52 protein-coding genes and 1 pseudogene (1 of these 53 running past the window's edge) are annotated in these 57404 nt (G+C 60.4%); 19 read left to right on the forward strand and 34 right to left on the reverse strand.

The annotated features are described in order from the left end of the window. Positions 1 to 75: 75 nt before the first annotated feature. From ACM6G4_RS10575 to ACM6G4_RS10590, 4 genes and pseudogenes are all read right to left on the reverse strand, one after another. Positions 76 to 957 (reverse strand): methyl-accepting chemotaxis protein, encoded by an 882-nt coding sequence (locus tag ACM6G4_RS10575; protein ID WP_409078949.1) that lies wholly within the window; start codon positions 955 to 957, stop codon positions 76 to 78. Further along, positions 937 to 2040, reverse strand: a pseudogene (locus tag ACM6G4_RS10580) (HAMP domain-containing protein); the annotation flags it as partial. The gene ACM6G4_RS10575 and the pseudogene ACM6G4_RS10580, both read right to left, overlap by 21 nt. Positions 2041 to 2148: 108 nt before the next feature. Then, the gene (locus ACM6G4_RS10585) at positions 2149 to 3534 is read right to left on the reverse strand and encodes a PLP-dependent aminotransferase family protein (protein WP_414913634.1); all 1386 of its coding nucleotides are present in this window, start codon (positions 3532 to 3534) and stop codon (positions 2149 to 2151) included. 198 nt (positions 3535 to 3732) lie between these two features. After that, complete coding sequence (locus ACM6G4_RS10590; protein WP_056727976.1) at positions 3733 to 4494, reverse strand: SDR family oxidoreductase; 762 nt, start codon at positions 4492 to 4494, stop codon at positions 3733 to 3735. Between the two features lie 235 nt (positions 4495 to 4729). On the opposite strand from ACM6G4_RS10590, the gene ACM6G4_RS10595 reads away from it, so the two are divergent. Further along, positions 4730 to 5734, forward strand: a complete 1005-nt coding sequence (locus ACM6G4_RS10595; RefSeq protein ID WP_056727978.1) for an NADP-dependent oxidoreductase — start codon at positions 4730 to 4732, stop codon at positions 5732 to 5734. Positions 5735 to 5873: 139 nt separating this feature from the next. On the opposite strand, the gene pyrF is transcribed toward ACM6G4_RS10595, so the two are convergent. The 11 genes from pyrF to ACM6G4_RS10650 form a co-directional block, all read right to left on the reverse strand. Continuing rightward, positions 5874 to 6572, reverse strand: a complete 699-nt coding sequence (gene pyrF / locus ACM6G4_RS10600) for an orotidine-5'-phosphate decarboxylase (protein ID WP_008016546.1) — start codon at positions 6570 to 6572, stop codon at positions 5874 to 5876. A gap of 150 nt (positions 6573 to 6722) precedes the next feature. Beyond that, positions 6723 to 7778, reverse strand: a complete 1056-nt coding sequence (locus ACM6G4_RS10605) for an AI-2E family transporter (protein ID WP_414913635.1) — start codon at positions 7776 to 7778, stop codon at positions 6723 to 6725. Positions 7779 to 7847: 69 nt separating this feature from the next. Beyond that, positions 7848 to 8654, reverse strand: a complete 807-nt coding sequence (locus tag ACM6G4_RS10610) for a DUF4892 domain-containing protein (RefSeq protein WP_409078939.1) — start codon at positions 8652 to 8654, stop codon at positions 7848 to 7850. Positions 8655 to 8662: 8 nt separating this feature from the next. After that, positions 8663 to 9322, reverse strand: a complete 660-nt coding sequence (locus ACM6G4_RS10615) for a glutathione S-transferase family protein (protein WP_056727983.1) — start codon at positions 9320 to 9322, stop codon at positions 8663 to 8665. A 50-nt stretch (positions 9323 to 9372) separates the two neighbouring features. After that, positions 9373 to 10227, reverse strand: coding sequence for an alpha/beta hydrolase (locus tag ACM6G4_RS10620; RefSeq protein WP_056727985.1), 855 nt, complete (start codon positions 10225 to 10227; stop codon positions 9373 to 9375). After that, a complete protein-coding gene (locus ACM6G4_RS10625) occupies positions 10224 to 11030 on the reverse strand; it encodes an alpha/beta fold hydrolase (protein ID WP_056727987.1) in 807 nt (268 codons plus the stop codon). Before ACM6G4_RS10625 ends, ACM6G4_RS10620 begins: the two co-directional genes overlap by 4 nt. Before the next feature lie 126 nt (positions 11031 to 11156). After that, positions 11157 to 11600: a hotdog fold thioesterase gene (locus ACM6G4_RS10630; RefSeq protein WP_414913636.1), complete on the reverse strand. Its 444-nt coding sequence runs from the start codon at positions 11598 to 11600 to the stop codon at positions 11157 to 11159. 32 nt (positions 11601 to 11632) lie between these two features. Next, complete coding sequence (locus ACM6G4_RS10635; RefSeq protein WP_414913637.1) at positions 11633 to 13300, reverse strand: AMP-binding protein; 1668 nt, start codon at positions 13298 to 13300, stop codon at positions 11633 to 11635. A gap of 167 nt (positions 13301 to 13467) precedes the next feature. After that, positions 13468 to 13923: a phosphohistidine phosphatase SixA gene (gene sixA / locus ACM6G4_RS10640; protein WP_056727993.1), complete on the reverse strand. Its 456-nt coding sequence runs from the start codon at positions 13921 to 13923 to the stop codon at positions 13468 to 13470. Further along, complete coding sequence (locus ACM6G4_RS10645) at positions 13920 to 14267, reverse strand: DUF4389 domain-containing protein (protein WP_056727994.1); 348 nt, start codon at positions 14265 to 14267, stop codon at positions 13920 to 13922. Before ACM6G4_RS10645 ends, sixA begins: the two co-directional genes overlap by 4 nt. Before the next feature lie 31 nt (positions 14268 to 14298). Then, positions 14299 to 15324, reverse strand: coding sequence for an NAD(P)H-dependent glycerol-3-phosphate dehydrogenase (locus ACM6G4_RS10650; RefSeq protein ID WP_046042990.1), 1026 nt, complete (start codon positions 15322 to 15324; stop codon positions 14299 to 14301). A 195-nt stretch (positions 15325 to 15519) separates the two neighbouring features. Here ACM6G4_RS10650 and ACM6G4_RS10655 point away from each other — a divergent pair, with 195 nt between their 5' ends. The 6 genes from ACM6G4_RS10655 (at position 15520) to ACM6G4_RS10680 (ending at position 22925) form a co-directional block, all read left to right on the forward strand. Then, entirely contained in the window at positions 15520 to 17643 is a 2124-nt protein-coding gene (locus ACM6G4_RS10655) for a TonB-dependent receptor plug domain-containing protein (protein WP_056727996.1), read from the forward strand. Between the two features lies 1 nt (position 17644). Beyond that, the gene (locus ACM6G4_RS10660) at positions 17645 to 18577 is read left to right on the forward strand and encodes an ABC transporter substrate-binding protein (protein ID WP_223541051.1); all 933 of its coding nucleotides are present in this window, start codon (positions 17645 to 17647) and stop codon (positions 18575 to 18577) included. Then, positions 18574 to 20475: an ATP-binding protein gene (locus tag ACM6G4_RS10665; protein ID WP_056728000.1), complete on the forward strand. Its 1902-nt coding sequence runs from the start codon at positions 18574 to 18576 to the stop codon at positions 20473 to 20475. The genes ACM6G4_RS10660 and ACM6G4_RS10665 overlap by 4 nt, the downstream gene beginning before the upstream one ends. A gap of 247 nt (positions 20476 to 20722) precedes the next feature. Further along, entirely contained in the window at positions 20723 to 21238 is a 516-nt protein-coding gene (gene fabA / locus ACM6G4_RS10670) for a 3-hydroxyacyl-[acyl-carrier-protein] dehydratase FabA (RefSeq protein ID WP_003227150.1), read from the forward strand. An 11-nt stretch (positions 21239 to 21249) separates the two neighbouring features. Further along, a complete protein-coding gene (fabB, locus tag ACM6G4_RS10675; protein WP_046042997.1) occupies positions 21250 to 22470 on the forward strand; it encodes a beta-ketoacyl-ACP synthase I in 1221 nt (406 codons plus the stop codon). Between the two features lie 266 nt (positions 22471 to 22736). Beyond that, entirely contained in the window at positions 22737 to 22925 is a 189-nt protein-coding gene (locus tag ACM6G4_RS10680) for a hypothetical protein (protein ID WP_056728002.1), read from the forward strand. A 67-nt stretch (positions 22926 to 22992) separates the two neighbouring features. Here the strand turns inward: ACM6G4_RS10680 and ACM6G4_RS10685 are convergent, their stop codons facing one another. The 8 genes from ACM6G4_RS10685 to ACM6G4_RS10720 all read right to left on the reverse strand — a co-directional run bounded on the left by ACM6G4_RS10685 (position 22993) and on the right by ACM6G4_RS10720 (position 32578). Beyond that, positions 22993 to 23940, reverse strand: a complete 948-nt coding sequence (locus ACM6G4_RS10685; protein WP_414913638.1) for a hypothetical protein — start codon at positions 23938 to 23940, stop codon at positions 22993 to 22995. 182 nt (positions 23941 to 24122) lie between these two features. After that, positions 24123 to 24665, reverse strand: coding sequence for a DUF2058 domain-containing protein (locus ACM6G4_RS10690; RefSeq protein ID WP_056728006.1), 543 nt, complete (start codon positions 24663 to 24665; stop codon positions 24123 to 24125). 28 nt (positions 24666 to 24693) lie between these two features. Beyond that, the gene (mazG, locus tag ACM6G4_RS10695) at positions 24694 to 25527 is read right to left on the reverse strand and encodes a nucleoside triphosphate pyrophosphohydrolase (RefSeq protein WP_414913639.1); all 834 of its coding nucleotides are present in this window, start codon (positions 25525 to 25527) and stop codon (positions 24694 to 24696) included. A 116-nt stretch (positions 25528 to 25643) separates the two neighbouring features. Next, a complete protein-coding gene (relA, locus tag ACM6G4_RS10700) occupies positions 25644 to 27887 on the reverse strand; it encodes a GTP diphosphokinase (protein WP_056728008.1) in 2244 nt (747 codons plus the stop codon). Positions 27888 to 28009: 122 nt separating this feature from the next. Then, entirely contained in the window at positions 28010 to 29362 is a 1353-nt protein-coding gene (gene rlmD / locus ACM6G4_RS10705) for a 23S rRNA (uracil(1939)-C(5))-methyltransferase RlmD (RefSeq protein WP_414913640.1), read from the reverse strand. Next, a complete protein-coding gene (gene cysM, locus ACM6G4_RS10710) occupies positions 29362 to 30264 on the reverse strand; it encodes a cysteine synthase CysM (RefSeq protein ID WP_056728010.1) in 903 nt (300 codons plus the stop codon). Before cysM ends, rlmD begins: the two co-directional genes overlap by 1 nt. A 183-nt stretch (positions 30265 to 30447) precedes the next feature. Next, positions 30448 to 31869 carry a sensor histidine kinase gene (locus ACM6G4_RS10715; protein ID WP_223541050.1) on the reverse strand — a complete coding sequence of 474 codons (1422 nt, stop codon included), beginning with the start codon at positions 31867 to 31869 and terminating at the stop codon, positions 30448 to 30450. Further along, entirely contained in the window at positions 31859 to 32578 is a 720-nt protein-coding gene (locus tag ACM6G4_RS10720; protein ID WP_223541049.1) for a response regulator transcription factor, read from the reverse strand. The genes ACM6G4_RS10715 and ACM6G4_RS10720 overlap by 11 nt, the downstream gene beginning before the upstream one ends. Positions 32579 to 32793: 215 nt before the next feature. Here ACM6G4_RS10720 and ACM6G4_RS10725 point away from each other — a divergent pair, with 215 nt between their 5' ends. From ACM6G4_RS10725 to ACM6G4_RS10740, 4 genes are all read left to right on the forward strand, one after another. Further along, positions 32794 to 35547 (forward strand): response regulator, encoded by a 2754-nt coding sequence (locus tag ACM6G4_RS10725; RefSeq protein WP_223541048.1) that lies wholly within the window; start codon positions 32794 to 32796, stop codon positions 35545 to 35547. 95 nt (positions 35548 to 35642) lie between these two features. Next, positions 35643 to 36635 (forward strand): 2-hydroxyacid dehydrogenase, encoded by a 993-nt coding sequence (locus ACM6G4_RS10730; protein ID WP_056728015.1) that lies wholly within the window; start codon positions 35643 to 35645, stop codon positions 36633 to 36635. Between the two features lie 77 nt (positions 36636 to 36712). Beyond that, on the forward strand, positions 36713 to 37147 hold the full coding sequence (locus ACM6G4_RS10735; RefSeq protein ID WP_056728017.1) for a hypothetical protein: 435 nt from the start codon (positions 36713 to 36715) through the stop codon (positions 37145 to 37147). Continuing rightward, complete coding sequence (locus ACM6G4_RS10740) at positions 37147 to 37551, forward strand: META domain-containing protein (RefSeq protein ID WP_056728018.1); 405 nt, start codon at positions 37147 to 37149, stop codon at positions 37549 to 37551. The genes ACM6G4_RS10735 and ACM6G4_RS10740 overlap by 1 nt, the downstream gene beginning before the upstream one ends. Before the next feature lie 87 nt (positions 37552 to 37638). Here the strand turns inward: ACM6G4_RS10740 and ACM6G4_RS10745 are convergent, their stop codons facing one another. Further along, entirely contained in the window at positions 37639 to 38106 is a 468-nt protein-coding gene (locus ACM6G4_RS10745; protein WP_056728020.1) for a TlpA disulfide reductase family protein, read from the reverse strand. Positions 38107 to 38220: 114 nt separating this feature from the next. On the opposite strand from ACM6G4_RS10745, the gene arsC reads away from it, so the two are divergent. Genes arsC through ACM6G4_RS10760 form a run of 3 tightly spaced genes read left to right on the forward strand, consistent with a single transcriptional unit; the run spans position 38221 to position 39594 of the window. Then, positions 38221 to 38574, forward strand: a complete 354-nt coding sequence (arsC, locus tag ACM6G4_RS10750; protein WP_056728022.1) for an arsenate reductase (glutaredoxin) — start codon at positions 38221 to 38223, stop codon at positions 38572 to 38574. Next, positions 38571 to 39167 carry an NAD(P)H:quinone oxidoreductase gene (gene wrbA, locus ACM6G4_RS10755; protein ID WP_046043016.1) on the forward strand — a complete coding sequence of 199 codons (597 nt, stop codon included), beginning with the start codon at positions 38571 to 38573 and terminating at the stop codon, positions 39165 to 39167. Before arsC ends, wrbA begins: the two co-directional genes overlap by 4 nt. A 1-nt stretch (position 39168) precedes the next feature. Next, complete coding sequence (locus ACM6G4_RS10760) at positions 39169 to 39594, forward strand: DUF2069 domain-containing protein (protein ID WP_056728024.1); 426 nt, start codon at positions 39169 to 39171, stop codon at positions 39592 to 39594. Between the two features lie 100 nt (positions 39595 to 39694). Here the strand turns inward: ACM6G4_RS10760 and ACM6G4_RS10765 are convergent, their stop codons facing one another. Continuing rightward, positions 39695 to 40369 carry a DNA-3-methyladenine glycosylase I gene (locus tag ACM6G4_RS10765; RefSeq protein WP_056728025.1) on the reverse strand — a complete coding sequence of 225 codons (675 nt, stop codon included), beginning with the start codon at positions 40367 to 40369 and terminating at the stop codon, positions 39695 to 39697. 122 nt (positions 40370 to 40491) lie between these two features. Then, positions 40492 to 41316 carry a tRNA 2-thiocytidine(32) synthetase TtcA gene (ttcA, locus tag ACM6G4_RS10770; RefSeq protein ID WP_008051493.1) on the reverse strand — a complete coding sequence of 275 codons (825 nt, stop codon included), beginning with the start codon at positions 41314 to 41316 and terminating at the stop codon, positions 40492 to 40494. 282 nt (positions 41317 to 41598) lie between these two features. Between ttcA and ACM6G4_RS10775 the strand changes: the two genes are divergently transcribed. After that, the gene (locus ACM6G4_RS10775) at positions 41599 to 42201 is read left to right on the forward strand and encodes a Yip1 family protein (protein ID WP_056728028.1); all 603 of its coding nucleotides are present in this window, start codon (positions 41599 to 41601) and stop codon (positions 42199 to 42201) included. Positions 42202 to 42358: 157 nt separating this feature from the next. After that, the gene (locus tag ACM6G4_RS10780; RefSeq protein ID WP_046043022.1) at positions 42359 to 42853 is read left to right on the forward strand and encodes a SprT family zinc-dependent metalloprotease; all 495 of its coding nucleotides are present in this window, start codon (positions 42359 to 42361) and stop codon (positions 42851 to 42853) included. 120 nt (positions 42854 to 42973) lie between these two features. Here ACM6G4_RS10780 and ACM6G4_RS10785 read toward each other — a convergent pair whose 3' ends face one another. After that, positions 42974 to 44155, reverse strand: coding sequence for a CaiB/BaiF CoA transferase family protein (locus ACM6G4_RS10785; protein WP_414913641.1), 1182 nt, complete (start codon positions 44153 to 44155; stop codon positions 42974 to 42976). A 144-nt stretch (positions 44156 to 44299) separates the two neighbouring features. Continuing rightward, a complete protein-coding gene (locus ACM6G4_RS10790) occupies positions 44300 to 45634 on the reverse strand; it encodes a dicarboxylate/amino acid:cation symporter (protein WP_056728032.1) in 1335 nt (444 codons plus the stop codon). Positions 45635 to 45972: 338 nt separating this feature from the next. Here ACM6G4_RS10790 and ACM6G4_RS10795 point away from each other — a divergent pair, with 338 nt between their 5' ends. Then, positions 45973 to 46971 carry an AraC family transcriptional regulator gene (locus ACM6G4_RS10795; RefSeq protein WP_414913642.1) on the forward strand — a complete coding sequence of 333 codons (999 nt, stop codon included), beginning with the start codon at positions 45973 to 45975 and terminating at the stop codon, positions 46969 to 46971. Positions 46972 to 47053: 82 nt separating this feature from the next. On the opposite strand, the gene ACM6G4_RS10800 is transcribed toward ACM6G4_RS10795, so the two are convergent. From ACM6G4_RS10800 to ACM6G4_RS10815, 4 genes are all read right to left on the reverse strand, one after another. Further along, positions 47054 to 47809: a polysaccharide deacetylase family protein gene (locus ACM6G4_RS10800; protein WP_414913643.1), complete on the reverse strand. Its 756-nt coding sequence runs from the start codon at positions 47807 to 47809 to the stop codon at positions 47054 to 47056. 198 nt (positions 47810 to 48007) lie between these two features. After that, positions 48008 to 49354, reverse strand: coding sequence for an ATP-binding protein (locus ACM6G4_RS10805; RefSeq protein ID WP_414913644.1), 1347 nt, complete (start codon positions 49352 to 49354; stop codon positions 48008 to 48010). After that, the gene (locus ACM6G4_RS10810) at positions 49351 to 50028 is read right to left on the reverse strand and encodes a response regulator transcription factor (RefSeq protein ID WP_056728039.1); all 678 of its coding nucleotides are present in this window, start codon (positions 50026 to 50028) and stop codon (positions 49351 to 49353) included. Before ACM6G4_RS10810 ends, ACM6G4_RS10805 begins: the two co-directional genes overlap by 4 nt. Before the next feature lie 120 nt (positions 50029 to 50148). Continuing rightward, the gene (locus ACM6G4_RS10815; protein ID WP_056728041.1) at positions 50149 to 50751 is read right to left on the reverse strand and encodes a hypothetical protein; all 603 of its coding nucleotides are present in this window, start codon (positions 50749 to 50751) and stop codon (positions 50149 to 50151) included. Between the two features lie 233 nt (positions 50752 to 50984). Here ACM6G4_RS10815 and ACM6G4_RS10820 point away from each other — a divergent pair, with 233 nt between their 5' ends. Next, positions 50985 to 51710, forward strand: coding sequence for a 4'-phosphopantetheinyl transferase family protein (locus tag ACM6G4_RS10820; RefSeq protein ID WP_414913645.1), 726 nt, complete (start codon positions 50985 to 50987; stop codon positions 51708 to 51710). Positions 51711 to 51854: 144 nt separating this feature from the next. On the opposite strand, the gene ACM6G4_RS10825 is transcribed toward ACM6G4_RS10820, so the two are convergent. Beyond that, complete coding sequence (locus ACM6G4_RS10825; RefSeq protein ID WP_056728045.1) at positions 51855 to 53465, reverse strand: ATP-binding protein; 1611 nt, start codon at positions 53463 to 53465, stop codon at positions 51855 to 51857. Then, positions 53462 to 54184 (reverse strand): winged helix-turn-helix domain-containing protein, encoded by a 723-nt coding sequence (locus tag ACM6G4_RS10830; RefSeq protein ID WP_414913646.1) that lies wholly within the window; start codon positions 54182 to 54184, stop codon positions 53462 to 53464. The genes ACM6G4_RS10825 and ACM6G4_RS10830 overlap by 4 nt, the downstream gene beginning before the upstream one ends. A gap of 734 nt (positions 54185 to 54918) precedes the next feature. On the opposite strand from ACM6G4_RS10830, the gene ACM6G4_RS10835 reads away from it, so the two are divergent. Beyond that, positions 54919 to 57404: the 5' portion of a ribonucleoside-diphosphate reductase subunit alpha gene (locus tag ACM6G4_RS10835; protein WP_056728050.1), read on the forward strand. Its footprint extends 409 nt past the window's final position; 2486 of the gene's 2895 nt are visible here — the first part of the coding sequence; the start codon lies at positions 54919 to 54921; its stop codon lies off the right edge, out of view.

The raw sequence follows: 57404 nt of genomic DNA on the forward strand, positions 1-57404 counted from the left end.
AAGCGCGGGCTGAAACGACGATAATCGTCGACCGCGAAATCATCCGCGGCTTTTTTGGCCTGGCCGATGATCGTTTCAAAGCCTGAAATGCCCCACCATCCCCTTCAGTTCAACCCCCAGTTGCGCCAACTGGATACTGGACGCGGCATTGCCCTGCATCGCCAGCGATGACTGATCGGCACTGGCGCGAATGCTGGTGACACTGCGATTGATCTCCTCGGCCACCGAGCTCTGCTCCTCGGCCGCCGCGGCGATCTGCTGGTTCATCTGCTGGATCAGCGACACCGCCGCCGCAATGCTTCCCAGCGCACTCTCGGTCTGCAAGGCATCGCTGACCGCCAGCTTCACCAACTCGCCACTGCTCTGGATCTGCTGCACCGACGACTGCGCCGCCAAACGCAAAGCGCTGACCAGGCGTTCGATTTCCTCGGTCGATTGCTGGGTTCGCTTGGCTAACGCACGCACTTCATCGGCCACCACCGCAAACCCCCTGCCCTGCTCGCCAGCCCGGGCCGCCTCGATCGCCGCGTTCAATGCCAGCAGATTGGTCTGCTCCGCCACACTTTTGATCACACTCAAAACCGTGCCGATGTTCTGGATTTCCGCACTCAGGCTTTCGATGCTCGAACTGGCCGAGGTGGCCGAGTTCGCCAGTTGTTCAATCCGCGCCATGCTCTGGCGCACCACCTGCTGGCCACTTTCAACCTTGCCGTCAGCCGTTTGCGCTGCCAGGGCCGCCTCCTCTGCATTACGCGCGACATCATGCACCGTGGCCGTCATCTGATTCATTGCAGTGGCGACCTGTTCGGTTTCCTCCTTCTGCGTGCTGACTTCGAGGTTGGTCTGTTCAGTCACCGCCGACAGCGATTGGGCGGAAGTCGCCAACTGCTCGATACCCGACTGCAAGCCGCTGACTATATGGCTGAGCCCCGCGCCCATTTGTTGCATTGCCTGCATCAACTGGCCGATTTCGTCACGACGGGTCACGTCAATGGTCGCACTCAAATCCCCTGAGGCAATCTGCTGCGCCACCTCAATCACACGGCGCAGCGGTGCCACGATCAACCGGGTGATAAACCACGCGGCAACCAACCCGACCAGCAAAGCCAGGGCGGAGGAGCCGATGATCAGCAACGAGTTCTTTTTCAGTTCAGCCTGCATCGCCATGTCTTGTGCAACATAAGCCTGATCCACCCGTTCGACCACTTGGGCTGCGCGCTGGTGCAATTGTTGATAGACGGTTTTTTCCTGCTCCAGCAGCCCGGTGTACTCGGCAAGTTTGTCGCTGAAACTGACGATATGGCCCATTACCTCATTGAGGACGGTCTGATAGCCCTCATCCTTGACCGTGGTCTTGAGCTGCTCGGCCTGGGCCAGTGCCTGGCTGGCCTGTTCGATCTTGCCCTGCCCGGCGCTATCGTCACCTTTGCGGCTTTGATCCAGGCGCACGCGCGCTTCATTCATGGCTTGCAGCATCAAGCGTGAAACCTGGCTGACCTGACTGGCCTGATCGATGAATTGCGCACCGTCCTTGCCTTCGGACTCTTTCAGCGTATAGGCGCCGTCATCGACGAGCCCGGATTGCAATACATCAAGGTTATTGGCCACGCTGGACACCGACCAACTGGCCATTTCCAGGGCCAGGTCCTTGGCCTGGGTAAGCGAGACAAACTCGTCGAAAGCCTTGCGATAGTCCCCCAGGGACTGTTCGACATCATTCATCACCGGCACGTTGGCCGCAGAAGCGGCCTTGAGCTGGCCGGCCAGGGCGATCAGGCCATCGACGCCCTCGTGCAGGGCATCGACGGTTTTCGGACTGCCGTGCAAGGCGTACTCCTGCTCCAGCAGCCGCACCTTGAGCAAACCGCTGTTGAGCGATGACATCTGCTTGAGCCCGTCGAAGCGCTGGCTGATGGTTTGCAGGGACCAAACGCCAATGCCCGCCACCAATGCAGTCAACAACAGTACCAGTACAAACCCGACACCCAGTTTTTTCGCCATACCGAGGTTGGCAAAACGTCCTTGCACGGCCGAATTCATTGCACTTAGTCCCCTGCCAAAGTCTGTAGACGCAGATTCGCAACGGGCCGGTGGCAACACAAGGCTCTGGCGCCGGAATAATGGCAAAAAGCTACGCCAACGTCGTTTTCAGAACGCTTGAGGTCGATCCCGTGCAGAGGCCTGAAAGAACGCCCGGGCTCGCGGATCGCAGGCATAGGCCACGTTGATACGCTGCCAGTCACTGGCCTCACCCGAGGGGTTGAAGGCGGTCTTCGATGACAGCAGCACACCCAGGCGCCGCGCCTGGGTCCGCAGCTGATCGTAGTCGGACATTCGTGATCGCGCCCAGATGAACAAGCCTCCCGCCGGCTTGCCGAAAACTTCCCATTCGGCATCCTCGAGCAATTGCAGCACCGCCAGCCGGTCGCAGCTCAAGCGTTGGCGCTGACGCTGCACCAGTTTGCGGTAGGCACCATTAGCCAACAGGCACGCCAGCACCGACTCGCAAAAACGCGAGGCGCCCATGCCACTGATCATCTTGACCTCGGCCAGGCGCGTAATGACTTCGGCACCAGCCACCACGAAACCGACCCGCAAGGAACTGCTGAGGGTCTTGGAAAAGCTGCCTACGTAGATCACCTTGTCGTCCAGCGCAGCCAGACGCATACCGGAACCGCTGTGCAAATCCGCATAGACGTCGTCTTCGATCACCTGTACGTCGAAGGTCCTGGCCAGCTGCAGCACGCGGCGCGCCACCAACGGTGCAAGGCTGCTGCCGGTCGGGTTGTGATAGAAGCTATTGATCAGCAGCCCTTGAGGCCGGTGTTTGACCAGCACCGATTCGAGCACGTCCACGTCCGGCCCGCGCGGTGTTCGCGGTACTTCGACCATGTGGATGCCGTGCAGCCTGAGCAGATCGAACAGCACCGGATAGCCGGGACTCTCCACAACCACACAATCACCGGCCTTGAACAGTGTCCGCACGATCAGGTCAAGTCCCTGACTGGCGCCCGCCGTGGTCATGATCCGGTTGTCCTGCGCCCGGATATCCAGCTGCCTGAGGTGCTTGAGGATCTGTTGTCGCAAGGCCGGCAAACCCAGCGGCGTGCTGTAGTTGAACAGGCTGGCCGTGTCGGAACGACTGACTTGCCGAATCGCGTAAATCAGATCGTCTGTCTCGCGCCAGCTTTCAGGCAGCCCACCACAGCCCAGCCTCAACTCAGTCGAACAGGACCTGATCTCGGGCTCAGCTCCCTCGAACCACACCGGCTCGTGCTTTGCGCCCGCGGCCAATACCGGGTCGGCAACCGTATAGCCCGCCCCATGACCTGACACCAGCATCCCCTGCGTCACCAGGCGTTCACAAGCCTGGGCAACACTGACCTGACTGAGCAAGTTGATCCGCGCGATCTGTCGCACCGAAGGCAGGCGCGTACCGGGCGATACCCCGCTGGAATGAAGCCAGCAGGTCAGCGCGTCAACAATTTGCTGTACGACGGGCACCAGCGCCTGTCGGTCGATTCTCAATTCCATGAGCAAGCAAACTCCTGTTGATTTTGCGAGAAGCAGTTAATCACAGGAGTGTTCGAAGACATGTGCGACAACGCCGCCAAAACCATTGGATCTAATCATTTGAAACACATTGCCTGGTCCTTTAGCGTAACCAAAAAAACTGTGGGAGCTAGCTTGCTCCCACAGGTTGCAACTCTTCTTTGGTAGAGATGCGTTGCTTTAGAACGCAGTAACGCCACCATCCACCGCAAGCGAATGGCCAGTCGTGAACGCCGCGCCATCGCTGCACAGGTACAGCACCGCGCTGGCGATCTCTTCGACCTTGCCGATGCGACCGACCGGATGCATGGCGTTGGCGAACTCGCCTTTTTTCGGGTCGGCTTCATAAGCGCGACGGAACATATCCGTGTCGATCACCGCCGGGCACACCGCGTTGACCCGGATCTTCTTCTTGGCGTATTCAATGGCCGCCGACTTGGTCAGGCCGATCACTGCGTGTTTAGAGGCTGCGTAGATACTCATTTTCGGCGCCGCGCCAAGGCCTGCCACCGATGCTGTGTTGACGATCGCGCCGCCCCCTTGCGCCAGCAACAGCGGCAACTGGTATTTCATGCACAGCCAGACACCTTTGACGTTGACGCCCATGATCGCGTCGAACTCGTCGAGCGTACCTTCGGCCAACTTGCCTTTCTCAATTTCGATGCCGGCATTGTTGAAGGCATAGTCGAGGCGACCGTAAGAGTTGATCACCTCCTCCATCAGATTTTTTACATCGCTTTCCAGGGTAACGTTGCAGCGCACGAAGGTCGCGTCACCACCGGCTGTACGAATCAGCGCCACCGTGCCCTCTCCGCCCGCCGCGTCCATATCGGCCACCACGACCTTCAGGCCCTCTGCGGCAAATGCCTGGGCGGTCGCGCGGCCAATACCGGCCGCCCCGCCTGTCACCACGACCACCTGGCCGGAAAACGTCATGCTCATTGTTATGTCCTCAAAAGAAGAATGCGGGGAATCGCGTAGGACCAGTCTAGCCATGGAGGTCTTGAACACGGCAGCACTATCAAGGCTCCGGTTGGGTGCCCATGAGTTGCAGTGATGGAACTACCGTACCAACTATCACTGCACTGGATCAGGCTGCATTCGCCGCATCAGCCGAACTTGCGGCATCGGCGCTGACCGGCTATCAACAAAGCTTCATTCATCCTGAGTGCCTGCCATGACCTCCCAGATCAATCGCCAATTCCTGCTCGCCAAACGTCCGGTTGGCGCGGCGACCCGTGAGACATTCACCTATCAGGAAGTACCGGTCGGCGAGCCGGCGGCGGGTCAGATCCTGGTCGAGAACCAATACCTGTCCCTGGATCCGGCCATGCGTGGCTGGATGAACGAAGGCAAGTCCTACATCCCGCCGGTCGGGCTCGGCGAAGTCATGCGCGCCTTGGGTGTGGGCAAAGTCATTGCCTCGAACAACCCGGGATTCGCGGTCGGGGATTACGTCAACGGCGCCCTGGGCGTGCAGGATTTCTTCCTCGGCGAGCCGCGAGGTTTCTACAAGGTCGATCCGAAACTGGCACCGCTGCCACGTTACTTGTCCGCGCTGGGCATGACCGGGATGACGGCGTACTTCGCCCTGCTCGACGTCGGCGCTCCGAAGGCCGGTGACACCGTGGTGCTGTCGGGCGCAGCCGGCGCCGTGGGCAGCATCGCCGGGCAGATCGCCAAGATCAAAGGGTGCCGGGTGGTTGGCATCGCCGGCGGCGCCGACAAGTGCAAGTTCCTGATCGATGAGCTGGGTTTCGATGGCGCTATCGACTACAAGAGCGAAGACGTCCTCGCCGGCCTCAAGCGCGAGTGCCCGAAAGGCGTCGACGTGTATTTCGATAACGTCGGTGGCGACATTCTCGACGCAGTGTTGAGCCGCCTGAACATGAAGGCGCGGGTGGTGATTTGCGGTGCCATCAGCCAGTACAACAACAAAGAGGCGGTCAAGGGACCGGCCAACTACCTGTCACTGCTGGTCAACCGCGCGCGCATGGAAGGCTTTGTGGTGATGGACTACGCCGCCCAATACGCCAGCGCCGCCCAGGAAATGGCCGGCTGGATGGCCAAGGGACAGCTCAAGAGCAAGGAAGACATCGTCGAAGGACTGGAGACGTTCCCGGAGACGCTGATGAAATTGTTCAGCGGCGAAAATTTCGGGAAGCTGGTGTTGAAGGTGTAACCCGATTTTTGAAGTCACCCTAAAAACAATGTGGGAGCGGGCTTGCTCGCGAATGCGGTGTGCCAGACAACATCTTCGTCGACTGACACGCCCTCTTCGCGAGCAAGCCCGCTCCCACAATGGGTTCTGCGGTGTCTGATCAGGCCAATTCAGCCACAACTGAAGCCAGCGCCTTGGCTGGATCCGCCGCCTGGCTGATCGGACGGCCGATCACCAGATAGTCGGAACCGGCATCCAGCGCCTGACGCGGGGTCAGAATGCGGCGCTGATCGTCCTGGGCACTGCCCGCCGGACGAATCCCCGGGGTCACCAGTTGCAGTGACGGATGCGCCGCTTTCAGTGCCTGGGCTTCCAGGGCCGAGCACACCAGGCCGTCCATCCCGGCTTTTTCCGCCAGGGCGGCCAGGCGCAGCACCTGCTCCTGGGGCTCGATGTCCAGACCGATGCCCGCCAGGTCTTCACGCTCCATGCTGGTCAACACGGTCACGCCGATCAGCAGTGGTTTCGGACCGGTGCGCTGATCCAGCACTTCACGGCACGCAGCCATCATGCGCAGGCCGCCGGAGCAATGCACGTTGACCATCCACACGCCCATTTCCGCAGCCGCCTTGACGGCCATCGCGGTGGTGTTCGGGATGTCGTGGAACTTGAGGTCCAGAAACACTTCGAAACCCTTGTCACGCAGGGTACCGACGATTTCCGAGGCGCAGCTGGTGAACAGTTCCTTGCCGACTTTGACCCGGCACAGCTTCGGGTCCAACTGATCGGCCAGCTTCAGTGCGGCGTCACGGGTAGGGAAATCCAGGGCGACGATGATGGGAGTCTGGCAGGCGGACATGAGTGGGCTCTCAGGCAAGTCGAAATCGGCGCGCATTGTAGCGGAACCAGCGCCGCTGCGGGACCCGATGATCGGTAAATCGTCGCGACGGCTCAGGCAAGGCCAGTCCTTGAGGCCATTGTGTCGAGTTCCCCAAGCAGAATACAAATCTCAGGGCCGACGATCGTCAACCCGCGCCTGAGGCTTGCTCCAGTCGATCAACAGGCTGTAGGCCACCGCCAGCAATGTCGGGCCAATGAACAGGCCGATAAAACCAAAGGCAATCAACCCGCCAAATACCCCAAGCAGCACAATGACCAGCGGCAGGTTACCGCCACGGCTGATCAGGTATGGCTTGAGCACGTTGTCGACACCGCTGATGACGAATGTGCCCCAGATCCCGAGGAATATGGCCATCCCGTACTCGCCTTTCCAGACCAGCCACGCGGTCGCCGGAATCCACACCAGCGGCGGGCCCATCGGGATCAGGCTGAGCATGAACGTCACGATGCCGAGTACCAACGCTCCCGGTACGCCGGCAATCAGGAACCCGATCAGCGCCAGGATCGCCTGGGCCGCGGCGGTACCGATCACGCCGTTCACCACCCGCTGAACCGTGCCCGCCACCAATTCGATGTAATAGCCGGCCCGCTGACCGATCAGCCGCTCCAGCAACGTGTGTACAAACGCCGCCAGGCGCGGCCCGTCACGATAGAAAAAGAACACGAAGACGACGCTCAGGGTCAGTTCGAGAATACCGCCGCCGATCTGCGCGCTGCGCGCCAGCAACCAGTTACCCATCTGCCCCAGATAAGGCTTGAGCGACACCATCATCGCCGCGCCCTGCTCATCGATGCTGTTCCAGATCCCCACCAGCCGTCCGCCCACCAGGGGAATCGAACCCAGCCACAGCGGCGCTTCGGGTAGCCCCTCGACCTGCGCATCCTTGATGAAAGCCGTGGCATCGCGCACATGATCGGCAAGATTGAAACCCAGCCACACCAAGGGTGCAGCTACCAGCACCATCCAGCCCAGGGTCAGCAATGCCGCCGCCAGCGACTCGCGGTCATTGAGCCAACGGGTCAGCAAGCGCATCAGCGGCCAACTGGCAAACGCCAGTACCGCGCCCCAGAACATCGCCGACCAGAACGGCGCCATCACCCAGAAGCTCGCGCCGAACAACACCACGAGCAGGATCTGCACCAATAGGCGATCGTTATTGATCATCAAAAGTCTCGAAAAAGTCAGTCAGCAAAAGAGTAGGCGAACGCGATGTACGCGCTCGCCCGGTACAGCCTAGCGCAATAGCTCGATGTGCAGGCCAGAGCCTCCGGCACTGCCAGCTTCCATCCGCGCGGCACGCACGCCCTGGCCAATCAGTGCCTGACGCCAGGCTTCGGCATTCGCTCCGGAAATGCTGACCCGCAAGGTGGTGTCCAGATTCAGCCCGCGAGAAATCAGGCGGAGCCAGGTCTCGTCAGGTGCGCTGTTCAACGTGGAAAAATCGAGCTCGCCGGTGCTCTTGAGTTCACGCAGCAAGGTCGCGGAGGTCGGCAACAACTCGCCCAGCGGTGCCGAAGCGTCGAACTGCTCGACATGCAGGTAGGCTTTGCGATTACCCCGGGTGATGCTGTACAGCGCGATAAGCGTGTTGTCCCGTGGAGCGGCAAGTCGCAGCAGCAGATAGGCTTGTTGATCGTCGGCGCCGTACAGCTTGGCGTTGCCGAAGACTTCATTGGCCCATAGGCTGCTTTCACCGCAATCGCGCGCCTGGCACCAAAACAGCAAGCCGGCGTCCTGCTGTTGCAAGGCCTCGCGGGCAGCGGTGAACGCCTCGATGGATGAATGCTCCGGTGGCAACTCGTAGGTCACGGAAGTGACGTTGCCGCGGGCACTGACCTGGCCGTCGAAACGTAACTGGCCACTGATTTTCCGGATCGAGCCCAGCGGGTAGATCCGCTCCAGTTCGGCGGCAGGACGATAGTCGACAATCTGGGCGTCGACCATGCGCGGTACTATCGGCAGGTCCTGACTGCCCGGAACATCGGCGGCGAACAACAAGGGACTGAAACTGCACAGCACCAATAAACTGAATGAACGCATGGATAGACTCATCGGATCAGCATGGCCTGGGCACCCTTGATGACACTGGCTTCATCGGCGCGTTTGGGTACTTGCAAACCACGCTGCACCGCCGCCCGGGCCTCCAGGGTTGCCATCCAGCGTTGCAACGCCGTCAAGCCCTCCACCGAGACGCCCGACCACTCGTAGCCGCGCACCCAGGGAAAGGTGGCGATGTCGGCAATGCTGTACTGATCGGCGAGGAACTCCACGCTTTGCAACCGGGTGTCGAGCACTTCGTAGAGGCGACGGGTTTCATGCTGATAGCGGTCGATGGCGCCCTGAAGCTTTTCCGGAAAGTAGCGGAAGAACACGTTGGCCTGGCCCTGCATCGGGCCGATCCCGCCCATCTGGAACATCAGCCACTGCAATACCAGCGAACGTCCCTTCGGGTCCGATGGCATCAGTTTGCCGGTTTGTTCAGCGAGGTAAATCAGGATGGCGCCGGATTCGAACACGGCGAAATCACCGTTGGCGCGGTCGACAATCGCCGGAATCCGGCCATTGGGGTTGATCTTGAGGAAGTCCGCGGACTTCTGCTCCTTTTTGTCGAAACTCAAGGCATGCACCGTGTAGGGCAGGCCGAGTTCCTCGAGCACGATAGAGACCTTGTGGCCATTCGGGGTCGCAGCGGTGTAGAGATCTATCATGGTTGTCTCCCTTTTCAACCCGCCAAGCCTCGACAGTTGCCCGGCGCAAGTCAAGGAGTGGCGAAGAACCGATTGAAACAGTCTGCGACAAGATCAGCACCGGACTCGTCATTGAGGTGCAAATGATGGCCGCCTGGCAGCTGTTCCCGGCTAAAGGGTAGACGCTCCAGCAACTCCGGGTGTTTGGCGAGCATGCCGTCGGCAGCAACCACCAATGTTGCAGGACACTTGATCCGCTGGACGAAGGCCATGGCCTGTTCGGTGGTAAGACGCAGCGGCGATGGCAGCGTGAGGCGATTGTCGGTGCGCCAGGTGTAACCGCCCGGCACCGGCATAAGGCCACGCTGCGCCAGCAGTTCGGCGGCCTCGCGGCTGACCGCCACCAGGCCCTTCATGCGCGCTTCGATGGCCCGGTCGAGAGTGTCGTAGACCGGTTTGCGCTTTTCCCGCAGATCCAGTTGCGCTTGCAGGGCCATGCCCATGCGCTCGGCAGCGTTTTCACCTTTGTCTGTAGGAGGAATGATGCCGTCGATCAACGCCAGGTGGGTAACCCGCTCGGGCATCGACCCGGCGATGATCAGCGAAGCAATGGCGCCCATCGAATGCCCCATCAGCGCAAATTTGCGCAGGCCAAGCTGTTCGGCGACTTGCAGCACATCGTGGGCATAGTCCCACATGGCGTAGCCAGCGCCCGGCGGGCGATGCCCGGAATGACCGTGACCGGCCATGTCCAGTGCGATGATGCGCAGGCCTTTGAGTTTGGGTGCCAGGCGGGCAAAGCTGTTGGCGTTGTCCAGCCAGCCATGCAGGGCAATCACCGGCAATCCGTCTTCAGGGCCGAACAGGTGCGCCGCCAGTTCGATGTGCGGCAGGCTCAGGCGAACCTCTTCGACGACGTGGTTCATGCGCAATCCTGCTGTCGACGGCCGCCCCAGCGATAGAACAGGCCTTTGAGCATGCCAGCGGTATCAAGGGGACGTTCGAGCGGAAACATGTGGCCGCCGGGCATGGTCAACGACTCTCCCAGCGGCAGGCGGTCGACCGAACTGGCGTGATGACGCATCACCACGCGGCTGTCATGCCCGCGAACCACCGCCAGCGGCACTTGCAACTGCCGGGTGCTGCCCGGGCTTGTGTGCGGCACGCCGCGATAGATGCTGATTTCCGTGGCCGGGTCGAAGCGCAGGCGCAGCTTGTCGCCGACCTGATGCAAGCCGTGTTGCAGGTAGGCATCGAAGCATTCCGGGTCGAAGCCGCGGAACAGGGTCTTGCCAGCGAAATACTTGCGGGCGCTGTCCAGGTCGGCGAATTCTTCACGGCGGCCCAGGGTACGCCCGGCCGGGGTCAAACGGTCGATGAAACCAAAGCGTTTGGCCGCCCGTATGACCCATCGGTCGGTGCGTGTCAGCACTGGCGAGTCGAGCATCACCACCCCGCGATACAACTCAGGGCAGCGCAAAGCGGCATGCAGGTGCAACACGCCACCGAAGGAGTGACCGACGCCCCACACAGGCTCGGCCTGTTGTTGCAGGTGATGGATCAGCTCATCCACCAGGTTGTACCAGTTGTCGTCCGCCGGAAAACGCGGGTCGTGGGCGTGCTGCTCCAGATGCGTCACCTCAAACTCGGGTGCCAGCGCCGCAAACAACTTGCCGTAGGTCCCCGAAGGAAAACCATTGGCGTGGGCGAAAAAGATCTGTTGCGACATACCTGCAAATCCATGAGTTAGAACAGGCGTTGATTGTCCGCAAGACCGCGTCCTACAGCAATGACCATAACTACCAGGAATGGTGGTAGGAGCTGCCGCAGGCTGCGATCTTTTGATTTCAAACCGTCAACGTACCGGCGGATTCTCACCCAACGGCACCACCGCCATGGTCAGTCGCGACACGCAACTGGCCTTGCCCTCATCGCTGGTCAGCCGAATGTCCCAGACATGAGTCGTGCGGCCGATGTGGATCGGCTTGGCCACTGCCCTCACCCGTCCGCTGCGCAGGCCGCGCAAATGGTTGGCGTTGATTTCCAGGCCCACGCAATAGAATTTGCTGGCATCGATGCACAGGTAGCTGGCCATCGAGCCGACCGATTCGGCCAGCACCACCGAGGCACCGCCATGCAGCAAACCATAAGGCTGATGGGTGCGGTGATCGACGACCATGCTGGCGGTCAGGGACTCGTCGTCGAAGGCTTCGAAACGGATGTCCAGCACTTCGCCAATGGTATTTTTCTGGATCGCGTTCAACTGCTCGATGTTCGGGGTGGTGCGCCACAGGCTCATCGCAGAGGTTCCTTGTTGGTTTTGTTCGTGGATCAATCCTGCCACAGCACCGCTTCGCTGCGCTCGCTCCATTCCTCAAAGCGCTCACCGTAAGCCGCTTCGATCACGTTGCGCTTGATCTTCAGGGTCGGAGTGAGAAAGCCGTTTTCCACGGCCCAACTGTCCTTGACCACCACCAGGCGTCGCAGCTGTTCATGCTTGTCGAGGGCACCGTTGACCTCTTCCAGGAGTTTTTCCAGGCTCGAATGCAGGCCGGCGCGCGCGGCCCCGCCGGCATCCTGCTGGCCGACCGCCGACAACACGCACAACCCCAGCGGCGCACTCAAGCCGTCGCCCACCACGCAAACCTGTTCGATGCGCGAATGCACGGCCAGGCGATTTTCAATCGGTGCCGGAGCCACGTACTTGCCTTTACTGGTCTTGAAGATCTCCTTCAAGCGTCCGGTCAGGCGCAGATTGCCTTCGGCGTCCTCCTCGCCCTTGTCGCCGGTACGCAGGAAGCCGTCCTCGGTAATGGTGTCGGCGGTTTTTTCCGGCTCCTTGTAATACCCGAGCATGGTCGCACCACTGCGCACCATGACCTCCCCCGTCTCGGCAATCCGCACTTCGACCTCTGGACACGGCTTGCCGATCCAGCCCGGTTTGTTCTGGCCCGGCATGCCGATGTGGGAGTAGCCGCAACTCTCGGTCATGCCGTAGACCTCCAGCACGTCCAGCCCCAGTTTGCGGTACCACTGCAACAAGGTCTGCGGCACCGGAGCCGCGCCGGACAAGGCGATGCGCAACGCATCCAGCCCCAACCCGGCGAGGACTTTATGCCCGACCCGTTTGCCGATGATCGGCAGGCCGAGCAGGAAGTCGAGGCGTTTTGCCGGGATCTTGCTGTACACGCCCATCTGGAATTTGGTCCAGATGCGCGGCACGCCAAACAGTGCGGTCGGCCGCGCACGCTTCAGGTCGGTGAGGAAGGTGTCGAGGCTCTCGGCGAAAAACACTGTTTGGCCGGTATAGATCGACGCCAGTTCGACGAACATCCGCTCGGCAACGTGGCACAGCGGCAGGTAGGACAACAGCCGGTCCGACTCGTTGAGGCCGAACAACGCAGTGCCGCGTGTGGTGGCGAACCCCAGATTGCCGAAGCTGTGCATCACGCCCTTGGGCATGCCCGTGGTGCCGGATGTGTAGATGATGGTCGCCAGTTGGTCGGCGGCAGGCTTGGGATTGTCCTGGATGGGCGAGTTGCGTTGCAGGTCGGTCCAGCTGAAATCAAAGTCGCCTGGGGGATGCAGGGGCAGGCTGATGGTCGGCAGGTCGGAGCTGACGCCACGGGACATGCCTGGCCAGTCGTCGAGCTTGCCGATGAATGCCAGCGCCGCTTCTGAATGTTCGAGTACCTGGGCAACGGTCTCGGCGGTCAGGTTGGGGTACAGCGGCACCGAGACATGCCCGGCCATCCAGATCGCCAGGTCGGCAATGATCCAATGCGCACAGTTTTTCGAGATCAGGGCGATATGGCTACCCTGCGGCAGTTCCCGCGCTCGCAGCCAGTGGGCCGCACAGCGTGCCTGATGACCGACATCGGCCCAGCTCAAGGTCTCGACCTGACCACCGCCGACAGGCTGGACCAGAAAGCGCTGGCGGGGATGACGGGCCTCACGCTCGTAGAAAACGTCCAGCGGCAAACGAAAAGCAGCAGACATGCGACTCGCTCCTGTTTTTTTGGTCTGGAGCAAGCGTAGTCAACCAAGCAAGTGCTTGGTTGAATTTTTAACGGAAAAACAAAATCAATAGATCGCAGCCTGCGGCAGCTCCTACATGGAAATGGCGTGCATCTTGTAGGAGCTGCCGCAGGCTGCGATCTTTGCTTTTATGGGTGCTTGATGCCGTTGAGCCTCATCGACCCGACCAACAACTCATTGCTCTCGAGCTCGGCCAGGCCGGCGGTGCTGATCCGCTCTGGCAGATGCCCGGCACCATGCTGCAGGTAGCTCAACAGATTCCCCACCAGCGGGTTGTGACTGACCAGCAGCACGTTGCTTACCGCGACCATCTGTTCGGCCACCTTGTCCGGTTCCGTGTCCGGTGTCAGCCACTCGACGGTGCGGATTTCCGGTTCGAAACCCAACGCCTCTCGTACCAGTTGCGCTGTTTGCTGCGCTCGCAGGTACGGGCTGGCGTAAATGCCGGTCAGCGGCTGACCCACCAGCTCTGCGGCGACTTTCAATACTTCCTTACGACCGTTATCCGTCAATTCCCGCTCCGAATCGTGGGGGCGGGAACCGTGTGGTACAGCTTCACCATGACGCAATACCCAGAGTTTCATAGCTTGGGTTCCTCATCTCGGGCCGGATGGGGTGCCGGTGCCACGACATGCGGCGCCTCGCCTTCCGGTGTACGCGGCGTCGGCCAGTCGGCGAACGGCCAAGGCTTCTGGTCGCTGTGAAAGCTGCCGAAACGACCGATCTGCGCCAAAAACTGGCTCAGGCTGTCGCCGAAATTCATCAGGCTGGCGCTTGGGGCGCCATAGAACAAACGATAGATCAACTGCACCAGCACGACGGCGCCGAGGATGAACTGCGCCACTTGCCACACCAGCACGAAGAGGATCATCCACAGCACCCGCAGCAGGATAGACTCGTACTTGGCTTCTACTTTTGGATCGTTCATGCGCAACTCCCTGCTTTTCTGGCAAGCGTGATTAGTTGAAACCACTGGTGGAAATAAAGTCGACGTCGGTTTTCGGCTCGCCACGCATTAACAGACCGATGACCTGCTCCAGCGTGCGGCCCTCGAACAGGATCGCGTGCAGCCCGGCGACCAGCGGCATGTACACACCAACCTCCTGGGCCTTGGCCTTGAGTACTTTAAGGGTGTTGACCCCTTCGGCGACTTCACCCAGGCGCGTGACCGCCTCGTCCAGGCTCAGGCCCTGGCCGAGGGCGAAGCCGACCTGATAGTTGCGGCTCTTGGGCGACGAACAGGTCACGATCAGATCGCCCACGCCCGCCAGCCCCAGGAAGGTCATCGGGTTGGCGCCCTGATTCACCGCGAAGCGGGTCATTTCCGCCAATGCCCGGGTGATCAGCATGCTCTTGGTATTTTCCCCCATGCCCAGCGCCACCGCCATGCCGGCGATGATCGCGTAGACGTTTTTCAACGCCCCGCCCAACTCCACGCCGAAACGGTCGGCGCTGGCGTACACACGAAAGGTGCGCCCGTGCAGCGCGGCCTGAACCTGCTGGCAGAGTTCTTCGTCTTCACTGGCGACCACCGTGGCGGTCAGCGCGTGCTCGGCGATTTCACGGGCCAGGTTGGGTCCGGACAGGACGCCGATGCGCGCCTGCGGGGCGATCTCTTCGAGGATCTCGCTCATCAACTTGAACGTGTGGGCTTCGATGCCTTTGGTCAGGCTCACCAGCAATTTGCCGGTCAAGCGTTCAGCGTGCGGCACCAGCACCGAGCGCAGCGCGCTGGAGGGCAACGCGACGAAACACAGGTCGCAGGCGTCCAGGGTGGCTTGCAGGTCGGTGACCGGCGTAACGCCGGGCAGAATCTTGATGCCTTTGAGGTAACGCGGGTTCTCGCGATTGACCCGAATGGCCTCGGCCTGTTCGGGGTCACGCATCCACTGAAGAACCTGATGCCCGTTCTCGGCCAGCAGATTAGCCACGGCGGTTCCAAAACTTCCGCCTCCCAGGACCGCAATCGGGCGCTGTTCAGTCATATGCAATCCGTTAATCCATACCAGTGGCGATGTCGGCATTATACGGGGCAGCCCATCGGCGGCCAGCCCCGGCATCAAATACCTGCACCAGTAGGAAGAAGAGCAATAAAACCGAGGAAAATGCCGACATCGTGAATGGAAAAGTCATTCGGCTCGGTTAACATGCGCGCCAACAATCACTGACAGGGATCTGTTGTGTCTCCGGGCTCTCCTTCGCCGCGTTCGCCTCTGTTACTGGCGCTGATTTTCAGCTCGCCGGCGCTGGCCGACGACTTGTTCCTGGACAGTGAACCGCTGCCGCAAGTGCTCACCGCCACGCGCCTGAAGCAGTCGCCGGCGGCCGTACCGGGAAGCATGACGGTGATCGACAGCGCCCTGGTCCACGCCAGCGGTGCCCGCGACATCAGCGAATTGCTGCGCCTGGTGCCGGGAATGATGGTCGGCAACATCAGCGGCAACCAGGCAGCGGTGAACTACCACGGCACCAACGCAACTGAAGCGCGACGCATGCAAGTGCTGATCGACGGGCGCTCGGTGTATCGCGCCGGCCTGGCCACCGTGGACTGGAGCGACATTCCGGTGGCCATGGAGGACATCGAGCGCATTGAAGTCTTTCGCGGGCCGAATACCGTCAGCTACGGCGCCAATGCCCTGATGGCGGTGGTCAACATCATTACCCGGCGGCCGGCCGACAGTCACGGTACACGCATGAAGGTCACCCGGGGCCAGCGCGGCATCAACGACTTTTACGCCAGCCAGGGCCTGGGCTGGGAAGACGGTGACATGCGCCTGTCCCTGTCCGGCCAGCAAGACGACGGCTTCGACACCGACCGAACCGGCGCGGACTACCATGACAGCCGTCGCCTTGATCGCTTCAATCTCGCCGTCAGCCAGAGCCTCGACGAACGGCAAAGCCTCGACTGGCAGTTGAATGCCAAGGACGGCACCAACCAGCGACCCTATACCTACCGGCCGGTGTTCCCGGGGATTACCCGCGCGGGCAACGACTCCGACGTCACCGCCAAGGACTACGCCGGTTCATTGCGCTGGAATCTGGACATCAATCCCGACCACAGCCTGTATATCCAGGGTTCGGCCCAACACTGGGATCGCCAGCAAACCTGGCGCGCCTGCGATGCTGAAATATCCTTCAGCCCGCAACTGACCGAACTCTGGCAATTGAACCCGAACTACACCGAACGCCTGGCCCGCAATATCACGCGTTTCATCGGCCCTGGCGCGCCGGCCGGCACGCCCGCCGAGCAGGCGCTGGCCAATCAGGTGCTCGATCAATGGCGTAACGGCGCGAGCCAGACCGTTTGCGGCGACATCGACCAGAGCACCCGAGAGTCGCGCTACGACCTCGAACTGCAGGACACCCTGAGCCTTGCCGATAACCTGCGGCTGGTCAGCGGTTTGAACTATCGTTACGACCGGGCCGATTCCGAGACTTACTTCAATGGCACGCTCGATGACACCATCTGGCGGGCGTTCGGCCAGTTCGAGTGGCGTGCCACCGAACACTGGCTGCTGCAAGGCGGTGCCATGTTCGAGGACACCCGATTGATCGGCAGCTCACTGACACCTCGCATGGCGGTCAACTACCTGATCAATCCGCGCCATGGCTTGCGTGCGGTGTACTCCGAGGCCGTCCGTTCGCCGGACATGTTCGAGAACAACGTCAACTGGAGTTATCAGGTCACTAACCTCAAGCCCGGCGCCTTCGGCCAATCCAGCGCCCGCTATTTCGTCAAGACCCGTGGCCCCGGCGACCTCGATCAAGAGCACATGCGCTCCCGGGAGCTGGGCTACAACGGCTATTTTCCCGAACCGGGGCTGGCGCTCGACGTGAAGCTGTTCCACGACGAAATCACCGGCATGATCAGTGAACCGCTGCGCAATAATCAGTACATCGCCAGCAACGCCAACAAGGCGCGTTTTTCGGGGGTCGAAACCCAGCTCGACTGGCGTATCGGCAGCCTCGATCGCCTGCGCCTGACCTATGCCTACGTCGATACGGACGCCAGCAATCCGCTGGATGCCAGGCAGACTGCAAGCAACAGTGGCTCGGCCGGATGGCTGCGCGATTGGGGCCAAGGCTGGAACAGTGCGCTTTTCTATTATGGCGATGATGCCCTCAACGGCTATCGCTTCGAACGGGTCGATGTGCGCATCGCCAAACGTATCGCCTTGGGCAAGACCAGCCTTGAACTGGCCGGAGTGCTCCAGCAACGGCTGGACAATCAGCCGACCACCTTCATCGACAACAATTATGACCAGCGCCACGTGATGTACTTCAGCGCGGAGCTGGAGCTTTAAGATGCCGAATCGTCCAGCCTGCGCAATACCGACCCTGGGTCGGCTGCTGGCCATACTCTGCCTGCTGACAAGCGGCCTGCTGGGCAGCCTGGCGAGTAACGCGGCCGACATTTTGCTCACGGGGGCCGAAGACAGCCCGGCTGTGCGGGCGTTTACCCAGGCCCTGAGCGAGTTGCGACCACGCGATAACGTACGCTTCCAGACGCTGGCCAAAATGCCGATACCGGACAAGCTGCCGGAAAACATCCGCTTGATACTGCTCGACCTGCCCAGCCTCGACTGGCGCCTGCAGAACACCCAGGGCCCGGCGACTCTCGTATTGCGCATCAGCCGCCTGCAAGCCCGGCAACGCTTGAACAACACGTTGCCTGCGCGCCTTTGCCTGCTATGGAGCGATCCGCCACTGGACCGCCAGTTACGCTTGACCCGCACCCTGTTGCCTCAGGCCAGACGCATCGGCGTGCTCTACGACACCCACAGTGAATTCCTCTTGAATGAGCTGCGTCAGGCCGCCCTCCCCCTGGGTCTTGAAGTGGTCACCCAGCGCTGGGACAACATTCACGACAGTCGTCCACTACAAGCACTGCTAAGCAAAAGCGACGTGTTGCTGGGTCTGGACGATGCCGACCTGTACAACCCGCAAACCGCAAAGAACCTGCTGCTGAGCAGCTACTCGCGGCAAGTGGCGCTGATCGGACCCAACGCCGGATTCGTCAAGGCCGGGAGCCTGGCCAGCACTTATAGCGACCAGAGCGACTGGCTGGCGGTCCTCGACGAATTGCTCGACCGGCCACCGACCACCTGGCCGCGCACGCTCTATCCCCATCGATTCAAGGTCGCGAGCAATCCGCAGGTGGCACGTTCATTGGGCATCGAACAGATAGACGAAACGTCTGTCGCCACACTGCTGGCTGAAGGAGAACGCCGCCCATGAGCTTGCGCCGTCGCTGGGACATCAACACCCGCACCCAACTCATCAGCCTTGGCCCTGCGCTGCTGCTGACCTTGTTGCTGATCAGTTTCTTCACGTTCGTGCGCATTCAGGATCTGCGTCAGGAAATCACCCACACCGGGCAGTTGATCGCCAATCAACTGGCCCCGGCCACCGAATACGGAGTGATTTCGGGCAACATCGAAGTGCTCGAAACCTTGCTCAAGGCGACGCTGGCCACACCCAACGTGAGCTTTCTGGAAATCCAGGACAGCGCCAACCGGGTTCTGGTGTACGTCGAACAACCAAACGAACACCACAATCGCGCGCTACAACTCGAAGTGTTCCAGGCACCGATACGGCTCCAGCGCATCGCGTTGCACAATGATTTTTTCCAGAGCAGCAAAACCGCCACTGCCGCCCCCACAGAAGACTATCTGGGCCGGGTGATCGTCGGGCTGTCCAACGACGCCTTCAGCCGGCGCCAACAGGAAATCGTGCTCAAGGCGGCCATCCTGGCGCTGTTTGCCCTGCTGTTTACCTTCCTCGTGGCCCGGCGCCTGGCGGGCAGCCTGTCGCAACCGATCCGTGATATCGGCAATGCCGTCAAGGCGATCCAGGAAGGCGACTACAAGACACCGCTGCCCATAGTCGACGACACCGAGCTGGGGGCGCTGTCGCAACACATCAACAACCTCGCCAGCGGTCTCGAGCAGGCCAGCCGCGAACAGCATCAGGCCATGGCGCAACTGATCCAGACCCGTGAAGAAGCGGAAAAGGCCAACAACGCAAAATCCGATTTCCTCGCCATGATGAGCCATGAACTGCGCACGCCGATGAATGGCGTACTGGGCATGCTGCAGTTGCTGGAAACCACCGACATGACCGAGGAACAGGTGGAGTACGCGGCGCTGGCCTCGGAGTCCACCGAGCACTTGCTCAAGGTCATCAACGACATCCTGGATTTCTCGCGGATCGAACGTTCAGAGCTGGAACTGGAGCACATTGCGTTCAACCTCGCCGATCTGATCGGCAGTTGCGCCCAGTCGTTCCAGCACAGCGCCGTGCAACGCCGTCTGGACCTGCAACTGATGATCCCCGACGACATGCGCGGCTTGCAGGTCAAGGGCGACCCGACGCGTATCCGGCAGATACTGGTCAACCTGGTTGGCAACGCGCTGAAGTTCACCGAAAAGGGCCGCGTCACCATCGAGGCGCAGTGGCAGTCGCTGGACCACGAGTTGCTGTGGTTCACCTGCACCGTGCGCGACAGCGGCATCGGCATCCCGGCGCAAAGCCTGGAATTGATGTTCAACGCTTTCCAGCAGGCCGACAGCTCTATCTCCAGACGCTACGGCGGCACGGGGCTGGGCCTGCCGATAGCCCGTACCCTGGCCGAACGCATGGGCGGCACCTTGCGCGCGCAGAGTGAGGAAGGCCGCGGTTCGGTGTTCACCCTGGAAATTCCCCTGGCACTGCACCAGCAGACACAACCGCTGTTGCCCCCTCGCGCGCAATCGCGCAACAGCAACGGCGAAGGGCGCAATGTGCTGTTGGTCGAAGACAACCCGGTTAACCAGACGGTCATCGAAGCCATGTTGCGCAGCCTGGGCTTCAAGGTCAGTGTCGCCGCCGACGGCGCGCAGGCGGTACGCAGTGCCGAAAGCCTGATTTTCGAAGCGATCCTGATGGATTGCCGCTTGCCGATCATCGATGGCTATGAAGCCACCCGACAAATCCGCAAGCTACCCGGTTGCACCGACCTGCCGATCATCGCCCTGACCGCCAACGCCTTGCAGGGCGATCGCGAAGCCTGCCTGTCGGCGGGGATGAACGATTACCTGGCCAAGCCGTTCAAACGGACTGATCTGCAGCAAATTCTGCAACGTTGGGTGCAGTAGTACAGGCCTTTCGACCATCTGTGACTGGCGTGAAAGGCGAAAGTGCGGCAGTCTTAGGCACCCGAACAGGCCCGAAAAGGGGCTTGAATAAAAATTTCAGTGCACAAGTGTACATTCATGTCCTTGGTGCTGTGACTTTCACCACAACGCAATAGTCTATGAGTAGGCTGCCGGTTCGAGGCATGAACGCTTCGATCGGCCGGGAAGATTTGCCCCACCTGCCGCATGGGACTATTGAGGAGCTCGCATGACCAAACAAAACGCCTTTACCCGGGAAGACCTGCTGCGCTGCAGTCGCGGTGAGCTGTTCGGCCCTGGTAACGCGCAACTGCCCGCCCCGAACATGCTGATGGTTGATCGCATCACCCTGATCAGCGAAGAAGGTGGCAAGTACGGCAAAGGTGAATTGGTCGCCGAGCTGGATATCAATCCGGACCTGTGGTTCTTCGCCTGCCACTTCGAAGGCGATCCGGTGATGCCGGGCTGCCTGGGCCTCGACGCCATGTGGCAACTGGTAGGCTTCTTCCTGGGCTGGCAAGGCTTGCCGGGCCGTGGCCGTGCGCTGGGTTCGGGCGAAGTGAAATTCTTCGGCCAGGTCCTGCCGACCGCCAAGAAAGTCACCTATAACATTCATATCAAGCGCGTCCTCAAGGGCAAGCTGAACCTGGCCATCGCCGACGGTTCGGTCACTGTCGACGGTCGCGAAATCTATACCGCCGAAGGCCTCCGGGTCGGCGTGTTCACCTCCACTGACAACTTCTAAGGGTTATCCGCATGCGCCGCGTCGTTATCACTGGTCTGGGCATCGTTTCTTGCCTGGGCAATGACAAAGAGACCGTCTCCGCTAACCTGCGTGCAAGCCGCCCTGGCATCCGGTTCAACCCGGAATATGCCGAAATGGGTCTGCGTAGCCAGGTTTCCGGCTCCATTGACCTCAACCTTGAAGAACTGATCGATCGCAAGATCTATCGCTTCGTCGGCCACGCGGCAGCTTATGCCTACCTGGCCATGAAAGACGCCATCACCGACTCCGGCCTGACCGAAGAGCAGGTGTCCAACCCGCGTACCGGCCTGATCGCCGGTTCCGGTGGCGCATCGACCCTGAACCAGATGGAAGCGCTGGACATCCTGCGCGAGAAAGGCGTCAAGCGCGTCGGCCCATACCGCGTCACGCGGACCATGAGCAGCACCGTTTCGGCATGCCTTGCCACTCCGTTCAAGATCAAGGGCCTGAACTACTCCATCGCTTCTGCCTGCGCCACCAGTGCTCACTGCATCGGTACCGCCATGGAACAGATCCAGATGGGCAAGCAGGACATCGTCTTCGCCGGTGGCGGTGAAGAAGAGCACTGGAGTCAGTCGTTCCTGTTCGACGCCATGGGCGCCCTGTCCAGCAAGCGCAACGACACCCCGGAAAAAGCCTCCCGTGCCTACGACGCTGACCGTGACGGTTTCGTCATCGCCGGCGGTGGCGGCATGGTCGTGGTTGAAGAACTGGAACACGCTCTGGCCCGCGGCGCCAAGATCTATGCGGAAATCGTTGGCTACGGCGCGACCTCCGACGGCTACGATATGGTTGCCCCTAGTGGCGAAGGCGCGATCCGCTGCATGCAGCAGGCGCTGTCCACCGTCGACACCCCGATCGACTACCTCAACACCCACGGCACCTCGACCCCGGTCGGCGACGTCGCGGAAATGAAAGGTGTGCGTGAAGTGTTCGGCGACAAGGCACCGGCCATCAGCTCCACCAAGAGCTTGTCGGGTCACTCCCTGGGCGCCGCCGGCGTTCATGAAGCGATCTACTGCATGCTGATGATGGAAGGCAACTTCATTGCCGGCTCCGCCAACATCGACGAGCTGGACCCTGAAGTGGCCGACCTGCCGGTGCTGACCAAGACCCGCGAAAACGCCACCATCAACACCGTGATGAGCAACAGCTTCGGTTTCGGTGGCACCAACGCCACCCTGGTACTGAAGCGCTGGCAGGGCAAGTAATACCCCGCCATAACGCCGCACAAGAAAACGCCCCGACTGGTTCGGGGCGTTTTTTTTTGCCTTGAGAAAACCCTCTGAAGATGAAGCTTTTGTCATGAAACCAAATGCCCTGCGACTGAATGTCGCGGATTCCGCGGGCTGCAGCACTGTTGCCGTTTTTGCAAAAAACCCTTACCAAACCCAATCATTTACTTAGCAAGCTACCAAACTCTATAACAGAGTCCTGCACACGCCTTGCTGCAGATAACAGAGATTGGAGCTAGCAGATGACTGTAAAAGTAACTGAACGCGACGATTCACATAAATCCCACGAGGGTGTAGCCGCCGGTATCCGGATCTGGGACGTGCATCAACAAGACCTGCTGGTCGGGATGTTCCACTCCGAGACCGACGCGCAAAACTACAGGGCCGAACTGGAAATGCTCGAGCGCAAACGCGAGCTCGCAACCGGTTGAGGACAGACTCTACAGACTTGCAGTCTTGCCCCCCACGCAGGGGCAGGCTGCAACCGGGCCACTTGGCTCAGGTAATGTGAACAGCCGCCAAATGAAGGGAGTCGTCGATCACCAGCGCAGGGACAACACTGACGATCCGCCCCGCTTCAAGTTTCACCACCTCGCATTCACCGTCGCCCGCGCCGTCATTACGGATCGCGTACTGGAGCGAAGACGGATGCAGTTTGCCGTAGTTGAATTTCATGCCGCAGGCAATCAGAAAATCGATCTTCGCCCCCGCCAGTTCAATTTCCTTGTCCCGCTCACCGTCTTTCAACTCTGCATAATCGAGACATAAATTGATACTGAATGGGCAGCCCGGAACGAGGCTGTTAATAAACATCCCTTCATATCCACCAAAATAACTATGCTCGGCCCGCACACTACTCACTGCCTTTACCCTGACTACAAGCTCGTCAAACAACTTAAATAACCAATAGCCGTCTTCATCGCCAACATGGTTGCCGAAATCGATACCTGATACGTAGCGTTTCGGCCACATCGACATCAATGGCATATCGACCTCATATTCCTTGTTGGTAATTGTCAGCATGTAATTGATAACATCGTAGTAACTCGACTCCCCCTCTCCTACCTTGATAAGCGTCGCACAGCTTCCCGCCAGTAAAACGATCTTGCCGTATTGCTCCATTGGTAGTTCGCTGATCAACAGCGTCACACACTCAGGTACCTTCTCCAGGTATGCAGTACTCAGCTCGTGCAGTTCTTCTTCACTGCGGATCTGGTGCCAGGGAATATTCCAGAAAAACTCAGGCAGGGTAAAGAAAACACACGCAGTCTCACCATGTTTCTCACGGGCGGTCTTAGCAGCGATCTTGATTTTTCGGCGCACCAGGTAAGCGCGCTCGGCCAGTTCACTGTCCAGATAATCGAGAATGGATTGTTCGGGCATTCGCGGGTGCGACAACTGCGATTTGAAAGTGGGTTGACGTAACGAAGCGATACTTACCAGCATCAAAGATATCCTTATCCATTTAAATTCATTCCATTAGTTCCTCCCGCCAAACAGCTAACCACTCATTCAAGAGCGATTATTTTTGGCAAAAGAAAACCCGAAAGATCGTATCGATACGAGCTTTCGGGTTCAAATTTTTAATCCTGCAAAGTACTAGCAAATATTTAGTACTGGCGAACTATTTACCACATCAGATCATCAGGGATCTTGTAGGCCGCGTACGGATCGTCCTCGACGCTGACTTCTTCGGTCTGCACATTCAACTGCACGATGCGTTGCGGGTCACGCTCCTGAATCTTCAGCGCCGCCTCGCGCGGAATCACTTCGTAGCCGCCGGCGTGATGCACGATGGCCAGAGAACCGCTGCTGAGCTTGTTGCGCATCAGGTTGTTGACGCAGATGCGCTTGACCTTCTTGTCGTCGACGAAGTTGTAGTAATCCTCGGTCGTCAATTTCGGCAGGCGCGAGACTTCGATCAATTGCTTGACCTGCGCGGCACGGGCCTTGGCCTCGGCCTTTTCCTGCTGCTGGCGGTTGAGCTCCTGGTCGCGCTTGACCTTCTCGGCCATGGCTTCCTGTGCCGCCCGCTGTTGGGAGTCATCCAGTTCGATCTGGCCTTTGTGGGCCAGGCGTTGCTGTTTCTGCTTGTCTTTGCTGACCTGCTTGGCCTGCTTCTGGTTGACCAGCCCTGCTTTGAGCAACTGGTCGCGAAGGGAAATGCTCATGGTGCTTATTACTCACTTAGGCCACTGCTCAACCGCAGCTGGGCAAATTCTTTTCCTGACGTTTGGCTTCGCCCCACAAGGCGTCCAACTCTTCGAGGGTGCAATCTTCCATGGGACGGCGGGTGTCGCGCAATGCCTGTTCGATAAAACGAAAGCGTCTTTCAAACTTGCCGTTGGCGCCACGCAGTGCGGTTTCCGGATCAACCTTGAGATGCCGCGCCAGATTCACCACGGAGAACAGCAGGTCACCGATCTCGTCGGCCACGGCCTCGGGATCATTTTCCGACATGGCTTCAAGGACTTCATCGAGCTCCTCACGCACTTTGTCGAGCACCGGCAAGGCGTCCGGCCAGTCGAACCCGACCTGCCCCGCGCGCTTTTGCAATTTCGCCGAACGTGACAACGCCGGCAATGCAGCGGGGACGTCATCGAGCAATGACAGCTGTTCGGGCGCCGAGGACTTCTCTGCGCGCTCCTCGGCCTTGATCTCTTCCCAACGCTGCTTGACCTGCTCTTCGCTCAGGCGCGGGACATCCAGTGGCGCATAGAGATCGCCCGTAGGGAACACATGGGGGTGACGACGGATCAGCTTGCGGGTGATGCTGTCGACCACGCCATCAAATTCGAAGCGCCCTTCTTCCCGGGCCAACTGGCTGTAATACACCACCTGGAACAACAGGTCACCGAGTTCACCCTGCAAGTGATCGAAATCACCGCGCTCAATGGCGTCGGCGACTTCGTAGGCTTCTTCCAGAGTGTGGGGGACGATGGTGGCGTAAGTTTGCTTGATGTCCCACGGGCAACCGTACTGCGGGTCGCGCAGGCGGTTCATCAGGTGAAGCAGGTCTTCAAGGCTGTGCATCGACAATCTCATTTAGACGCAGGCCCCTGTAGGAGCTGCCGCAGGCTGCGATCTTTTGATGTTAAAAAACAAGATCAAAAGATCGCAGCCTGCGGCAGCTCCTACAAGGGTGCCGATCATGGCGTACGGTTACGCCGGGTTTCGATGATGTTCGGCAACTGGGAAATCCGCCCCAACAACCGCCCCAACGCATCCAGCCCCGGAATCTCGATGGTCAGGGACATCAACGCAGTGTTGTCCTCCTTGTTCGAGCGAGTGTTGACCGCCAGCACGTTGATTCGCTCATTGAGCAAGACCTGCGAGACGTCACGCAGCAACCCGGAACGGTCGTAGGCGCGGATGACGATGTCCACCGGATAGGTGAGCACCGGCACCGGGCCCCAACTGACCTGGATGATCCGCTCTGGCTCACGCCCGCTCAGTTGCAGCACCGAGGCGCAGTCCTGGCGGTGAATGCTCACCCCGCGGCCCTGGGTGATGTAACCGACGATGGCATCTCCCGGCAGCGGCTGGCAGCAGCCGGCCATCTGGGTCATCAGATTGCCGACGCCCTGGATCTGGATATCGCCGCGCTTGCCCGGTTTGTAGCCAGTGGCCTTGCGCGGTATGAGTTCAAGCTGTTCGTTGCCACGCTCCGGCTCGACCAGTTGCTGCGCCAGGTTGACCAGTTGCGCCAGGCGCAAGTCGCCAGCACCGAGGGCCGCGAACAGGTCTTCGGCGGTTTTCATATTGGCCTTGTCGGCCAGCTTGTCGAAATCCACCGCCGGCAGACCGAGGCGATTTAGCTCGCGCTCAAGCAGCGTTTTACCGGCCGCGACGTTCTGGTCACGAGCCTGCAACTTGAACCAGTGAACGATCTTGGCCCGTGCCCGCGACGTGGTGACGTAGCCCAGGTTCGGGTTCAGCCAGTCGCGGCTCGGGGTGCCGTGCTTGCTGGTGATGATCTCGACCTGTTCACCGGTTTGCAGGCTGTAGTTGAGCGGCACGATGCGCCCGTTGATCTTGGCGCCACGGCAGTTGTGACCGATTTCGGTGTGGACGCGGTAGGCGAAGTCCAGCGGGGTCGCGCCCTTCGGCAAGTCGATGGCGTGACCGTCCGGGGTGAAGATGTAGACCCGGTCCGGCTCGATATCGACCCGCAGCTGTTCCGCCAGGCCACCGATGTCGCCCAGCTCTTCGTGCCATTCGAGCACCTGGCGCAGCCAGGAGATTTTCTCTTCGTAATGATTGGAGCCGGACTTGACGTCGGTGCCCTTGTAGCGCCAGTGCGCGCAAACGCCGAGTTCGGCTTCTTCGTGCATCGCATGGGTGCGGATCTGCACTTCCAGCACCTTGCCCTCGGGCCCGATTACCGCCGTGTGCAGCGAGCGATAGCCGTTTTCCTTGGGGTTGGCGATGTAGTCGTCGAACTCTTTCGGGATGTGTCGCCACAGGGTGTGAACGATGCCGAGCGCGGTGTAGCAATCGCGCATTTCCGGCACCAGCACGCGAACGGCACGCACGTCGTAGATCTGGCTGAACTCCAGACCCTTGCGCTGCATTTTGCGCCAGATCGAATAGATGTGCTTGGCCCGGCCGCTGATGTCGGCATCGACACCGGTGGCCTGCAATTCGTTTTTCAGCTGGCTCATCACGTCGCTGATGAAACGCTCGCGATCCAGTCGCCGCTCATGGAGCAACTTGGCAATCTGCTTGTACTGGTCGGGCTCAAGGTAACGGAAGGACAAGTCTTCCAGTTCCCACTTGATGTGACCGATACCCAGGCGATGGGCCAGCGGTGCGTAGATGTCGAAGACTTCACGGGCCACGCGGTTGCGTTTTTCGTCGTCGGCGGTTTTCACCGCGCGGATCGCGCACGTGCGTTCGGCCAGCTTGATCAGGGCGACGCGAACGTCGTCGACCATGGCCACCAGCATCTTGCGCAGGTTTTCCACCTGGCCCTGAGTGCCCAGCACCAGGGATTTGCGCGGGCTCAGGCTGTCGCTGATCGCGGCCATGCGCTGCACGCCGTCGATGAGCTTGGACACCACCGGACCGAAGCGCTGGCTGACGGCCGGCAACTTGATCTGATTTTCGCGCACGCCTCGATACAGGATCGCGGCGACCAAGGAGTCCTGGTCGAGCTTGAGATCGGCGAGGATCTCGGCGATCTCAAGCCCGGTACGGAAAGTCGAGTTACCTTCCGACCACAGATTCTGTGCCGCATTGGCTTGTTGTTCGGCCTCCCGAGCGTACTCGCAGGCCTCTTTCAAGGCTTCGCGATCCAGTGCCAGATCGACACTGACCGCATGATCGAGCCAAGCCTCGAGATTGATACTACCGTCGGTGTTGATCGGCTGGTGTGCTCTCACCTGTACCATCTTGCTTACCTTCCCTACGACGCAGATTCAATGCGTCAAATCGCTGACCTTCGTTGCCCGTGCGCCCACGTCGGGCTGGGTGCGCGGCTGCACGGGCGGGCCAGTCGGACCAGACGAGCATCCTAGCTCGCTTCAAATAACGCCATGGCCTCGACATGTGCCGTTTGAGGAAACATATCGAGAATCCCGGCACGTTTTAACCGGTAGCCCTGCTTGATCAATTCGACCGTGTCGCGCGCCAGAGTTGCAGGGTTGCACGACACATACACCAATCGCTCGGCGCCAAGGCTCTTGAGCTTGCGCACGACCTCGAAAGCACCGTCACGCGGTGGGTCCAAGAGTACCGCACAAAAGCCTTCGGCGGCCCATTCGGCGCCTGTCAAAGGCTGGGATAAATCGGCCTGAAAAAACTTCGCGTTATGCAGATTGTTGCTAGCCGCATTCGCCGCGGCCCGATCGACCATCACCTGCACGCCTTCGACCGCCACCACTTCACGAGCGGCCTTGGCCAGCGGCAAGGCAAAGTTGCCCAGGCCACAGAACAGGTCGAGTACCCGCTCATCCGCTGTCGGCTTCAGCCAGTCCAGCGCCTGGGCGACCATCGCTTCGTTAACGGCGGCGTTGACCTGGATGAAATCCCCTGGACGATACGCCAACTCCAGGTCCCACTGTTCAAGGCGATAGCCCAACGACTGATCGGCCTCGACCGGTTGCGGTTCGCCGTCGCCATGCAGCCACAACTGGGCTTCATGTAACGCACAGAATTCCTTGAGGATCGTCAGGTCGGCGTCGGACAACGGTGCCATGTGCCGCAGCAACACAGCCAGCGTCGAGCCACTGAACAACTCCACATGCCCGAGCGCCTGGGGTTTGCTCAAGCGCCGCAGCATCTGGGGCAAGCGGGCCATGATCGGTTGCAAGGGCTGTACCAGCACCGGGCAGTCATCGATGCCCACGATGTCCTGGCTGCCGGCGGCACGGAAACCGACTTCGAGTTTTTTCGCCTTCATGTCCCAGCGCACAGCGACTCGGGCACGACGCCGGTAAGCGAATTCCGCCCCGCTCAATGGCGCTGCCCACTCTTCGGGTTCGACGCCCGCGACCCTCGACAACTGCTCGGCGAGCATGCGCTGTTTCAGGGCAAGCTGTTCGTTGTGGGGCAGATGCTGCACGCTGCAACCGCCGCAGCGGCCGGCATGGGCGCACGGTGCAGGCCGGCGTAACTCACTGGCCTTGAACACACGCTCAGTACGCGCCTCGACCACTTTGCCGTGGGCACCGAGCACCCGCGCCTCGATCTCTTCACCGGCCAATGCGCCGATGACGAACCAGGTGCGGCCTTCGAAAAACGCGATACCGCGACCGTCATTGGCCAGGCGCTCGATGGTCAGGCGCTGCTTTTTGCCGGTCGGGACTTGCGGGGCCTTGCTGCCGCCAGTGGGCTGGAAGCGCAGGCCTCTTTCATGTTTGGCCATCAGTTGGGCGCGTCGAAAATGCCGGTCGACAGGTAACGGTCGCCACGGTCGCAGATGATCGCGACGATCACCGCGTTTTCAACTTCTTTGGACAGACGCAGCATGGCCGCCACGGCACCGCCCGAGGACACGCCACAGAAAATGCCCTCTTCGCGAGCCAGACGACGGGTCACGTCTTCGGCTTCGCTTTGGGCCATGTCGACGATCCGGTCCACGCGGTCGGCCTGGTAGATCTTCGGCAGGTATTCCTGAGGCCAGCGGCGGATACCCGGGATCGCCGAGCCTTCCATCGGTTGCAGACCGATGATCTGCACGTTGTCGTTCTGCTCTTTCAAGTAGCGCGACACCCCCATGATGGTGCCGGTGGTGCCCATGGAGCTGACGAAATGGGTGATGGTGCCCTGGGTCTGGCGCCAGATTTCCGGGCCGGTGGTGGTGTAGTGCGCCTCGGGGTTATCACCGTTGGCGAACTGGTCCAGCACCTTGCCGCGACCTTCGGCTTCCATTTTTTGCGCCAGATCACGGGCGCCTTCCATGCCCTGCTCCTGACTGACCAGAATCAGCTCGGCGCCATAGGCCGTCATGGCTGCCTTGCGCTCGGCGCTGGAGTTGTCCGGCATGATCAGGATCATCTTGTAACCCTTGATCGCAGCGGCCATGGCCAGGGCGATCCCGGTGTTGCCCGAGGTCGCCTCGATCAGCGTATCGCCGGCGTGGATCTGCCCGCGCAGTTCGGCGCGGGTGATCATCGACAGCGCCGGCCGGTCCTTGACCGAACCCGCCGGGTTGTTCCCTTCGAGCTTGAGCAATAGGGTATTGCTGGTGGCGCCGGGCAGGCGCTGCAAACGGACCAGCGGAGTGTTGCCGACGCAATCGGCGATGGTTGGGTACTGCAAGGTCATGGCGTATTCGCAATCCAGACTGCGGGGGCGACTATCATACCGGCAAACGTTCCCAGGCCATATCACGCAAAGTGTGGTGCTTATGGTTTATGGGAATAAGCAGATATTTTGCGGTGAACATGAGGGCCTCTTCGCGGGCAAGTCGGATCGCCGCACCGCCGCTCCCACAGGGTACCGGGGTGATCATACGTTTTGCGGTTGGAACACGCCCAATGTGGGAGCGGGCTTGCTCGCGAAGGCGTCGGCACTGGCGCTATTAACATCCGCCAACAAGCGCATATTCAGGCGTAACCCGGTCCCGGTGTTCTGCGCCCATAGCTGTCCGCCCTGACGCTGCACCGCATTGCGGGCGATGCTCAAGCCCAGCCCGAATCCACCGTCCCCCGGTCGCGAACCGTCGAGCCGGGTGAACGGCAGGAAGATCCGCTCCAGATCCGCTTGCGCCACGCCGCCGCCGTGATCTTCCAGCCACAGGTGCCAGAAATCGCCATCACGACGACCACCCAATTGGACAATGCCTGCGGCCGGTGAATGCCGAATCGCATTGCGCAGAATGTTTTCCAATGCCTGGGCCAGGGTGTTGAGATGACCGCGAACCCAGCAGGATGAATCCACCGTGCATTGCAACTGCGTATCGGGCCAGCCACTTTCATAGCAGGCGTTTTCCGTGAGCATTTCCCACAGGGCCTGGATCTGGATCGCTTCGTCGGGCAATCGGGTGCGCTCGGTATCGAGCCACGCCAGTTGCAGCGTGTCCTCCACCAGGCGCTGCATGCCATCGACCTCACGCCCGATGCGCTCGCGCAATGGCTCCAGCCCCTGCTCGCTTTCACTGGCCACCCGCAGTCGGCTCAAGGGCGTGCGCAATTCGTGGGACAGGTCGCGCAGCAGTTGCTGCTGCAGGGCTACAGTACTTTGCAGGCGTTCGGACATGTGATCGAACGCCCGACCCAACTCACCCAGCTCATCCGATCGATTGGTGGTCCGGGCCGACAGCCGTACGTTCAGTTGATCGGCACGCCAGGCATTGGCCTGCGCGCGCAAGTGATTGAGCGGGACCACCAACAGGCGATACAGCCCGACGCATAGCAGCAAGGTGAACAATCCCGGAATCACGCCGTTGGTGATCACCCGCCAGAACACCCGATAACGCCCGGGTACAAAGCGCTTGGGTAACTCGATCACAAGGCTGCCGGCGGACGGGTCACCGGGAAACGGTATGCGCATCCACGGCCGACCTTTCTTGTGGATGGGCCAATCGAGGCCGCGCAAAAAGGTCAGGCGTTCGACTTCCTTGTCCGTCAACGATTGGTTGCTCAAGGACTGCAAATCACCACCGATGACACCGACCCAGCCTTTTTCCCGCTGATGCATGCCTTGCAGCCAGTCATCGACACCAGCGCTCTGGCGCTGCTGCCAGACCTGCTCGGCTTCGGCGGCGTAGCGCGCCAGGGTGCCGCGGGCCTCATCGGAAAGGAACTGGTTGCGCTGCTCCATGTAACGGCCCCAGGACCAACTCAGCCAGATCATCAGCAGGCAGAAAGCGACCAATAGACAGGCCAGTTTCCAGAACAGCGAATGCCTGCCGGGCAAGTTACACTTCATCAGCGTGGCTCAGGATGTAGCCCTTGCCCCATACCGTGCGTACTTCGCGCTCGGTGTAGCCAATGGCCTTGAGCTTGCGGCGGATCTGGCTGATGTGCATGTCCAGGCTGCGGTCATGGGCCGCGTAACCGCGTTGCAGCACCTGTTGATAAAGGAAGGCTTTGCTCAGTACTTCGTCGGCGCTGCGGTGCAGCGTCTCCAGCAACCGATACTCGCTGCGGGTCAAGCCACCGGCCTGTTCGCCATAAAAGACCTCGTAGCTTTCATCGTCGAAACGCAGGCTGTCCATCGATGGGGCCGGCACCGCGGGTGCGGGACGGCGGTCGAGTGCCACCCGCCGCAGAATGGCTTCGATGCGTACCCCCAACTCCACCATGCTGAAGGGCTTTGGCAGGTAATCATCGGCCCCCAGTCGAAAGCCGCTGATGCGATCGGCCTCGGCACCGAGGGCCGACATCAACAACACCGGGGTGGAATGGCTCTGGCGCAATTGGGTCAGCACCGCCAGGCCGTCCATGCCTGGCAGCAGAATATCCATCAGCACCACGTCGAAAGCTTCCCTGCGGGCAATATCCAGGCCTTCCCGGCCGTTCTGGCACCAGGTCACCTGGAAACCGCTACGGTCCAGATGCTCATGCACGTAGGCGCCGAGCACAAGGTCGTCTTCGATGGACAGGATTCGGGGGAGACCGGCAGTGATGGGAGTCATGACTATCTGCAAATAATTCTCAGTTGAGCAATTATTCAAGATTGCCTCGCCAGGGGCAACCCACCGTTTGTCCATATCGCCATTAAGTCATTCGGGCCGACGAATGACGGCACCATTTTTACGAGGATTGCCCGCGAGCAAATCGCTACACTGCGCAAGTGGTGCATGGCGGATGCATGTACAGCTCTATAAATAGCGGGATGCAGGAGAGATGCGTGCTCAAGAAACTGGGAATCAAAGGCCGCGTGCTGTTGCTGACCCTATTGCCAACCAGCCTGATGGCGTTGGTGCTGGGGGGGTATTTTACCTGGATGCAACAGGCGGACCTGCACATCCAGCTCATGCAGCGTGGCGAAATGATCGCCGAGCAGTTGGCGCCATTGGCGGCTCCCGCCATGGGCCATCAGGACAACGAACTGCTCGAACGCATTGCCACCCAGGCCCTGGAACAAACCGACGTACGAGCCGTGACCTTCCTGGCTCCTGATCGCACGCTACTGGCCCATGCCGGCCCGACCATGCTCAACCAGACCCCCTCCGGCAGTGGCACGCAGATGCTGCGCCGCAGTGGCAACGATGCGACCCGCTATTTGCTGCCGGTATTCGGCAAACACCGCAACCTGGCCGGGGACGTGATTCCCGAAGAAGCCGACCGCCTGCTGGGCTGGGTCGAACTGGAACTGTCCCATAACAGCATGCTGTTGCGGGGCTACCGCAGCCTGTTCGCCAGCCTGATACTGATCATTGCGGGACTGACGGGTGCGGCACTGCTGGCCCTGCGCATGGGGCGCACGATCAATCAGCCGCTGAGCCAGATCAAGCAGGCCGTGGCCCAGCTCAAGGACGGTCATCTGGAAACCCGCCTGCCGCCCCTCGGCAGTCAGGAGCTGGACGAGCTGGCCTCGGGCATCAACCGCATGGCCGGCACCCTGCAAAATGCCCAGGAAGAGTTGCAGCACAGCATCGACCAGGCCACCGAAGACGTGCGCCAGAACCTGGAAACCATCGAGATCCAGAACATCGAGCTGGACCTGGCGCGCAAGGAAGCCCTGGAAGCGAGCCGGATCAAGTCCGAATTCCTGGCCAACATGAGCCATGAAATCCGCACACCGCTCAATGGCATTCTCGGCTTCACCCACCTGCTGCAAAAAAGCGAGCTCACCCCACGCCAGCTCGACTACCTGGGTACCATCGAAAAGTCCGCCGACAGTCTGCTGGGGATCATCAACGAGATTCTCGACTTCTCGAAAATCGAGGCCGGCAAGCTGGTGCTTGACCATATTCCGTTCAACCTGCGCGACCTGCTCCAGGACACCCTGACCATCCTCGCCCCGGCCGCCCACGCCAAACAGCTGGAACTGGTGAGCCTGGTGTACCGGGACACGCCACTGTCACTGGTGGGCGACCCGCTGCGGCTCAAGCAGATCCTGACGAACCTGGTGAGCAATGCGATCAAGTTCACCCGCGAAGGCACCATCGTCGCCCGCGCCATGCTCGAAGAAGAACACGAAGACACCGTGCAGTTGCGCATCAGCATTCAGGACACCGGCATCGGTCTGTCGAACCAGGACGTGCGCGCCCTGTTCCAGGCCTTCAGCCAGGCCGACAACTCGCTGTCGCGGCAACCCGGCGGTACTGGCCTGGGCCTGGTGATTTCCAAGCGCCTGGTCGAACAGATGGGCGGTGAGATCGGCGTCGACAGCACGCCTGGGGAAGGATCGGAATTCTGGATCAGCCTGAGCCTGCCGAAAACCCGCGACGATGCCGAAGACCTGCCCTGCGCGCCCTTGCTCGGGCGACGGGTGGCGGTACTGGAAAACCACGAGCTGGCGCGGCAGGCGTTGCAGCATCAACTGGAAGACTGCGGCCTCAGCACCACACCGTTCAATACCCTTGAAAACCTGACCAATGGTGTCACCGCCGCCCACCAGACCGACCAGGCGATCGAGCTTGCCGTGCTCGGCATCACCAGTAACGACATGCCGCCGGAACGCCTCAACCAGCACATCTGGGACCTCGAGCATCTTGGCTGCAAGGTGTTGGTGCTGTGCCCGACCACGGAACAGACGCTGTTCCATCTTTCCGTGCCCAACCCCCACAGCCAGCTCCAGGCGAAACCGGCCTGCACCCGCAAGCTGCGACGCGCCCTGTCAGACCTGGTCAACCCGCGACCGATACGCAGCGAGCCGGGCGAACCGTTGTCCAGCCGCGCCCCGAAGGTGCTTTGCGTCGACGACAATCCGGCCAACCTGATGCTGGTGCAGACCCTGCTCGAAGACATGGGCGCCAAGGTGCTCGCGGTGGAAAGCGGTTATGCCGCCATCAAGGCAGTGCAAAACGAGACATTCGATCTGGTGCTGATGGACGTGCAAATGCCCGGCATGGACGGCCGCCAGAGCACCGAGGCAATCCGCCAGTGGGAAAGCGAGCGCCATTGCACACCGCTGCCGATCGTGGCCCTCACTGCCCACGCCATGGCCAACGAAAAACGCGCGCTGCTGCAAAGCGGCATGGACGACTACCTGACCAAACCGATCAGCGAGCGGCAATTGGCCCAGGTGGTGCTCAAGTGGAGCGGCCTGGCGCTGCGCAATCACAGCCCGGAGCGCGCAGGCGATGGGCATGCGGGTGCCCATGACCTGATGGTACTCGACCACGACGAAGGATTGCGCCTGGCCGCTGGCAAGGCTGACCTGGCTGCAGACATGCTGGCGATGCTGCTCGCGTCCCTGGAAGCCGACCGAGAAGCCATCCGCCTCGCTCAGCAAAGCAACGACCACAACGCCCTGATCGAACGGGTCCATCGCCTGCATGGCGCGACGCGTTACTGCGGCGTACCGCAATTGCGTGCGGCCTGCCAACGCAGCGAAACCCTGCTCAAGCAACAGGACCCGAAAGCCAGCGTGGCACTGGATGAGCTCGACCGGGCAATCAATCGCCTGGCTGCCCAGGCGCGCATGAATGCTTGATGCAGCGCAATCGCCAAGGGTTGCCGGCGAGCTAACCTGACGACTGTCGAATGCCGGCTTGCTCAACGGCGCAGGCCACCTTCAAGGAGCACTGCATGCGTACGATTCTTTTCAGCAGCCAGAACTACGACCGCGACAGTTTTCTCGCGGCCGGGCAGCCGGCCGGCATCGAGCTGCAATTTCAGCCTGCGCGCCTGAGCCTCGACACGGTAGCGCTAGCCCAAGGGTATGAAGCGGTCTGCGCGTTCATCAATGATGACCTCGGCGCGGCAGTGCTCGAACGCCTGGCCGCTGGAGGCACGCGCCTGATCGCCCTGCGCTCGGCCGGTTACAACCATGTCGACTTGCCGACGGCAAAACGTCTGGGACTGGCCATCGTACGCGTCCCGGCTTATTCGCCCCACGCGGTGGCCGAACATGCGGTAGCGTTGATCCTCGCACTCAACCGCCGCTTGCCTCGCGCCTACAACCGCACCCGAGACGGGGACTTCAGACTGCAGGGGCTGACCGGTTTCGACCTGGTGGGCAAGACCGTCGGCGTGGTCGGCACCGGTCAGATTGGTGCCACCTTCGCCAAAATCATGAGCGGGTTTGGTTGCCAGTTGCTGGCCTACGACCCCTACCCCAACCCACAGGTCGAAGCCCTCGGCGCTCGCTACCTGAGCCTGCCGCAACTGCTGGCCGAATCGCAGATCATCAGCCTGCACTGCCCGCTCAACGAGCAGAGCAAGCACTTGATCAACCGCGAGTCCCTGGCGCACATGCAACCGGGTGCGATGCTGATCAATACCGGGCGTGGCGGCCTGGTGGACACCCCGGCGCTGATCGATGCCTTGAAAGACGGTCGCCTGGGTTACCTGGGGCTGGATGTGTATGAGGAAGAAGCGCAGTTGTTCTTCGAGGACCGCTCCGACCTGCCACTGCAAGACGATGTGCTGGCACGGCTGCTGACCTTTCCTAACGTGATCGTCACCGCGCACCAGGCCTTCCTGACCCGCGAAGCGCTGGATGCGATTGCCGCCACCACGTTGCGCAACATTGCAGCCTGGACGGCGGGCACCCCGGAAAACCTGGTGACGGGAGACTGAAACGGATCGAAGGTCATCTGCCTGCGCGATGCGGCGTGCAAGCCCGTGCTAGCATATCGCGCATATTTGGAGGACCCATGGTCGAACACGATTTCCGCTACAGCCTGATGAACCCGCAACACACCCTCACCGAATGCCGCGCCCTGGTGCCGGGGCGCTATCAAGTCACCGGCAACGGTGGTTCGATTCGCAACAATGACGTGCTGGTCGTGACCCTCAAGGGTGCCAAGGACTTGTCCATGCGCCTGACCGTCGAAACGGTTCGCCACCTGATCAACCCGCCCGGCCAATGGGTCGCGGTAGCCAGTGGCCCGGTGTTCGGCGAACTGGCCATCCACACCTGGCAAGTGAACTGTGACAGCTGCGCCAAAGAGCTGAGCTTCGAGTTCGCCGTCGATGCCAAGCTGGGCAACAAGGCCGAAAAGCCTGCCGCCACCGCGCGGATTGCCGAGCTGGGCTGGACCAGCGTCGGCGAGAAACACCTGTGCCCGAAATGCCAGGAGCCTGCGTGATGAAACGCCTCGCTCTGAGCGCCATGGTCGGCGCCAGCCTGCTGGGTTGCGCCGCCGAGCCGGTGCAACTGCAACAGAACCGCAGCTACATTCTGGAGTGGATCGGCGAGCGGCCGTTGATGGACTACAGCCACCTGACCATCACCCTCGGCGAAGACGGCCGGGCCTACGGCAATGGCGGCTGCAACCACTGGTTCGCACCGTACACCCTCGAAGGCCACAAGCTGACCTTCGGCAAAATCGGCAGCACCCGCAAACTGTGCGCGCCAGCGCTGATGGAACAGGAAAAACGCTTCCTCCAGGCGCTGGAAAATGTCCAGCGCTGGGACGTCTCCCCGATCGAGCAGATGCGCTTCTGGCCAGCCGAAGGCAAGCCGCTGCGTTGGTGGCTTGAGGAGGGCTGATCCCCTGAAAGATCGCAGCCTGCGGCAGCTCCTACAGGGTGTACGACAATCCATGTAGGAGCTGCCGCAGGCTGCGATCTTTTTGCTTTAATTTTTCGCCTGCAACGCCTCAAGCTTGGCCATCACCCCCGCCGCTGTCTGTTCACCCATCAACTGCTCACGTACCTTGCCCTTGTTATCGATGATGTAGGTCACCGGCAACGCCTCGCTGCGCGGCAGCTCGAACAGTTCGGAAGGGTCCTGGGCCAGCACGGTGAACCTGATCCCCAGTTTCTCACTCGCACTCTTCAGTTCTTGCCCCTGGACGTTGTCGAAGTTGACCCCGAACACACCGATTTTCCTGTCCTTGAGCTGCTCGGCCAGGGCGTTCAACTCCGGGATCTCCGTACGGCAAGGCCCGCACCATTCTGCCCAGTAGTTGAGGACCAGCCATTTTCCGTCCAGGCGGTCAGAGGCGATTTTATGACCGTCCTGGTCGATGCCATAGTCATTACCGCAGCCCCCCAGCATCAACGCTCCGATGATCGCCAATGCTGCTGCCAGTCGCCTTGTCATGTCGTGTTCCTTGTCAAAAATTGAATGCACCTGCGACCCATCGCCTCTCACGGTTCTGGAATGCGCGCTGCACAGTTAGAATAGCCGCCACCTTACGCAAGATGCGACCCGCTCATGACCGATCTGACGCTTTATCACAATCCGCGCTGCTCGAAATCCCGCGGTGCGCTCGAACTGCTTGAAGCCCGTGGCCTGACCCCGACTGTGGTCCGCTACCTGGAAACCCCACTGGACGCCGCGCAGATCCAGAACCTGCTGGGTAAACTCGGGATCAGCGCCCGGCAATTGCTGCGCACCGGCGAGGACGAGTACAAGACCCTCGACCTGGCCGACAGCAGCCTGAGCGAAGCGCAATTGATCGCCGCCATCGCCGCCCACCCGAAACTGATGGAGCGACCGATTCTCGAAGTCGGCGACAAGGCCATCATCGGCCGCCCACCGGAGCAGATCCTGGAACTGTTGCCATGAGCGCACCGTACATTCTGGTTCTGTACTACAGCCGCAGCGGCTCGACCAACGAAATGGCCCGGCAGATCGCCCGTGGCGTCGAACAGGCAGGGCTTGAGGCACGCTTGCGCACGGTGCCGGCGATTTCCACCGAGTGCGAAGCCGTTTCCCCGGAGATTCCTGACGAAGGTGCGCTGTATGCCAGCCTCGACGACCTGAAGAACTGCGCCGGCCTGGCTCTCGGCAGCCCGACCCGCTTCGGCAACATGGCTGCACCGCTCAAATACTTCCTCGACGGTACCAGTAACCTGTGGCTGACCGGCGCCCTGGTGGGTAAACCGGCGGGTGTTTTCACCTCCACCGCGAGCCTGCACGGCGGCCAGGAAACCACGCTGCTGTCGATGATGCTGCCGTTGCTGCACCACGGCATGCTGATCACCGGCCTGCCCTACAGCGAATCGGCGCTGCTGGAAACCCAGGGCGGCGGTACGCCATACGGCGCAAGCCACCACGCCGGTGCCGACGGCAAAAGCGGTCTGGATGCCCATGAAGTGGCGCTGTGCCGCGCGCTGGGTATGCGCCTGGCCAAGACCGCACAGAAACTGGAGAGCTGAGGTGGCCAAGAAACCGAAGATCCTGCCCGCCCTCGAATGGCTCGAACCACGGGTCAAGGCGATGCGCGCCATCAGCCTGCTGTGCTTTTTCGGCCTGGTGGGATTGCTGTGTGTTTACTACCTGGCGATTGCCGACCTGCACGGGGCACGCCCCTGGGTGATCCTGTTGATCGAGCTGGTGCCACTGCTGATTCTGGCACCGGGGATGATCATCGGCAGCCCTCGCGGGCATTCGTGGATGTGCTTTGTGGTGAACCTTTATTTCATCAAGGGCGCATTGGCTGCCTATGACCCGAACCGGCAGATCTTCGGTTTGCTGGAGATGGGCGCGAGCCTGGCGGTGTTTTGCTCGGCGCTGTTGTATGTGCGGTGGCGGTATCAGTTGAACCGAAAGCTGGCGGGTGAAGGCGAACCCTCCGTCGCCTGATCTGACGCCTTGAGCAAGTCGAATCGTCGCACCGCCGCTCCCACATTGAAATGCAATCCAATGTGGGAGCGGGTTTGCTCGCGAATGGGGCAACTCGGTCTCAATGATTGACGGTATAAGCCAGCATCATCGAAATCTGGCTCATCGGCCGCCCGCCACTTTCCTCATGCCACTGGTTGAACACGTCCTGCACCAACGCCAGGTCGCGCAGACTGCTCGGCACCTTGTCGATGATGTCCTGAGCATTCAGCGCCGCCACCACGTCATAGCTCGGTACAAAGGTGTCCTTGCCGATCATCCGCAAGAAACGTGGGGCTGACAGCCCGCCCAACTGATGTCCGCGCTTTTTCAGGAAGGTCCAGAGCCCGACGATATCGGTCACCGGCCAATCGGCGATCAGCGCACCGAAACTGCCCTTTTCATGGGCCACGTCCAGTATGAACTGCGCATTGCGCGGCACGCTCTTGAGCTTGCCCAAGTGACGTATGATCCGCGTGTCCTGCATCAGGCGCTCAAGGTGCTCGGCGCTCATCAACACGACTTTTTCCGGGTCGAACCTGAAGAACACTTCTTCGAAGGCCGGCCACTTGGCATCCACCAGGCTGTGCTTGAGCCCGGCACGGAATACCCGCAACGCCATCGTCGAGAGGTAGCGATCGTCGCTGATCTTGCGCAGTTGCGCCGGGGTCTTGGGAACGGGCAGATGGGCTTCCAGTTCAGCCGCCGAACCGAAGCGGTTCAAGCAATACTCGTTCAGCCACTTGTAGTCGCGCATGCCCTCTCCTGAGGTAAACGAAAAACCTGTGGGAGCGGGCTTGCTCGCGAAGACGTAGTGTCAGCCAACATCAATGCTGAAGACACACCGATTTCGCGAGCAAGCTCCCTCCCACAGCTGGATCAGAGGTTGACGACATTGACGAAGCGCGATGCGGCGCTTTCGTCGATCTTCAGACTGGTAAAGTCGAACAGGTTGCGATCCGCCAGTTGCGACGGGATCACGTTCTGCAGGCTGCGGAAAATGCTTTCGGTACGACCCGGAGTCTTGCGTTCCCAGTCCAGCAGCATTTCCTTGACCACCTGACGCTGCAGGTTCTCCTGGGAACCGCAGAGGTTGCACGGGATGATCGGGAATTGCTTGAAGTCCGAGTAGGCCTGGATGTCTTTTTCGTTGCAGTAGGCCAGCGGACGAATCACCACGTTACGACCATCGTCGGCGCGCAGCTTCGGTGGCATGGCCTTGAGCGAACCGTTGAAGAACATGTTCAGGAAGAACGTTTCGACAATGTCGTCGCGGTGGTGACCGAGAGCCATCTTGGTCGCGCCGATTTCATCGGCGAAGGTGTAGAGCGTGCCGCGACGCAGGCGCGAGCACAGCGAGCAGGTGGTCTTGCCTTCCGGAATCAGCTCCTTGACCACCGAGTAAGTGTCTTTCTCGACGATGTGGTACTCGATCCCCAGTTCCTTGAGGTAGGCCGGCAGCACGTGCTCCGGGAAGCCCGGCTGCTTCTGGTCCATGTTCACGGCCACGATCTCGAACTTGATCGGCGCGACCTTCTGCAAGTGCATCAGCACATCGAGCATGGTGTAGCTGTCCTTGCCACCTGACAGGCAGACCATGACCTTGTCACCGTCTTCAATCATGTTGAAATCGGCAACCGCCTCACCGGCCAGTCGGCGAAGGCGCTTTTGCAGTTTGTTCTGGTTGACCGTGAGAGTGCCCATGACGCGAAATCCGTGAGGTGTGACGAAAGGCCGGCATTTTACGCAAAAACGCCTCAGGGGCGAAGTGCCTGGCCAAAAGGGCTGTTCGCCACAGACCCGGCGGCGATTAACAACTGCGTTTACAGCGCGATTTGCTCTAAAGCCCCCACTCCCTCTGGGGAAACTCCTCCCTATACTGCGACATAAGGTCACATACAAATTCAGACCTATGACTTACTTGGCCGCATTGGCCCGTAGGCGCTCCGCTGGGGGGCGACGGTAAAAACAAGAGGAGTGACTGGCATGATCCATCACGTAGTGGGGCTCTTCACCCACCCTGACCAAGAATGGAAGGAAATCCGTGGCGACCAGGAGGAAAGCATCAGCCACATGTACCTGACCCATACACTGATCCTGGCGGCGATTCCCGCGGTGTCTGCCTTTATTGGCACCACACAGGTCGGCTGGGTCATCGGCAACCGACCTCCCGTCATGCTGACCGTAGAAAGCGCGATATGGATGACGATCATGTCGTACCTGGCGATGCTCGGCGGTGTCGCGGTAATGGGCGCGTTCATCCACTGGATGGCCCGCACCTATGACGCCAACCCAAGCCTGGCCCGCTGCATTGCGTTTGCCACCTACACCGCTACACCGCTGTTCATCGGTGGTCTCGCCGCCTTGTACCCGCACTTGTGGCTGGGGATGATCATCGGTACCGCCGCCATCTGCTACACGGTGTACTTGCTGTACGTGGGCTTGCCGACGTTCATGAACATTCCATCTGACGAGGGCTTCCTGTTTTCAAGTTCGGTGCTCGCCGTAGGCCTGGTGGTGCTGGTCGCCATCATGGCGTTCACCGTCATTGTCTGGGGACTCGGCGTGGGCCCGGTCTACACCAGCTAAACGCTCATCACTGAACATCGGAACTGCCGACAAAGGCCGCCGCAAGGCGGCCTTTTCATTCTTCAGCAACGAGAACGCACACGACCATTCGGCAACCTGGCGATTCGCAAGGTCCGAGGGTTGCGGCATACTTGAGCGCTCTGGAGATCCATCAAGCATGCCCGAGCAACTCAATACCCGCGTCGAAGACTGTTTCCAACTAGCCGAATCCTTTTTCAAACGACCTTTCAAGCGCCCCGTGGTGAGCCTCAAGCTGCGCGGGCAAAAAGCCGGTGTCGCGCATTTGCACGAGAACCTGCTGCGCTTCAACCCGCAGCTGTACCGGGAAAACACCGAAGATTTCCTCAAGCAGACCGTGGCCCATGAAGTCGCGCACCTGATCGCCCACCAGCTGTTCGGTGACCGCATCCAGCCCCATGGCGAAGAGTGGCAATTGATCATGCGCGGCGTGTACGAACTGCCGCCCAACCGCTGCCACACCTATGATGTCAAACGCCGCAGCGTGACCCGCTACATCTACAAGTGCCCGTGCGCCGACAGCGACTTCCCGTTTTCGGCCCAGCGCCACAGCCTGGTTCGGCAGGGACGGCGGTACCTGTGCCGGCGGTGTCGTAATACCCTGGTGTTCAGTGGGGAAATGCGGGTCGAGTAGTTGTTTTTTTGGTGACTGCACTGGCCTCATCGCGAGCAAGCTCGCTCCCACATTGAGTTTGTGTCACGCCACAGATCCCCTGTGGGAGCAAGCTTGCTCGCGATGGCGGCCTGACAGGCACTAAAGAATCACCTTGACCCGACGCAACTGTTCGATCCGCTCAGCACTGAACCCCAACTCCCCCAACACCTGGTCCGTATGCTGCCCCAGCGCCGCGCCAATATACCGGGGCTCAGGCAACCCTTGCGAAAACTTCAGCGGACAAGCCATCTGCGCCTGGGACGAGCCATCGCCACGGGGCACTTCGGCCACCAACTCCCGCGCCTGCAACTGCGGATGACACAGCGCTTCTCCCAGGCTCAACACAGGTTCGACACAAGCATCCAATTCGCCGAACAGCGCGCACAATTCGGCGAAGTCATGTTTTTCGAATTCGACCTTCAGCGCGTCTTTAAGCTGTTTTTGCTGCGCCGGTTGCGGTGACAGGCCAAGGCCGGCCAACTCCTCCAGCCCCAACGCCGTACACAACTGTTTCATGAAGGCCGGCTCAAGGCTGCCCACCGACAGCCAGCGCCCATCCCGGGAGCGGTAGTAATCGTAGAAACTGCCGCCGTTGAGCACCTGATTTTCCGGTCCCGGCTCGACGCCACAGGCCAGATACCCGGCACCCGCCATCGCATTCAGGCTGAACGCACAGTCGGTCATGCTGACATCCAGGTGCTGACCCTGACCGGTTTGCTGCCGGGCAATGACCGCAGCCAGCAAGCCAATCACCCCGTGCAACGAACCACCGGCGACATCCGCCACCTGCATGCCCAACGGCAGCGGCCCAGAGTCGGCACGGCCGGTATAACTCGCCAGCCCGGACAGGGCCAGGTAGTTGATGTCATGGCCGGCGCGGTCCTTGTAGGGACCGGTCTGGCCATAGCCGGTGATCGACACATAAATCAATTTCGGATTGATCGCCTTCAGGGCTTCGTAACCCAGGCCCAGACGCTCCATGACGCCCGGGCGGAACTGCTCGAGCACAATGTCGTAGTCCTGCAGCAACGACCTGATCACCTCCAGTGCCTCAGGTTGCTTGAGGTCCAGGGCGAGGCTGCGCTTGTTGCGGTTGAGGTAGGCATGACTGGCTGACACGCCTTGATCGTGGGGCGGCAACACCCGCAGCAGATCCATGCGGGTCGGTGATTCGATGCGCAGCACTTCGGCGCCCATGTCCGCCAGCAGCAACGAAGCGAACGGCCCCGGCAGCAGTGTCGAGAAATCCAGAACCTTGAGTGATGCCAGTGGACCGAGCATGAACGTTCTCCCTTGACGATGCCCACAGCCTAGGCAGCTGATCGCTTTGCAGCAATCACCTTATATGCCACGTGCAGTGACCGTTACGCTCAAACACCGGGCATGAAAAAACCCGCCGAAGCGGGTTTTTCATTACAACAAGGCTTACTTGGCGTTAACCGGGGCTACCTCTTCGACGTGGCCCAGTACATCGTCTTTAGGCTCGTCGGCAATGCCGCGACCGCCCGAAGCCAGCTCGGCTTGCAGTACGTCGGTGTCCAGTTCATTGACCCACTTGGCCACAACGACAGTGGCAACGGCGTTGCCGATCAGGTTGGTCAGGGCACGGGCTTCGGACATGAAGCGATCGATGCCGAGGATCAGCGCCAGGCCGGCAACCGGCAAGTGGCCCACGGCAGACAGGGTGGCAGCCAGTACAATGAAACCGCTACCGGTTACGCCCGCAGCGCCCTTGGACGACAGCAGCAACACCACCAGCAGGGTGATCTGGTGCGTGATGTCCATGTGCGTATCGGTTGCCTGGGCAATGAACACCGCGGCCATGGTCAGGTAGATGGCGGTACCGTCAAGGTTGAACGAGTAGCCAGTCGGGATCACCAGACCCACGACAGATTTTTGCGCGCCCAGACGCTCCATCTTGATCAGCATGCGTGGCAGTACCGACTCCGAAGAAGAAGTACCCAGCACGATCAGCAGTTCCTCACGGATGTAGCGGATCATTTTCAGCACGCTGAAGCCATGCAAGCGGGCGATGGAGCCCAGCACGATCAGGATGAACAGCAGGCAGGTGATGTAGAAGCACGCCATCAACTGACCCAGTTGCACCAGCGAGCCGACACCGTAGGCACCGATGGTGAAGGCCATCGCACCGAAGGCACCGATTGGCGCGAGCTTCATGATCATGTTGATGATGTTGAACATCACGTGGGCGAAGCGATCGATGAAGTCCAGCAGCGGCTTGCCGTAGGCACCCAGGCGATGCAGGGCGAAACCGAAGATCACCGAGAACATCAGCACTTGCAGGATGTCACCGGTGGCGAAGGCGCCGACGATAGTGGCCGGTATCACGTTCAGCAGGAAGCCGACGACGCTTTGGTCAGCACCGGCTGCAACATAAGTGGCAATCTTGGAGGCATCGAGGGTGGCAACGTCGATGTGCATGCCATTGCCCGGCTGCACGATGTTGACCACGACCAGACCGACCAGCAGGGCGATGGTCGAAACGATCTCGAAGTACAGCAGCGCGTAACCACCGGTCTTGCCGACCGATTTCATGTCCTGCATACCAGCGATACCGCTGACAACGGTACAGAAGATGATCGGGGCGATGATCATTTTGATCAGCTTGATGAACCCGTCACCCAGTGGCTTAACGGCCACACCGAGCTGAGGGTAGAAGTGACCGAGCGCGATACCGATGACAATTGCAACGATCACCTGGAAATACAGGGATTTGTACAGTGGCTGACGAGTCGTCATTGCAAAGTTCCTCAAGGGTGCCAGGTGACAACATCCATCTGTTGCCCGCAACACCGCAATTGCGAACCCTCCTGCACTGGAGGGATTTGTTTTTTCGAGCTGCGCAACGGCAGGCATCTGCACGATGTATCGCAAGGCCCGTGCCACCTTCCGCAAAATCCCTGCAAGCCTTTTGATCTGCGGGGTTGCAGCGAATTCCCTGACACCGGACGGTTACAAGCATGTGGCGGTTTTCCGCCCTTCCATTAAAAGTCGTCCTGCTATTTGGCGGATATCCGCCCTGTTCACGCCGGCGGTGCACAGCTACCATCCGTCGATCAACGGTCAGATCTGCTGCCATGCGCGAACGCACCATCGCCAGTCATTTCGCCCGCGCCGCCCTTGGGGGGGCGCGTCGGCACGGCTACGACTACTCAAGCCTGCTACAGCAACTGGGAATCAGCCCCGAGTTGCTGGACGAGCCCCGGGCACGCATCGCTCCGGAGCAATTCATCCAACTGATCCAGGCCTTATGGCTGGCGCTGGACGACGAGTACCTGGGGTTCGGGCAAGCCCCAAGCAGGCCGGGCAGCTTCGCGATGATGTGCCATGCCGTGATTCACTGCCGCAACCTGGATAAGGCACTCCATCGCGGCTTATTGTTTTATAGCCTATTCCCCGGGGCTCCGCGTTTGACCTTGAGCCGTGAAGATGAATGGGTGCGCCTGAGCCTGGACGACTCGCAACTCTGGGACCCGGATCATTTCCTCAGCGAAAGCCTGCTGGTGATCTGGCACCGTTTCGGCAGCTGGCTGATCGGCCAGCGCATTCGCCTGGAACAGGCCACGTTCAGCTACCCCCGCCCCGAACATGGCGCCGAATACGACCTGTTGTTTTCCTGTCCGCTTGAGTTTTCCAGGCCCCAGAGCAGCCTGTTGTTTCACAGCCGCTACCTGGCCATGCCGCTGTTGCAGGACGAACGCACCCTCAAGCATTTCCTTGAGCGCTCCCCCGCCGACCTGCTCTCGCGCCCCGACGATGGCGACAGCTTGAGCAGCCGCCTGCGGCGCTTGCTCAGTCGCGACAGTTCACACTGGCCCGACCTGGAAGCCGTAGCCGCCCATCTGCACATCAGCCCACAGACCTTGCGCCGGCATTTGCGGGAAGAGGGTTCGAGCTTTCAGGAATTGAAGGACCAGTTGCGCCGGGACATCGCGATTTATCATCTGAGCCGCGCGGACCTGTCGTTGCAACAGATCGCCGAGCAGTTGGGGTTTTCCGAGCCGTCGGCGTTTCACCGGGCGTTCAAGAAGTGGACGGGGCTGACGCCGGGGGCTTATCGGGCGCAGGAGAGCTGAGTTTCAGCACCCGCGTTGCGCAGTGATCACTAGCGTCCTCCCAAGCGTACTCGGAAATACCCCGTCCAGGTTTTGCGGACGCTTACTCCTGAGGCGGAATGATCAGCGACAAGCCCGGGTAAATTTTATCCGGATACTCCAGCACCGACCTGTTCGCATTGAAGATCAGTGGGTACTTGGCAGCATCACCATAAAACTCTCTGGCAATTTTGGACAATGTATCGCCCTTTACAACCACATACATATTCAACTGACTGACCGGTGGAATCGCCAGAGTAGCCGGTGATTCGAAGTCCACATCGCCTAGCTGGTTTACCTGTTCGATAAACCGGCCAAGATTGTTGGCCGTGGTCGCGTGTATGTCATGCATCAGCACGATGGAGTTCTTTCTTTTCCTTATTTGCTCAACACCATGGGATACCCAGCCTCCCGGTTGGTAGTTGCTGTTCCAGTCCAGGGTATCCACGCTCCACAGAACCTGCCGGTACCCCAACTCGGCGACAGTGCGATCGACCATCGCATCGTGAGCGCCATAAGGCGGCCTCATGATCAGGTCCGGCTGCTGGTAGGGAGCCAGTGCCTGCTCCGTCATTTTGATTTGATCGATGATGGTGTCTTTGTCCTGGCCAACCAGCCTTAGATGATCGTAAGTGTGATTACCGATCCGGTGTCCTTCGCAGAGGATGCGCTTGATACGCTCGCCATGCCTGGCAACCAGATTGCCAACAATAAAAAACGTTGCCTTGATATCAAACTGCGCCAGTGTTTCGAGCACGGTGTCGGTCTGGATTTGCCGAGGACCGTCGTCAAACGTCAGCCAAACTTTCTTCCTTTCCATTTTTATCTCCTTTGATGGCATGGAACGCTTCAGCCCATATCCACTCATGCACCAACACAGGCTTTGCGTGTGCATGTCGTCAATGAGGCGAGGCCTATTACCTGCCACCAAACGGCTGAACGCCAACAAAACTTTGTTGCCGGTCGTTTAACGATTGATGCCTTTAGCGGCCGGAAAAGACCGCTATCAAATACCCGTTCAAACTGCCGGAAAGTGAATCCTGAACACCGCCCCGCCCATCGGCGAATCCCCCAGGGTCAGCTTGGCGCTGTAGCTCTCGATGATGTCCTTGACCACCGCCAGGCCGATGCCCTGCCCCGGGTGCTGGCGGTCCAGGCGCTCTCCGCGCTCGAGAATCCGTGCGCGCTGATCCTGTGGTACGCCAGGGCCGTCGTCCTCGACACACAACTCGGTACCACCGAGGGTTTCACGCACGCTGATGCGTATTTCGCCCAGGCACAGGCGATAGGCGTTTTCCAGCAGGTTGCCCATCATCTCCAGCAGAGCGCCCTGCTCGATCGGCACATAGCACGGATCGGGCAAGTCGAACGCGACATGCACGCGCTTGTCGCGATAGACCTTGTCCAGCGTGTCGCACAGGCTTTTCAGTACCGGTCGCAAGTGCACCTGATGGCGTACCAGGCCGCTTTTGCGCAGGCTGGCGCGCTGCAACTGGTAGCTGATCTGCTGGCTCATTCGTTCGATCTGGGTTTGCAGCACCCAGGCCTGATCGCGATCCTGGGGACGCAGGGCCATGTCTTCACTGACGCCTTGCAACACCGCCAGCGGCGTTTTCAGGCTATGGGCCAGGTCGTCGAGGGAATCGCGGTAGCGACTGCGTTGCTCACGTTCGCTGTGCAGCAAACGGTTGAGGGAACCGGTCAGGCGCAGCAATTCCCGGGGATGTTCCTCACTGAGGCTTTCGCGGGTGCCACCTTCGATCTGGTCCAGTTCCTGGCTCAAGCGCCGCAATGCCTGCAAGCCCCAGGTCAGACCAATCCACAGCAACGCCAGCAGCACCAGCAGTGCCGCGCCAAACCCCAGATAGAGATTTTCCCGCAGGCCTTCGAGGGTCAGTTCGTACTCGCGAACCGGCTGCAACGCCACGATACTGAAGGCTGCACTTTTGCCCCCGAGCAACTTGACCTCGACGTCGTAGACGAAGAACTCCTGGCCATTGGCTTCGCGGATCCGCGCAAACTCGCTGCCACGTCCGTCGTAGCGTGGCTTGTAGTTGATGCGTTCTTCCTGGGTCGCCTTCGAACGCCAGACCAGATGCCCTTCACGGTCATAGATGTAGCCGAGCAATCGACTGTCGGTGAGGTTGAAGCGCTCGTCGGGCAGTTGCGCCGGCATCTGCAGGCTGTTGTTCTCCACCCGGGCGGCCGAGATCAGCGTGGTCACGTCGGATGCCAGGCGCTGCTCGATGGAGTCCTGCAGCGCCAGGCTGAAGGCGCCTTGCATCGCCGGCAGCAACGCCAGCATGAACAACACCGCCAACAGCGTGGCGGCGAGCATCAAGCGTATGCGCAGCGAACGGATCAAGTGCAACGCTCGTTGAACAGATAACCAAGGCCACGCACGGTGTCGATCGGCTTGAACCCGCCCGGCCCCTCCAGTTTGCGGCGCAGACGGCCGACCAGTACCTCGATCACATTCGGATCACGCTCGTCGTCGTCCGGATAGAGCTGCTCCATCAAGCGATCCTTGGGCACCACTTGCTGATGATGGCGCATCAGGTATTCGAGAATGCGGTACTCATACGCGGTCAATGCCAATGGCTGATCGTCGAGGGAAGCTTGCTTGCGGTTCAGGTCCAGCAGTAAGGGGCCAGCGACGATGGTCGACTGGGTGAAACCGCTGGAGCGCCGCAGCAAGGCATTCAGGCGGGCCTCCAGTTCTTCGAACTGAAACGGCTTGACCAGGTAATCATCGGCGCCGGCGGCCAGGCCTTCGACCTTGTCCTGCCAGTTGCCGCGCGCGGTGAGGATCAGGATCGGGAAGCTCTTGCCACTTGAGCGCAACTGGCGGATCAGGTCGAGCCCGCTCATGCCCGGCAGACCGAGGTCGATCACCGCCAGGTCAAAGTTGAACTGCGCGGTCTGGTACAGCGCCTCCTCGGCGTTGGCCACGGACTCGACCACATGGCCGCTCTCCGTCAGGCGGGTTTGCAGGTGATGACGCAGCAGCGCTTCATCTTCGACGACCAGCAATTTCATATTGCTCTCCCGGGCAAATCAACATCTCCAGAGGCGCAACGTCGCCCCTCAATAACTAACATGGCAACGCCGGATCAGTCATTCGGACTGATCCGGCGCAGGCCGTTCATGGAACGCTTGTCAGAAAGCGTAGTTGGCGGACAGGTAAGTCTGGGCGCTGCTGGTCAGGTCCAGCGAGCCCTGTTTGCTGCCGCCGCGCTCACTCATCTCGGTGCTGGCGTTGCTGCGCAGGTAACGGTAACCCAGTTCAACCGAGGTGTTCTGCGAAACCTGTTGCAGCACACCCACCTGGCCACCGATTGCGTAGCCGATATCGCTGTCGCGGCTGAAGCCTGGCGACTCCTGAGTCATTTTTGTCAGGCCGGCCGTGGCGCCACCGAACAGCCTGGTGGTGCCGCTTACCGGGTAGAACAGATCGTAGCTGCCCAGAAGGTTTTCCTGACGCAGCTTAATGCCGTTGTGGGTGCCCGACACATTGTCGTAAGTGGCGTAGTAGCGGCCCTTGGTGTTTTGCTGGCCCAGACGAACACCCCAGGTGGTGTCCTTGCCGATTACGCCATCGGCGTTCGGGTGATTGAGGTTGTCGTTCAGGGCGTGGGATTTTTTGACCTTGTCGCTGGTCTGTCCAAGAGTAAGGCTGGCGAAGTTGTCGTCGGATGCGAAAGCTGCGGTGCTTGCGCCCAGAACCGTGAATGCCAGAAGCAGTTTTTTGAATCCAGTCATTGGGGAGTTTCCTCATGTGCCGTTTGTTTTTTGGGTACGGGGCAAGGTTACGCACCGCGCCCTGAACTCCCCCTGAACGCACTCTGAACCTGGGCTGAACCGCCCTCATCCGAATGTTTCGACACGTTTCAACAGGAGATCCGCCCCTGCAAAGGACAAGTCCGGCGCCGACTACCAATTCGTCAGAAGCTTTGCACTACCCAGCCTCAAGCCAACCCGGCAAAATGCCTGATATGAATCCAACCCCCGCCCTGCCCACCTGCTGCACACCCCTCGATGACCATTGGCCGCTGCCGTTTGTGCTGCCCGATACGGTCCTGCTGAGTACTCACTTCGATAGCGCCCGACTGGCCAGCGATGACTTTCAGCGCAGCGCTGTAGAAGTGCCGGCGAGCATCCAGCGCTCGGTGGCCAAACGGCAGGCGGAGTTTCTCGCCGGGCGAGTGTGCGCCCGGGCCGCGCTACAGCGACTGGAAGGCTTGAGTTTCATTCCGGCCATCGGCGAAGATCGGGCACCGGTCTGGCCTGGTCATATCACGGGCTCGATCACCCACAGCACTGGCCGGGCCGCGGCGATCGTGGCGAACAAAAGCCATTGGCGCGGCCTGGGCATGGACCTGGAAAACCTGCTCAATGCCGAACGGGCCGAACGCCTGGCCGGGGAAATCCTCAATCCGCCGGAGCTACAGCGCATGGCGGCGGGCGATCACGATCAACGGGCGTTGCTGGTCACCCTGACGTTCTCGGTCAAGGAAAGCCTGTTCAAGGCGCTGTATCCGATCGTTCAGCAACGCTTTTATTTCGAACACGCCGAAGTGCTGGAGTGGCGTGAATCGGGCGAGGTGCGGTTGCGATTGCTCACGGACTTGTCCAGCGAATGGCGCAATGGCACCGAACTGGATGCGCAGTTCGGGGTCAAGGATGGGCAGCTGTTGAGTCTGGTCAGCATCAGGGCCTGAAGATTTTCAGCGCATGACCGGACCTCTTCGCGAGCAAGCCCGCTCCCACACTGGATCTTCATTGAACACACTATTTATGAACATCACAGATCAAATGTGGGAGCGGGCTTGCTCGCGAAGGCGGGTCATCATTCAGCGCATTTCTCAACGCTTCTCCTGATTGCGCGGCCAGCTCAGGCTGAAGCACGCCCCGCCCAGGCTCTTGCTCTTGCCGATCAACGCGCGCCCGTCATGCCAATGGATGATCCGTCGCACAATGGACAGGCCTAACCCATGGCCTCCAGACGCGCGGGTGCGGCTGTCGTCGAGACGCAGGAACGGCGTAAAGATCTTCTCCCACGCCGACTCCGGCACGCCCGGCCCGTCATCCTCGATATCTACCCGGCATCGCTGCTGCCCCACCTGATAGCTGATGGTCACCCGTGATTGCGCGTGGCGCATGGCATTAGTCACCAGGTTCTGGATCGCCCGATGCAAGTAGCGCGGCTCAGCCTCGACCCAGGCGTCGTCGTTGTCGGCGGCCGACAGGCATAACCCGCGTTGCACCGTGACGTCCGCGCGCAACGGCGCCAGTTCTTCGATCACCTGGTCGACCAAGGCATCCAGATCGATCCGCTGAAAGTTCAGCGCCGGCGAGCCCTGTTCCAACCGCGCGTAGGTCAGCATCTCGTCCACCAGCCGGTCGAGGTCCTCGATGTCGTGGTCCATGCCCTGGCAGTATTTTTCCAGGGCTTGCGGCGTGCTGGCCGAGCCGATCATTTCCAGGCCAAAGCGCAGGCGTGCCACCGGCGTACGCAATTCGTGGGACACCGCGCGCACCAGTTCACGCTGGATCGCCAGCAACTGCTGCAGGTGTTCGGCCATGCCGTTAAACGCCGAGGCCAGCCGCCCCACCGAATCCGCACCGCGAGCAGGTACGCGGGTTTCCAGGCTGCCCTTGGCAATGCGCGTGGCGGCGGCCTCCAGGCCACGCAAGCGTCGCTCGAGCTGGCGCACAAGCAGATAGACGATCAAACCGATCAACGTCAGGCCCAGCGCAGCGATCAGCACCAGCCACTCCGGCGGATAAGGATTCATCTGATACAGCGGGCCGATTTCCAGGACCCACGGCGTGCCGACCATGCCGGCAAACACCCGGATCGAATCGCCCCCCTTGCCCAGCGCCATCACCGTGTCACCCTCGGATACCCGGCGGCTCTGGTCTTCGTCCATGTCCGCCTGGTCAACCGTGACCAGGCGCAAGTCGAAGCCGAAGCCCTTGCTTTCCTTCAATTGCGCCAGGCGCAAGGGCTGGTCGGCGACCGGGGTGCGCACCAGCTCATCGGTCAACAGGTAGATGGTCGCCCGGGCCAGTTGCTCGCTGATCTGCTGCACCTCCCCGGTGAGCATCAACTGTTCCTTGTCGCTGACCAGCTTGTAGACCTTCGCAGCGTGCGGCCCGGTCTGCTCCACCAATGCCTGGCCGCGCAACACACGGGTGCGCTGGGTCAGGTCGAGGTCGGTCTCGGCAAAGGTTTTCAGCGCCAGCGGAATCCCCAGCAGCCGCTCCCACACCAGCAAGGCCCGGTGGCGCTCAGTCTGGTTCATCGGTTGCAGGTTGTCGGCCATCAGCGAGAACGTGCCGTGGGCCAGGCGCTCGCGGTATTGCTCGCTGCGCACCTCATTGAGCAGGTGCAACGCCAGCACACCGAGCACCGCCACCAGAATCAGCGCGGCGCACATGCCGCCATAGATACGCAGGAAGATCGAGTTCACTGGGACGGATCTACGCAAGCCTCGGGAACGAACAGATAGCCCTTGCTGCGCACGGTCTTTATCAGCCGTGGATGCTCCGGGTCATCGCCGATCTTCGGGCGGATGCGCGAGATGCGCACATCAATGGAGCGGTCCTGACCGTCATAGCCGATGCCCCGCAGCGCGGTGAAGATCTCTTCCCTTGAGAGAATGCGCCCGGCATTGGCCACCAATAGCCAGAGCAGGTCGAATTCGGCGCTGGTCAACTCGATGCCGTTGCCCTGCAACCAGGCTTCGCGCAAGGCGTTGTCGACGATCAGCGGACCGAACTGTAGACGCCGCTGTTTTTCCGGGGCGACCTCGGGCGTTTCACTACGGCGCAGTAGCGCCTGGATGCGCGCCAGCAACAGGCGCGGGCGTACCGGTTTGCAGACGTAGTCGTCAGCCCCCAGGTCCAGGCCGAGAATCTGGTCGGTATCATCGGTGCGGGCGGTGAGCATCAGGATCGGGCCGTCATAGCGGGCGCGGACCTTGCGGCAAATGCTCAGACCATCTTCACCGGGGAGCATCAGGTCGAGGATCACCAGGTCCGGTTGTTCCTTGATGATGCGATTCGCCGCGAGCGCACCATTGCCTTCGATCAATACACGCAGGCCATTGGCTTCCAGGTAATCGCGGGTCAGTTCGGCCAGTCGCTGGTCGTCCTCCACAATCAATACCTGCCAGGCTTCTTGCTCCACGGGTGACCTCTGCTTGCCAAAAACACTAATAAGGAAGGATCCGCCCGTCTTTTTGTAATGATTCGGGGGGATAAATATGTATACACGCTGGGCCGATTGTATAAACGCCACCCGTCGAGAACACAAGCGGGTAAATGCGTTCGGACAACAGGGTTTTTTGTGGTAGGGTTCGCGCCCTTAAAAATCTGACCTGGCGTTTTCACCCGTTGAAATTCGCTGAAAAAAGCTTCGATCCAGCAAGGTCGCGGCCTACACGCCGATTCCCTCTTTCACACACAATTTACGCACAGGTTTATCCACAAGCAGTATGTTGCACCCCCCCATAAAACGCATTATCTTGTACCCCGGCGCAAAAAAAACCCTACATGTAGGGTTTTGACTAAAAAGCCCAACCACATTTCAGACCAGAAACTCAAGCGCTTTATTGCCTGTTTATGGTTGAACCAAGCGTGAACTTACAAGCCCAAACCGCGCTGGCGGATGGCACCGTTTTTTCAGGCCAGAGCGGCCAAAACGGTACGGGTGTTGCAGTCATGACTGACACCCCCGAAAGGAATCCGGTTTCGAGCCCAGGCTCGTAGCCAAAGACTTCGGCAAGGACGGCCTCATTAGCCTTTTTCCTACTGTCCCGAAGTTGTTATGCCCGGCTCTCGCCGGTTGTAGTGCTTCAGGACGGAACGGTGGGCACCGTGATGGTGCCCAAACAAACATAGAGAATGTGGAGACACCCCCCCATGCAAACCGACACAACTCGCGAGAACCCGCAGGGCACCTTGCCGCAGGCCGCCGATTCGAATTCGGATCTGTCCGCCACCGCGCCAGGTCAGCTGCGTGTGATCAAGCGTAACGGCACTGTCGTTCCCTACACCGATGACAAGATCACCGTCGCCATCACCAAAGCGTTCCTCGCAGTTGAAGGCGGCACCGCTGCTGCCTCGTCGCGAATCCACGACACCGTTGCCCGCCTGACCGAACAGGTCACCGCGACCTTCAAGCGTCGCATGCCATCGGGCGGCACCATCCACATCGAAGAAATCCAGGACCAGGTCGAACTGGCCCTGATGCGTGCCGGCGAACAGAAAGTGGCTCGCGACTACGTGATCTACCGTGACGGTCGTTCGAAAGAACGCGCTGCCCACGCACCGGCCGAAGAAGCGGTCAACGCTCACCCGTCGATCCGCATCACCCGTGCCGACGGCAGCCTGGCGCCGCTGGACATGGGTCGCCTGAACACCATCGTCACCGAAGCGTGCGAAGGCCTGGAAGAAGTCGACGGCGACCTGATCCAGCGCGAAACCCTGAAGAACCTGTACGACGGCGTGGCCCTGAACGACGTCAACACCGCCCTGGTAATGACTGCCCGTACCCTGGTTGAACGCGAGCCGAACTACTCGTTCGTGACCGCGCGCCTGCTGATGGACACCTTGCGCGGCGAAGGCCTGGGCTTCCTCGGTGTGGCCGAGAGCGCCACTCACCACGAGATGGCCGACCTGTACGCCAAAGCGCTGCCGGCCTACATCTCCAAAGGTATCGAGTTCGAACTGCTGAACCCTGTGCTGGCCTCCTTCGACCTGGAAAAACTGGGCAAGGCGATCAACCACGAGCGCGACCAGCAATTCACCTACCTGGGCCTGCAAACCCTGTACGACCGTTACTTCATCCACAAGGATGGCGTGCGTTTCGAACTGCCGCAGATCTTCTTCATGCGCGTGGCCATGGGCCTGGCGATCGAAGAGAAGCAAAAAGAAGACCGCGCGATCGAGTTCTACAACCTGCTGTCGTCCTTCGACTACATGGCTTCGACCCCGACCCTGTTCAACGCCGGTACCCTGCGTCCACAGCTGTCGAGCTGCTACCTGACCACCGTGCCGGATGACCTGTCGGGCATCTACCATGCGATCCACGACAACGCCATGCTGTCGAAATTCGCTGGCGGCCTGGGCAACGACTGGACACCGGTTCGTGCGCTGGGTTCGTACATCAAGGGCACCAACGGCAAGTCCCAGGGCGTCGTGCCGTTCCTGAAAGTCGTCAACGACACCGCCGTTGCCGTTAACCAGGGTGGCAAGCGCAAAGGCGCTGTGTGTGCCTACCTGGAAACCTGGCACATGGACATCGAAGAGTTCATCGAACTGCGCAAGAACACCGGTGATGACCGTCGTCGTACCCACGACATGAACACCGCCAACTGGATCCCTGACCTGTTCATGAAGCGTGTCTTCGACGACGGCAAGTGGACCCTGTTCTCGCCATCCGAAGTACCGGACCTGCACGACCTGACCGGTAAAGCCTTCGAAGAGCGCTACGAGTACTACGAAGCCCTCACCGAGTACCCAGGCAAGGTCAAGCTGTTCAAGACCATCCAGGCCAAAGACCTGTGGCGCAAGATGCTGTCCATGCTGTTCGAAACCGGCCACCCATGGCTGACCTTCAAGGACCCGTGCAACCTGCGCAGCCCGCAGCAGCACGTGGGCGTGGTCCACAGCTCGAACCTGTGCACCGAGATCACCTTGAACACCAACAAGGACGAGATCGCCGTTTGCAACCTGGGCTCGATCAACCTGCCAAACCACATCGTCGACGGCAAGCTGGACACCGCCAAGCTGCAACGCACCGTGAACACCGCCGTGCGCATGCTCGATAACGTGATCGACATCAACTACTACTCGGTGCCGCAAGCGAAGAACTCCAACTTCAAGCACCGTCCGGTCGGACTGGGCATCATGGGCTTCCAGGACGCTTTGTACCTGCAGCACATCCCTTACGGTTCCGACGCTGCCGTCGAGTTCGCCGACAAGTCGATGGAAGCGGTCAGCTACTACGCGATCCAGGCTTCCTGCGACCTGGCTGACGAGCGCGGCGCCTACGAGACGTTCCAGGGTTCGCTGTGGTCCAAAGGCATCCTGCCGCTGGATTCGCAACAGATCCTGATCGAGGCCCGTGGCCAGAAGTACATCGATGTCGACCTGAACGAATCCCTGGACTGGGCACCGGTTCGCGCCCGTGTACAGAAAGGCATTCGTAACTCCAACATCATGGCCATCGCACCGACCGCGACCATCGCCAACATCACCGGCGTCTCGCAGTCGATCGAACCGACCTACCAGAACCTGTATGTGAAATCGAACCTGTCGGGCGAATTCACCGTGATCAACCCGTACCTGGTTCGCGACCTGAAAGCTCGCGGCCTGTGGGACTCGGTCATGATCAACGACCTGAA

The organism is Pseudomonas sp. IT-P258, assembly GCF_949767825.1.
GTDB classification, from domain to species: Bacteria; Pseudomonadota; Gammaproteobacteria; order Pseudomonadales; family Pseudomonadaceae; genus Aquipseudomonas; species Aquipseudomonas monachiensis.

Excerpts from the sequence above, each read along its gene's own strand:
- ACM6G4_RS10575 (WP_409078949.1), bottom strand. The coding sequence starts at position 957 with ATGCAGGCAATGCAACAAATGGGCGCGGGGCTCAGCCATATAGTCAGC.
- ACM6G4_RS10585 (WP_414913634.1), bottom strand. The coding sequence starts at position 3,534 with ATGGAATTGAGAATCGACCGACAGGCGCTGGTGCCCGTCGTACAGCAA.
- ACM6G4_RS10590 (WP_056727976.1), bottom strand. The coding sequence starts at position 4,494 with ATGAGCATGACGTTTTCCGGCCAGGTGGTCGTGGTGACAGGCGGGGCG.
- ACM6G4_RS10595 (WP_056727978.1), top strand. The coding sequence starts at position 4,730 with ATGACCTCCCAGATCAATCGCCAATTCCTGCTCGCCAAACGTCCGGTT.
- pyrF (WP_008016546.1), bottom strand. The coding sequence starts at position 6,572 with ATGTCCGCCTGCCAGACTCCCATCATCGTCGCCCTGGATTTCCCTACC.
- ACM6G4_RS10605 (WP_414913635.1), bottom strand. The coding sequence starts at position 7,778 with ATGATCAATAACGATCGCCTATTGGTGCAGATCCTGCTCGTGGTGTTG.
- ACM6G4_RS10610 (WP_409078939.1), bottom strand. The coding sequence starts at position 8,654 with ATGCGTTCATTCAGTTTATTGGTGCTGTGCAGTTTCAGTCCCTTGTTG.
- ACM6G4_RS10615 (WP_056727983.1), bottom strand. The coding sequence starts at position 9,322 with ATGATAGATCTCTACACCGCTGCGACCCCGAATGGCCACAAGGTCTCT.
- ACM6G4_RS10620 (WP_056727985.1), bottom strand. The coding sequence starts at position 10,227 with ATGAACCACGTCGTCGAAGAGGTTCGCCTGAGCCTGCCGCACATCGAA.
- ACM6G4_RS10625 (WP_056727987.1), bottom strand. The coding sequence starts at position 11,030 with ATGTCGCAACAGATCTTTTTCGCCCACGCCAATGGTTTTCCTTCGGGG.
- ACM6G4_RS10630 (WP_414913636.1), bottom strand. The coding sequence starts at position 11,600 with ATGAGCCTGTGGCGCACCACCCCGAACATCGAGCAGTTGAACGCGATC.
- ACM6G4_RS10635 (WP_414913637.1), bottom strand. The coding sequence starts at position 13,300 with ATGTCTGCTGCTTTTCGTTTGCCGCTGGACGTTTTCTACGAGCGTGAG.
- sixA (WP_056727993.1), bottom strand. The coding sequence starts at position 13,923 with ATGAAACTCTGGGTATTGCGTCATGGTGAAGCTGTACCACACGGTTCC.
- ACM6G4_RS10645 (WP_056727994.1), bottom strand. The coding sequence starts at position 14,267 with ATGAACGATCCAAAAGTAGAAGCCAAGTACGAGTCTATCCTGCTGCGG.
- ACM6G4_RS10650 (WP_046042990.1), bottom strand. The coding sequence starts at position 15,324 with ATGACTGAACAGCGCCCGATTGCGGTCCTGGGAGGCGGAAGTTTTGGA.
- ACM6G4_RS10660 (WP_223541051.1), top strand. The coding sequence starts at position 17,645 with ATGCCGAATCGTCCAGCCTGCGCAATACCGACCCTGGGTCGGCTGCTG.
- ACM6G4_RS10665 (WP_056728000.1), top strand. The coding sequence starts at position 18,574 with ATGAGCTTGCGCCGTCGCTGGGACATCAACACCCGCACCCAACTCATC.
- fabA (WP_003227150.1), top strand. The coding sequence starts at position 20,723 with ATGACCAAACAAAACGCCTTTACCCGGGAAGACCTGCTGCGCTGCAGT.
- fabB (WP_046042997.1), top strand. The coding sequence starts at position 21,250 with ATGCGCCGCGTCGTTATCACTGGTCTGGGCATCGTTTCTTGCCTGGGC.
- ACM6G4_RS10680 (WP_056728002.1), top strand. The coding sequence starts at position 22,737 with ATGACTGTAAAAGTAACTGAACGCGACGATTCACATAAATCCCACGAG.
- ACM6G4_RS10685 (WP_414913638.1), bottom strand. The coding sequence starts at position 23,940 with ATGCTGGTAAGTATCGCTTCGTTACGTCAACCCACTTTCAAATCGCAG.
- ACM6G4_RS10690 (WP_056728006.1), bottom strand. The coding sequence starts at position 24,665 with ATGAGCATTTCCCTTCGCGACCAGTTGCTCAAAGCAGGGCTGGTCAAC.
- mazG (WP_414913639.1), bottom strand. The coding sequence starts at position 25,527 with ATGCACAGCCTTGAAGACCTGCTTCACCTGATGAACCGCCTGCGCGAC.
- relA (WP_056728008.1), bottom strand. The coding sequence starts at position 27,887 with ATGGTACAGGTGAGAGCACACCAGCCGATCAACACCGACGGTAGTATC.
- rlmD (WP_414913640.1), bottom strand. The coding sequence starts at position 29,362 with ATGGCCAAACATGAAAGAGGCCTGCGCTTCCAGCCCACTGGCGGCAGC.
- cysM (WP_056728010.1), bottom strand. The coding sequence starts at position 30,264 with ATGACCTTGCAGTACCCAACCATCGCCGATTGCGTCGGCAACACTCCG.
- ACM6G4_RS10715 (WP_223541050.1), bottom strand. The coding sequence starts at position 31,869 with ATGAAGTGTAACTTGCCCGGCAGGCATTCGCTGTTCTGGAAACTGGCC.
- ACM6G4_RS10720 (WP_223541049.1), bottom strand. The coding sequence starts at position 32,578 with ATGACTCCCATCACTGCCGGTCTCCCCCGAATCCTGTCCATCGAAGAC.
- ACM6G4_RS10730 (WP_056728015.1), top strand. The coding sequence starts at position 35,643 with ATGCGTACGATTCTTTTCAGCAGCCAGAACTACGACCGCGACAGTTTT.
- ACM6G4_RS10735 (WP_056728017.1), top strand. The coding sequence starts at position 36,713 with ATGGTCGAACACGATTTCCGCTACAGCCTGATGAACCCGCAACACACC.
- ACM6G4_RS10740 (WP_056728018.1), top strand. The coding sequence starts at position 37,147 with ATGAAACGCCTCGCTCTGAGCGCCATGGTCGGCGCCAGCCTGCTGGGT.
- ACM6G4_RS10745 (WP_056728020.1), bottom strand. The coding sequence starts at position 38,106 with ATGACAAGGCGACTGGCAGCAGCATTGGCGATCATCGGAGCGTTGATG.
- arsC (WP_056728022.1), top strand. The coding sequence starts at position 38,221 with ATGACCGATCTGACGCTTTATCACAATCCGCGCTGCTCGAAATCCCGC.
- wrbA (WP_046043016.1), top strand. The coding sequence starts at position 38,571 with ATGAGCGCACCGTACATTCTGGTTCTGTACTACAGCCGCAGCGGCTCG.
- ACM6G4_RS10765 (WP_056728025.1), bottom strand. The coding sequence starts at position 40,369 with ATGCGCGACTACAAGTGGCTGAACGAGTATTGCTTGAACCGCTTCGGT.
- ttcA (WP_008051493.1), bottom strand. The coding sequence starts at position 41,316 with ATGGGCACTCTCACGGTCAACCAGAACAAACTGCAAAAGCGCCTTCGC.
- ACM6G4_RS10775 (WP_056728028.1), top strand. The coding sequence starts at position 41,599 with ATGATCCATCACGTAGTGGGGCTCTTCACCCACCCTGACCAAGAATGG.
- ACM6G4_RS10780 (WP_046043022.1), top strand. The coding sequence starts at position 42,359 with ATGCCCGAGCAACTCAATACCCGCGTCGAAGACTGTTTCCAACTAGCC.
- ACM6G4_RS10785 (WP_414913641.1), bottom strand. The coding sequence starts at position 44,155 with ATGCTCGGTCCACTGGCATCACTCAAGGTTCTGGATTTCTCGACACTG.
- ACM6G4_RS10790 (WP_056728032.1), bottom strand. The coding sequence starts at position 45,634 with ATGACGACTCGTCAGCCACTGTACAAATCCCTGTATTTCCAGGTGATC.
- ACM6G4_RS10795 (WP_414913642.1), top strand. The coding sequence starts at position 45,973 with ATGCGCGAACGCACCATCGCCAGTCATTTCGCCCGCGCCGCCCTTGGG.
- ACM6G4_RS10800 (WP_414913643.1), bottom strand. The coding sequence starts at position 47,809 with ATGGAAAGGAAGAAAGTTTGGCTGACGTTTGACGACGGTCCTCGGCAA.
- ACM6G4_RS10810 (WP_056728039.1), bottom strand. The coding sequence starts at position 50,028 with ATGAAATTGCTGGTCGTCGAAGATGAAGCGCTGCTGCGTCATCACCTG.
- ACM6G4_RS10815 (WP_056728041.1), bottom strand. The coding sequence starts at position 50,751 with ATGACTGGATTCAAAAAACTGCTTCTGGCATTCACGGTTCTGGGCGCA.
- ACM6G4_RS10820 (WP_414913645.1), top strand. The coding sequence starts at position 50,985 with ATGAATCCAACCCCCGCCCTGCCCACCTGCTGCACACCCCTCGATGAC.